General features: G+C 60.5%; 58 protein-coding genes (1 of these 58 running past the window's edge). 9 read left to right on the top strand and 49 right to left on the bottom strand.

All coding sequences use genetic code 11. The annotated features are described in order from the left end of the window. Positions 1 to 44 precede the first annotated feature (44 nt). The 18 genes from C9422_RS05930 to C9422_RS05840 form a co-directional block, all read right to left on the bottom strand. On the bottom strand, positions 45 to 920 hold the full coding sequence (locus C9422_RS05930; RefSeq protein WP_116579989.1) for an SMP-30/gluconolactonase/LRE family protein: 876 nt from the start codon (positions 918 to 920) through the stop codon (positions 45 to 47). Between the two features lie 123 nt (positions 921 to 1043). Beyond that, on the bottom strand, positions 1044 to 1760 hold the full coding sequence (locus tag C9422_RS05925; protein ID WP_095966307.1) for a FadR/GntR family transcriptional regulator: 717 nt from the start codon (positions 1758 to 1760) through the stop codon (positions 1044 to 1046). Positions 1761 to 1951: 191 nt separating this feature from the next. Continuing rightward, positions 1952 to 2512, bottom strand: coding sequence for a DUF1285 domain-containing protein (locus C9422_RS05915; RefSeq protein ID WP_116579988.1), 561 nt, complete (start codon positions 2510 to 2512; stop codon positions 1952 to 1954). Positions 2513 to 2528: 16 nt separating this feature from the next. Next, positions 2529 to 3137 carry a DUF4823 domain-containing protein gene (locus C9422_RS05910; RefSeq protein WP_116579987.1) on the bottom strand — a complete coding sequence of 203 codons (609 nt, stop codon included), beginning with the start codon at positions 3135 to 3137 and terminating at the stop codon, positions 2529 to 2531. Positions 3138 to 3309: 172 nt separating this feature from the next. Further along, positions 3310 to 4278 (bottom strand): GTP 3',8-cyclase MoaA, encoded by a 969-nt coding sequence (locus C9422_RS05905; protein WP_007977038.1) that lies wholly within the window; start codon positions 4276 to 4278, stop codon positions 3310 to 3312. A gap of 137 nt (positions 4279 to 4415) precedes the next feature. After that, positions 4416 to 5054, bottom strand: a complete 639-nt coding sequence (locus tag C9422_RS05900; RefSeq protein WP_007977040.1) for a TetR/AcrR family transcriptional regulator — start codon at positions 5052 to 5054, stop codon at positions 4416 to 4418. A gap of 342 nt (positions 5055 to 5396) precedes the next feature. Further along, positions 5397 to 6182, bottom strand: coding sequence for a TatD family hydrolase (locus C9422_RS05895; protein WP_007977042.1), 786 nt, complete (start codon positions 6180 to 6182; stop codon positions 5397 to 5399). Positions 6183 to 6250: 68 nt separating this feature from the next. Then, entirely contained in the window at positions 6251 to 7237 is a 987-nt protein-coding gene (locus C9422_RS05890; RefSeq protein ID WP_116579986.1) for a DNA polymerase III subunit delta', read from the bottom strand. Next, positions 7230 to 7862, bottom strand: coding sequence for a dTMP kinase (tmk, locus tag C9422_RS05885; protein ID WP_116579985.1), 633 nt, complete (start codon positions 7860 to 7862; stop codon positions 7230 to 7232). The genes C9422_RS05890 and tmk overlap by 8 nt, the downstream gene beginning before the upstream one ends. 19 nt (positions 7863 to 7881) lie before the next feature. Beyond that, positions 7882 to 9114: an endolytic transglycosylase MltG gene (gene mltG, locus C9422_RS05880; protein WP_116579984.1), complete on the bottom strand. Its 1233-nt coding sequence runs from the start codon at positions 9112 to 9114 to the stop codon at positions 7882 to 7884. 3 nt (positions 9115 to 9117) lie between these two features. Beyond that, positions 9118 to 9933 carry an aminodeoxychorismate lyase gene (gene pabC, locus C9422_RS05875; RefSeq protein WP_116579983.1) on the bottom strand — a complete coding sequence of 272 codons (816 nt, stop codon included), beginning with the start codon at positions 9931 to 9933 and terminating at the stop codon, positions 9118 to 9120. Further along, a complete protein-coding gene (gene fabF / locus C9422_RS05870) occupies positions 9933 to 11177 on the bottom strand; it encodes a beta-ketoacyl-ACP synthase II (RefSeq protein WP_007977050.1) in 1245 nt (414 codons plus the stop codon). The genes pabC and fabF overlap by 1 nt, the downstream gene beginning before the upstream one ends. 109 nt (positions 11178 to 11286) lie before the next feature. Then, positions 11287 to 11523, bottom strand: coding sequence for an acyl carrier protein (acpP, locus tag C9422_RS05865; RefSeq protein WP_003175607.1), 237 nt, complete (start codon positions 11521 to 11523; stop codon positions 11287 to 11289). 196 nt (positions 11524 to 11719) lie between these two features. Beyond that, positions 11720 to 12460, bottom strand: coding sequence for a 3-oxoacyl-ACP reductase FabG (gene fabG, locus C9422_RS05860; RefSeq protein WP_007977052.1), 741 nt, complete (start codon positions 12458 to 12460; stop codon positions 11720 to 11722). A gap of 16 nt (positions 12461 to 12476) precedes the next feature. After that, positions 12477 to 13415 (bottom strand): ACP S-malonyltransferase, encoded by a 939-nt coding sequence (gene fabD / locus C9422_RS05855; RefSeq protein WP_007977053.1) that lies wholly within the window; start codon positions 13413 to 13415, stop codon positions 12477 to 12479. Between the two features lie 125 nt (positions 13416 to 13540). Further along, positions 13541 to 14551: a phosphate acyltransferase PlsX gene (plsX, locus tag C9422_RS05850; protein ID WP_102700898.1), complete on the bottom strand. Its 1011-nt coding sequence runs from the start codon at positions 14549 to 14551 to the stop codon at positions 13541 to 13543. A gap of 4 nt (positions 14552 to 14555) precedes the next feature. Beyond that, positions 14556 to 14738, bottom strand: a complete 183-nt coding sequence (gene rpmF / locus C9422_RS05845; RefSeq protein WP_003179396.1) for a 50S ribosomal protein L32 — start codon at positions 14736 to 14738, stop codon at positions 14556 to 14558. Between the two features lie 13 nt (positions 14739 to 14751). Beyond that, entirely contained in the window at positions 14752 to 15279 is a 528-nt protein-coding gene (locus C9422_RS05840; RefSeq protein WP_007942001.1) for a YceD family protein, read from the bottom strand. 105 nt (positions 15280 to 15384) lie between these two features. Here C9422_RS05840 and C9422_RS05835 point away from each other — a divergent pair, with 105 nt between their 5' ends. Next, the gene (locus C9422_RS05835; protein ID WP_116579982.1) at positions 15385 to 15963 is read left to right on the top strand and encodes a nucleoside triphosphate pyrophosphatase; all 579 of its coding nucleotides are present in this window, start codon (positions 15385 to 15387) and stop codon (positions 15961 to 15963) included. Positions 15964 to 16053: 90 nt separating this feature from the next. Here the strand turns inward: C9422_RS05835 and C9422_RS05830 are convergent, their stop codons facing one another. The 3 genes from C9422_RS05830 to rluC are packed head-to-tail and all read right to left on the bottom strand — an operon-like array spanning position 16054 to position 18679. Next, positions 16054 to 17043, bottom strand: a complete 990-nt coding sequence (locus C9422_RS05830) for a S49 family peptidase (RefSeq protein WP_116579981.1) — start codon at positions 17041 to 17043, stop codon at positions 16054 to 16056. Between the two features lie 24 nt (positions 17044 to 17067). Next, on the bottom strand, positions 17068 to 17730 hold the full coding sequence (locus C9422_RS05825) for an HAD-IA family hydrolase (protein WP_007977057.1): 663 nt from the start codon (positions 17728 to 17730) through the stop codon (positions 17068 to 17070). Further along, positions 17717 to 18679 (bottom strand): 23S rRNA pseudouridine(955/2504/2580) synthase RluC, encoded by a 963-nt coding sequence (rluC, locus tag C9422_RS05820; RefSeq protein WP_007977058.1) that lies wholly within the window; start codon positions 18677 to 18679, stop codon positions 17717 to 17719. Before rluC ends, C9422_RS05825 begins: the two co-directional genes overlap by 14 nt. A gap of 702 nt (positions 18680 to 19381) precedes the next feature. On the opposite strand from rluC, the gene rne reads away from it, so the two are divergent. Next, a complete protein-coding gene (rne, locus tag C9422_RS05810) occupies positions 19382 to 22621 on the top strand; it encodes a ribonuclease E (RefSeq protein WP_116579980.1) in 3240 nt (1079 codons plus the stop codon). Between the two features lie 499 nt (positions 22622 to 23120). Here rne and C9422_RS05805 read toward each other — a convergent pair whose 3' ends face one another. From C9422_RS05805 to C9422_RS05750, 12 genes are all read right to left on the bottom strand, one after another. After that, entirely contained in the window at positions 23121 to 23717 is a 597-nt protein-coding gene (locus C9422_RS05805; protein ID WP_116579979.1) for an NTP transferase domain-containing protein, read from the bottom strand. Beyond that, positions 23714 to 24697, bottom strand: coding sequence for an XdhC family protein (locus tag C9422_RS05800; protein ID WP_116579978.1), 984 nt, complete (start codon positions 24695 to 24697; stop codon positions 23714 to 23716). Before C9422_RS05800 ends, C9422_RS05805 begins: the two co-directional genes overlap by 4 nt. Continuing rightward, on the bottom strand, positions 24697 to 27027 hold the full coding sequence (locus C9422_RS05795) for a xanthine dehydrogenase family protein molybdopterin-binding subunit (protein ID WP_116579977.1): 2331 nt from the start codon (positions 27025 to 27027) through the stop codon (positions 24697 to 24699). Before C9422_RS05795 ends, C9422_RS05800 begins: the two co-directional genes overlap by 1 nt. Continuing rightward, the gene (locus tag C9422_RS05790) at positions 27024 to 27494 is read right to left on the bottom strand and encodes a (2Fe-2S)-binding protein (RefSeq protein ID WP_015096391.1); all 471 of its coding nucleotides are present in this window, start codon (positions 27492 to 27494) and stop codon (positions 27024 to 27026) included. The genes C9422_RS05795 and C9422_RS05790 overlap by 4 nt, the downstream gene beginning before the upstream one ends. 319 nt (positions 27495 to 27813) lie before the next feature. Further along, positions 27814 to 28833, bottom strand: a complete 1020-nt coding sequence (gene murB / locus C9422_RS05785) for a UDP-N-acetylmuramate dehydrogenase (protein ID WP_116579976.1) — start codon at positions 28831 to 28833, stop codon at positions 27814 to 27816. Then, positions 28830 to 29294 (bottom strand): low molecular weight protein-tyrosine-phosphatase, encoded by a 465-nt coding sequence (locus tag C9422_RS05780; RefSeq protein WP_102673880.1) that lies wholly within the window; start codon positions 29292 to 29294, stop codon positions 28830 to 28832. Before C9422_RS05780 ends, murB begins: the two co-directional genes overlap by 4 nt. Beyond that, positions 29294 to 30058, bottom strand: coding sequence for a 3-deoxy-manno-octulosonate cytidylyltransferase (kdsB, locus tag C9422_RS05775; RefSeq protein ID WP_116579975.1), 765 nt, complete (start codon positions 30056 to 30058; stop codon positions 29294 to 29296). Before kdsB ends, C9422_RS05780 begins: the two co-directional genes overlap by 1 nt. After that, positions 30055 to 30240 (bottom strand): Trm112 family protein, encoded by a 186-nt coding sequence (locus C9422_RS05770; RefSeq protein WP_003179363.1) that lies wholly within the window; start codon positions 30238 to 30240, stop codon positions 30055 to 30057. Before C9422_RS05770 ends, kdsB begins: the two co-directional genes overlap by 4 nt. 24 nt (positions 30241 to 30264) lie before the next feature. Next, positions 30265 to 31275: a tetraacyldisaccharide 4'-kinase gene (lpxK, locus tag C9422_RS05765; protein ID WP_116579974.1), complete on the bottom strand. Its 1011-nt coding sequence runs from the start codon at positions 31273 to 31275 to the stop codon at positions 30265 to 30267. Then, positions 31275 to 31703 carry a biopolymer transporter ExbD gene (locus C9422_RS05760; protein ID WP_007972252.1) on the bottom strand — a complete coding sequence of 143 codons (429 nt, stop codon included), beginning with the start codon at positions 31701 to 31703 and terminating at the stop codon, positions 31275 to 31277. The genes lpxK and C9422_RS05760 overlap by 1 nt, the downstream gene beginning before the upstream one ends. Continuing rightward, entirely contained in the window at positions 31700 to 32335 is a 636-nt protein-coding gene (locus C9422_RS05755) for a MotA/TolQ/ExbB proton channel family protein (protein WP_015096396.1), read from the bottom strand. Before C9422_RS05755 ends, C9422_RS05760 begins: the two co-directional genes overlap by 4 nt. 98 nt (positions 32336 to 32433) lie before the next feature. Beyond that, the gene (locus tag C9422_RS05750) at positions 32434 to 34668 is read right to left on the bottom strand and encodes a DNA internalization-related competence protein ComEC/Rec2 (RefSeq protein WP_116579973.1); all 2235 of its coding nucleotides are present in this window, start codon (positions 34666 to 34668) and stop codon (positions 32434 to 32436) included. Positions 34669 to 34803: 135 nt separating this feature from the next. Here C9422_RS05750 and C9422_RS05745 point away from each other — a divergent pair, with 135 nt between their 5' ends. Further along, positions 34804 to 35319 carry a DUF2062 domain-containing protein gene (locus tag C9422_RS05745; RefSeq protein ID WP_116579972.1) on the top strand — a complete coding sequence of 172 codons (516 nt, stop codon included), beginning with the start codon at positions 34804 to 34806 and terminating at the stop codon, positions 35317 to 35319. A gap of 370 nt (positions 35320 to 35689) precedes the next feature. Here C9422_RS05745 and C9422_RS05735 read toward each other — a convergent pair whose 3' ends face one another. From C9422_RS05735 to C9422_RS05720, 4 genes are all read right to left on the bottom strand, one after another. Continuing rightward, positions 35690 to 36469 carry an ABC transporter permease gene (locus tag C9422_RS05735; RefSeq protein WP_007972352.1) on the bottom strand — a complete coding sequence of 260 codons (780 nt, stop codon included), beginning with the start codon at positions 36467 to 36469 and terminating at the stop codon, positions 35690 to 35692. Then, a complete protein-coding gene (locus tag C9422_RS05730; RefSeq protein WP_116579971.1) occupies positions 36466 to 37398 on the bottom strand; it encodes an ABC transporter ATP-binding protein in 933 nt (310 codons plus the stop codon). Before C9422_RS05730 ends, C9422_RS05735 begins: the two co-directional genes overlap by 4 nt. Positions 37399 to 37530: 132 nt before the next feature. Next, positions 37531 to 38154 (bottom strand): glutathione S-transferase family protein, encoded by a 624-nt coding sequence (locus C9422_RS05725; protein ID WP_007972356.1) that lies wholly within the window; start codon positions 38152 to 38154, stop codon positions 37531 to 37533. 43 nt (positions 38155 to 38197) lie between these two features. Then, a complete protein-coding gene (locus C9422_RS05720; protein WP_102700915.1) occupies positions 38198 to 38857 on the bottom strand; it encodes a transglutaminase family protein in 660 nt (219 codons plus the stop codon). Positions 38858 to 39082: 225 nt separating this feature from the next. Between C9422_RS05720 and C9422_RS05715 the strand changes: the two genes are divergently transcribed. After that, positions 39083 to 41530: an acyl-CoA dehydrogenase gene (locus tag C9422_RS05715; protein WP_116579970.1), complete on the top strand. Its 2448-nt coding sequence runs from the start codon at positions 39083 to 39085 to the stop codon at positions 41528 to 41530. 74 nt (positions 41531 to 41604) lie between these two features. Beyond that, a complete protein-coding gene (locus C9422_RS05710) occupies positions 41605 to 42012 on the top strand; it encodes a PA2817 family protein (RefSeq protein ID WP_007972361.1) in 408 nt (135 codons plus the stop codon). Between the two features lie 172 nt (positions 42013 to 42184). Here C9422_RS05710 and C9422_RS05705 read toward each other — a convergent pair whose 3' ends face one another. Further along, positions 42185 to 43183, bottom strand: a complete 999-nt coding sequence (locus tag C9422_RS05705) for a LysR family transcriptional regulator (RefSeq protein WP_116579969.1) — start codon at positions 43181 to 43183, stop codon at positions 42185 to 42187. 89 nt (positions 43184 to 43272) lie between these two features. Between C9422_RS05705 and C9422_RS05700 the strand changes: the two genes are divergently transcribed. From C9422_RS05700 to C9422_RS05680, 4 genes are all read left to right on the top strand, one after another. Beyond that, positions 43273 to 43899 carry an alanyl-tRNA editing protein gene (locus tag C9422_RS05700; protein ID WP_116579968.1) on the top strand — a complete coding sequence of 209 codons (627 nt, stop codon included), beginning with the start codon at positions 43273 to 43275 and terminating at the stop codon, positions 43897 to 43899. 626 nt (positions 43900 to 44525) lie between these two features. Continuing rightward, a complete protein-coding gene (locus C9422_RS05690; protein WP_116579967.1) occupies positions 44526 to 45749 on the top strand; it encodes a type II and III secretion system protein family protein in 1224 nt (407 codons plus the stop codon). Between the two features lie 119 nt (positions 45750 to 45868). Next, positions 45869 to 46582 carry a tetratricopeptide repeat protein gene (locus C9422_RS05685; protein ID WP_116579966.1) on the top strand — a complete coding sequence of 238 codons (714 nt, stop codon included), beginning with the start codon at positions 45869 to 45871 and terminating at the stop codon, positions 46580 to 46582. A gap of 18 nt (positions 46583 to 46600) precedes the next feature. Continuing rightward, positions 46601 to 46870, top strand: a complete 270-nt coding sequence (locus C9422_RS05680) for a DUF3613 domain-containing protein (protein ID WP_116579965.1) — start codon at positions 46601 to 46603, stop codon at positions 46868 to 46870. 304 nt (positions 46871 to 47174) lie between these two features. Here C9422_RS05680 and C9422_RS05675 read toward each other — a convergent pair whose 3' ends face one another. From C9422_RS05675 to C9422_RS05625, 11 genes are all read right to left on the bottom strand, one after another. Further along, positions 47175 to 48137 (bottom strand): type II secretion system F family protein, encoded by a 963-nt coding sequence (locus C9422_RS05675; RefSeq protein WP_116579964.1) that lies wholly within the window; start codon positions 48135 to 48137, stop codon positions 47175 to 47177. Positions 48138 to 48167: 30 nt separating this feature from the next. Continuing rightward, the gene (locus C9422_RS05670) at positions 48168 to 49154 is read right to left on the bottom strand and encodes a type II secretion system F family protein (protein ID WP_116579963.1); all 987 of its coding nucleotides are present in this window, start codon (positions 49152 to 49154) and stop codon (positions 48168 to 48170) included. Next, positions 49151 to 50593, bottom strand: coding sequence for a CpaF family protein (locus C9422_RS05665; RefSeq protein ID WP_116579962.1), 1443 nt, complete (start codon positions 50591 to 50593; stop codon positions 49151 to 49153). The genes C9422_RS05670 and C9422_RS05665 overlap by 4 nt, the downstream gene beginning before the upstream one ends. A 3-nt stretch (positions 50594 to 50596) precedes the next feature. Beyond that, positions 50597 to 51817 carry an AAA family ATPase gene (locus tag C9422_RS05660; RefSeq protein ID WP_116579961.1) on the bottom strand — a complete coding sequence of 407 codons (1221 nt, stop codon included), beginning with the start codon at positions 51815 to 51817 and terminating at the stop codon, positions 50597 to 50599. Beyond that, positions 51811 to 52305: a TadE/TadG family type IV pilus assembly protein gene (locus tag C9422_RS05655; RefSeq protein WP_116579960.1), complete on the bottom strand. Its 495-nt coding sequence runs from the start codon at positions 52303 to 52305 to the stop codon at positions 51811 to 51813. The genes C9422_RS05660 and C9422_RS05655 overlap by 7 nt, the downstream gene beginning before the upstream one ends. Continuing rightward, complete coding sequence (locus tag C9422_RS05650) at positions 52305 to 52784, bottom strand: TadE/TadG family type IV pilus assembly protein (protein ID WP_116579959.1); 480 nt, start codon at positions 52782 to 52784, stop codon at positions 52305 to 52307. The genes C9422_RS05655 and C9422_RS05650 overlap by 1 nt, the downstream gene beginning before the upstream one ends. An 8-nt stretch (positions 52785 to 52792) precedes the next feature. Continuing rightward, complete coding sequence (locus C9422_RS05645) at positions 52793 to 54136, bottom strand: TadE/TadG family type IV pilus assembly protein (protein WP_116579958.1); 1344 nt, start codon at positions 54134 to 54136, stop codon at positions 52793 to 52795. A 73-nt stretch (positions 54137 to 54209) separates the two neighbouring features. Continuing rightward, positions 54210 to 55034, bottom strand: coding sequence for a Flp pilus assembly protein CpaB (gene cpaB / locus C9422_RS05640; protein WP_116579957.1), 825 nt, complete (start codon positions 55032 to 55034; stop codon positions 54210 to 54212). A gap of 15 nt (positions 55035 to 55049) precedes the next feature. Beyond that, positions 55050 to 56378 (bottom strand): AAA family ATPase, encoded by a 1329-nt coding sequence (locus C9422_RS05635; protein ID WP_116579956.1) that lies wholly within the window; start codon positions 56376 to 56378, stop codon positions 55050 to 55052. Positions 56379 to 56380: 2 nt separating this feature from the next. Further along, positions 56381 to 56911, bottom strand: coding sequence for a prepilin peptidase (locus C9422_RS05630; protein ID WP_116579955.1), 531 nt, complete (start codon positions 56909 to 56911; stop codon positions 56381 to 56383). A 27-nt stretch (positions 56912 to 56938) separates the two neighbouring features. Beyond that, a protein-coding gene (locus C9422_RS05625) for a Flp family type IVb pilin (protein ID WP_116580128.1) crosses the window boundary here: on the bottom strand, positions 56939 to 57008 show its final stretch. It continues 122 nt past the right edge of the window; only the last 70 of its 192 coding nucleotides appear in the window; the start codon falls outside the window, past its right edge; the stop codon is at positions 56939 to 56941.

Raw genomic sequence — 57008 nt, 5'->3', positions numbered from 1 at the left:
GCGATAAATCTCAATATATATATTTGCATCCCATATTATGGGATCTAACCCGTAAAACGCGCGCAACGCTTCCCGGGCACATCCACTGGAATCGACAGCACCGCCCCATCCAGGGGATGGCCCAGTGGACTCGCCGCGCTGGTGATGTACAGGGTTTTCAGGTCCGCACCACCGAACACGCAACTGGTGGGACGACTGATCGGCAGTTCGATGGTCCGGTCGACTTTTCCGTCAGGGCTCAACCTGAGCAGGCAGTGGCCATCCCAACGGGCATTCCAGATAAAACCTTCGGCATCCATCGCCGAGCCGTCCGGGCCGCCGCGCCCGTGCGGGCCAAACCAGACCTGCGGGACATCGAGGGCGCCGTCGCTACGGATGAAGTGTCGATACAAGGTGCCATCGAGGCTGTCGCCGAAATAAACGCTGGTGGCGTCATCGCTCCACAACAGCGTGTTGGGAATGCCCAGGTTGCGCAGTAACGGCACGACCCGCCCGGTACGATCGATGCGAAACAGTCCACCCGAACGGCGCACGATGGACAGGTCTTCACCCTGTTCTCCGATATTGTTTTGCATGGTACTGAGCCAGAGCCGGCCCTGGGCGTCGCAGCGGGCTTCGTTGGGGCGGTTGCCCGGTTGCGGATCGGCCACGCAGAACAATGTCAGGCGCGGCGCCAGGCCCGGTGAATCGAGATCGAGCCGATACACGCCACTGCTCAATGTCACCAGCGCGTCGCCGTTTTCACAGGGGATGAAGGCTGACACATGCTCCGGCATCTGCCAGATCTGCACGTTGGCGCCAATCAACCGCAACGCCTGTTTACCCGCGATATCCACCCAATACAGGGCCTGGGTCGGCGCATCCCAGAACGGACCTTCGCCCAGTTTCGCCCGATGCCCGGTAACCGCCGTCAACGTCATGAAACCTCCTGCAGGGTTCTTGTTTTTATGATGGAGCCAGTTTGCTGGCGATGGTGTGTCAGTCGGCCTCGTGTTGCTGATACACCATCGCGAGCACGCTCGCTCCTACAGCGGTTCGAGTTCTCAGCTGGCCTTTTTGTCGGCCATGACTTGCGGGTAATAACGCTTGATCGCCAGGGCGGCGTTATCGATCAGGGTCATGCAGGCCCAGACGCCCCGAGCGGTATCACGGGCCGCGATAGCCTCGGCCAGGTCCCGGTGAATCGGCAAGGTGCGACGCAGCTCATCCGGATCGGCAGCGGACACTTCAAAGGCCACCGCCAGCAACGCGCCGAGGGCGGGAACCATTTGTTCGATGAATTGATTGTGGCTGGCGGCGAGGATGCACTCGTGGAAGAGCTGGTCGGCACGGTTGTAATCGATGCCGCTGTCCACCGCCCGTTCCAGTGCGTTGCAGGCCAACAGGATCGCGTCCACCTGTTCGCCGGTCGCGCGCTCGCAAGCCCAACGCACGGCCATCGGTTCGATGGTGCGACGCAGATCGAGCAGATCGTCGACAAAGTTTTCCGGCAAGCCGCTGCGCGACAGCCAGCCGACGACTTGCGGATCGAAGAGGTTCCAGCGCCGCACCGGCAACACCCGTGTGCCGACTTTCGGGCCGACTTCGAGCATGCCTTTGGCAACCAGGGTTTTGATCGCTTCGCGGATGACCGTACGGCTCACGCCAAGTTGTTCGCCGAGGTCGGCTTCGACCTTGAGTGACTCACCCGGCCTGACCTGCCCCGTGGCCAGCCAGCATCCCAGCCAGTCGACCGTCGTAGCATGAAAGCTGTTGGACATGGGCACCTCGAAGCCGTATGCGATGAAGGACCACGCTAATCATCATACGATTGGGTGTCAATTTGATTTTTTGAAGAAATCAGAAATCTGATGTGGGAGCGGGCTTGCTCGCGAAGACGGAGTCACATCCGACAAAGATGTCGGCTGACCCAGCGCTTTCGCGAGCAAGCCCGCTCCCACAGGGTTTTGCGTCAGGGTTCGAGACCGATGGGGAAGAACTCGCCGACACTCCAGACACCGAGCCAGCGCTGGCCGTCGATCTCTCGGCTCACTGCCAGCTCTACCAACTGATAGAACACATTGCGATGGATCAACGCCTCCAGATTGCTGCGCACATGGACGTAAGGGGCTGGCTCCTGCGTGTCGGGATCGATCACTACACGCAGCGGATGCTCCGCACCGGCCTCGGTGGTTTCATCGACGTTGGTGGTAAAGCGCAACACCTGCGCCTCGCCCTCGCCTTCCACGTCCACCGCAATCGCCACGAACGGCGCATCGTCGACTTTGATGCCGACCTTTTCCACCGGGGTAATCAGGAAATAATCATCGCCGTCGCGGCGAATGATGGTGGAGAACAGCTTGACCATCGGCTTGCGCCCGATCGGCGTGCCCAGGTAATACCAGGTGCCGTCCCGGGCGATGCGCATATCGATGTCGCCGCAGAAATCGGGGTTCCACAGGTGCACCGGCGGCAAGCCTTTGGTCTTGGGGATCTGCCCCAGCAAGTCGTTGGCTTTTTGCGGGCCACTCATGGCGTTCTCCTTGAAGTTACTGGTCGCTGAGCCCCAGCAGGCCGCGCGCATATTGCTCCAGCGGCGGGCCCATCAGGTCTTCGGGTTTTTTATCGTGGAACGTCAGTAAACCGCCACGACTCTTGATGGTCGCAGTATCAATCAAATACTGGGTGCTGGTCTCGATCAACATGATCTGAATCATACCGCTGTCGATGCCGAGGCGATCCAGGGCTTCCTGATCCAGCCATTCGTCCGAGTTGCCGATACGGTCGTCTGACTTGGCAAATCGGGTGTAGAGCAGGTAGTGCGCACCGGCGGCACGGGCTTCGACCATGGCCTGGTCGAGGCCTTCCGGAGTACGGGCACGGCGGACCATCGGGAAGTATTCGACGAAGCCATCGAACGCGACTTCGGCAATCACATTCGGCCGTGGGTAAATGGCGCTGCCCGGCGGCATGAAGGCGCCTTGGGCGATGTAGACGAACGAATCCGGTTGAATGCGCAGGTTGTTTACGCGGCGGCTGTCACTGTGATCGAGCAACCCCGCATCGCTCATATGGTAACGAGTCCCTTCGGCCATATCGCTGACGTTCATGCAGCCACCAAGTGCCAAAACGGCCAGCAGCAAAACCAGGCTACGCATCCTATCCTCCAGAGGCCGGTGTCGGAAAACCGGCGAATGGCCGTAGGATGCAGCTTTTGCGCCAGCTCATGGGCATTGTTGGCTTATCCATAGCCATCGCGGGCAAGCCACGCTCCCACAAGGGTTTATGCAAAACCTTGTGGGAGCGTGGCTTGCCCGCGATGAGGCCGGATCAGCCGCCGATGATCTTCATGACAGTCGCGCCGCCGGAGAACGCCACTTCCTGCTTGTCCCCCAAGGCTTTCACCAGGAGTCTCTGCAAGGCTGGCAGCGCCTGGTGGCGCGGTTTGTCCAGCAGGTCGCCGACGTAATGGCGATTGCTCGACGACAGGCAGCCATGCAGCCACCCGGTGGAGGACAAGCGCAGTCGCGAGCAGGTCCGGCAGAACGGCACACTTTCGTTGGCGATCACGCCGAAGTAACCCTGGCCGGGAATTTCATAACGAACCGCCGTTGCATCGACGGGGGCATCGGCCTGCAGATATTCATAGCGCTCGCCGATCAGGCTGAGCAATTGCTGGAGGCTGACGAACTGCTGCAAAAAGGCATTGGAATCGTTGGCCAAGTGGCCCATGCGCATCAGCTCGATGAAGCGCAGTTCATAACCGCGCTCCAGGCAGTAGTCGAGCAGCGGCATCACTTGATCAAGGTTCTGCCCACGCAGCGGCACCATGTTGACCTTGATCTTCATACCGGCCGCTCTGGCCTCGCTCATGCCGTCGAGCACGGTGGCCAGGTCGCCGCCCCGGGCAATGCCGCGGAACGCGCTGGCGTCGAGTGTATCGAGGGAAACATTGAGGCGCCGAATGCCGGCGTTCACCAGCAGCGGCAGTTTCTTGGCCAGTAACTGGCCATTGGTGGTCAGGCTGATGTCTTCCAGGCCCATCTGCCCGACCGCCGTCATGAAGGCTTCGAGTTTCGGGCTGACCAGCGGCTCGCCGCCAGTAATGCGCAGACGCTCGATCCCTGCCGCTTCAATCAGATAAGCCACGCCGCGCGCCATCGCTTCGGCCGACAATTCATCCTGCGCAGCCACCAGCCGCTTGCCGTTGGGCACGCAGTATGTACAGGCGTAATTGCAGGCAGAGGTCAGACTGATTCGCAAGTTGCGAAAACGCCTGCCTTGACGGTCAACGATCATGGTCACTCCGGCGGAAGAATATCGGGCCGCTAAAACTTGACTCAGAAATCAAGTTTTAGCAAGTCCTCTACCTGAGTATATTCCTGCGGTACTGCGCCAAGTAGCGAAATCATGGCGCAATAAGGCAACTGAATGGCTCAGCTACCGGAAGTGTCGGTGTCGCGCTTGCGTTTGTTGCCCATGCGCACGCCGATGTCCATCAGGAACTGGAAGAAACCTTCCTGATCTTCCAGCACATTGCTCCAGAACGGCGAGTGATACAGCGCGACGGCGCCGTGCACCAGCGCCCAGGACGCGCAGTAGTGGAAGTAAGGTGGCACGTCTTCCAGCTTGCCTTCGCTGATCCGGCCCTTGATCAGCAGGGTCAGGCGTTCGAAGTTCGAGGCACGGATCTTGTGCAGCTCCTCGATCATCTCCGGTACCTGGTTGCCCTTGACCACTTTCTCTTCGAGGCGGTCGAACAGGCGATAGCGTTGTGGATCGCGCATGCGGAATTCGAAGTAGGCCCGGGACAGGGCTTCCTTGTCCTTGTCGACATCGGCCGAATGCAGCAGTGCGTTCAAATCGCGCTCGTAGTCGAGCATCAGGCGCAGATAGATTTCCGCCTTGGATTTGAAGTGCTTGTAGATCGTGCCTTTGCCGATACCGACGGCATCAGCAATCATCTCGACGGTGACACTGTCTTCACCTTGTTCGAGGAACAGCTTTAGCGCGGTATCGAGAATTTCCTGCTCGCGGCGACGAAACTCACGGACCTTACGAGGTTCTTTATGCATAAGAAAAGGTCTGTCGGGGTCAAAATTCGAAGCCGCGTATTATGCCTAACTTACGCAAAAATGCACGGATCATCCGACCATATCTGCGCTTTCCGGTCATTCCGCGCACGATTGCCGGTTGATGAGAACTCTTCCGAAGCGCACGTATTCCAAATTTGTTTAAAAACCCGGGTCGGCAAACTGGACGAGGCGCAATCCTGATCAATACTTGAACTGTCGGCGGGGCATCTCCCCCAAGTGTCACGCCGATATTGGTACCAACGGACCGCGTGCCATTGTTTTACTCCTAATGGTCTTAACCCGGATTCACCCCCCAGAACCCGGGTTTTTTTTGCCTGCGATTTAACCTTTTACATGCGCCAACGGGAACAGCCGCTTGAAATTGGCCGTGGTCTGCTCGGCAAAACGCTCGTAGGGTTCACCGCGCAACATTGCCAGAAATTCCGCTACTTCACGCACGTACTGCGGCAGGTTTGGTTTGCCGCGGTGGGGAATCGGCGCCAGGTAGGGCGAATCGGTTTCCACCAGCAGCCGGTCGGCCGGCACTTTGCTGGCCACGTCGCGCAACGCATCGGCATTGCGAAAAGTGACAATCCCGGACAAGGAAATGTAATAGCCCATGTCCAGCGCAGCCTTCGCCATTTCCCAGTCTTCGGTAAAGCAGTGCAATACGCCCGCCTGGGGCAGTGCCGCTTCGCGCAGCAAGTCCAGGGTATCGGTGCGGGCCCCACGGGTGTGGATGATCACCGGTTTGCCGGTCTGCTGCGCCGCTTGCAGGTGCAGGCGAAAGGACTCCTGCTGCAACTGCGCCGCTTCCGGCTCGTAGTGGTAATCGAGACCGGTTTCGCCGATGGCGACCACCCGCGGGTGATTGAGCTCCTGTAACAGCCAGTCCAGCGCTGGCGCGGCACCCGGCTGTACATCCAGGGGGTGCACGCCCACCGAACAGTCGACGTCGTCATAACGTTCGGCCAGGGCCTTGACGTCGGCCGCGTTGTCCGCGCTGACACCGATACACAGAAAGTGCCCGACCCCGCGCTGTCGGGCGGCATCCAGGGCAGCATCCAGGGAGCCGTCGTGGGCGGCCAGGTCGAGGCGATCGAGGTGACAATGGGAATCTACGAGCATAAAGGGCTGCAACTTACATCGAATGGGTGGGACGGTCGGGTGTACTGATGAATTCTAGGCGCAGACAGTCATCTTTGGGCAGGCAGCGACGCCCATTGCACCAGTAAGGCCTCCAGCAGCAGGGCCGGATTGAGGTTGGCCTTGCTCAAGACTTTCTGTCGCTGGGCGAGGATCCAGTCCTGGATATCGAGGACTTTGCCCTGGGCGGTTTTCTGCGCCAGGTATTGCACGACCTTGCGCATGTCGGCCAGGCCGAGGCCGGCTTCGTCCTGGGTCAACTGATAGCGCAGGATCAGGCTCGACCAATCGCAGAACCAATCGAACAGGCGCAACATCGGAATGTTTTTCCATTCTTCGGCCAGTTGCGTCGGCGACTGCTGTTGCTTGAGGAGTTTCTTCACCCCCTCCACGACTTGCATGCGCTGCTCACGCACGCCCTGGGCCTGGAGGTTGAACGCCGCCAATGGCGAACCGGCGGCCAGCGTCAGCAACTCGACGCGCTCCTCTTCGGAACATTCCGGCAATGCCTGGGCCAGCCACTTCAAGCTCATGGCCTCGCCCGGCAGCGGACACGCCTGCTGCACGCAGCGACTCTTGATGGTAGGCAGCAAGCGGCTCGGCTGATGGCTCACCAGCAACAAAACCGTATCGCCGGACGGCTCTTCGAGGCTCTTGAGCAAGGCGTTGGCGGCGTTGATGTTCATCGACTCGACCGGCTCGATCAGCACCACTTTGCGCCCACCCAACTGCGCAGTCTGCACCACGAAACCGACCAGATCGCGAACCTGATCGACCTTGATCGCCTTGTCGGCTTCTTCCGGTTCAAGGATGTAATTATCCGGGTGGCTGCCAGCCTTCAGCAGCAGACAGGACTTGCATTCGCCGCAAGCCTCCAGCGCCGTCGGGCGCTGGCACAGCAAGCTGGCCATCAGGCGCTCGGCCAGTGCCCGCTTGCCGATCCCGGCCGGGCCATGCAGCAGGTAGGCGTGCGCATGCTGCGCGCGACCCGCCAGGTGCTGCCAGAGGTTTTCCTGCCACGGATAGGCCTCAGCCACGGTTCAACTCCAGCAGGCGCGGCAACAAGGCATCCAGCGATTGCTGAACCTGTGCCAACGGTTGGGCCGCATCGACCAGCACATAACGCGCCGGATCCGCCTTGGCCCGCTTGAGGAACGCATGGCGTACGGCATCGAAAAAGGTCCGGCCTTCGAGTTCGAAGCGATCCAGGCGGCCGCGTGCGCTGGCTCGGGCCAGACCCACCTCGACAGGCAGATCGAAAATCAGTGTCAGGTCCGGGCGCAGATCGCCTTGAACGAAGGTTTCCAGAGCCGCGATGCGCTCAAGCGACAAGCCACGGCCGCCGCCCTGGTAGGCGTAAGTCGAATCGGTAAAACGATCACACAAGACCACGGCACCGCGGGCCAGTGCCGGGCGAATCACTTCAGCCAGGTGCTGGGCACGCGCCGCGAACACCAACAGCAACTCGGTATCCGGGTTCATGACTTCGTCGACCGGGGCCAACAGCACTTCACGGATGCGCTCGGCCAACGGCGTGCCCCCCGGCTCGCGGGTCAGCACCACCTCGAGGCCGGCGGCGCGCAAGCGCTCGGCCAGGTATTCGCGATTGGTGCTCTTGCCGGCGCCTTCCGGGCCTTCCAGAGTAATAAACAAGCCAGTCACAGGCAGTCCTTAATCAGAGTCATTGCGGGCTTTTCGGTGCGCTTGCATCGGGCTCCGGCGTTTCAGGAGCTGGCGCAGGATCTTGCGCCGGCACTTGCGGCAGCGCCTCGGGTGCCGTGTTCGGTGAAGCGGCCGGGATCGGTGCCAGCTCCTGCGAAGCCTTGGCCTCCTGCGTACCGTTTTGCTCAGTCTGGGTCGGCGCTGTCTCTGGCGTGGCAGTAGGCGCCGGGCTGGAGCGGTAATCGGCGCGACGCTTGAGCTGGAACTCCTTCACGGCATTGTTGTGGGCATCCAGGTCATCGGAGAACACGTGGGTGCCATCACCGCGCGCCACGAAGTAGAGGCTGTTGCCCTCTACCGGATTGAGTGCCGCATGAATGGCTTCGCGACCGACCATGGAAATCGGCGTCGGCGGAAGGCCCGCATTCATGTAGGTGTTATAGGGCGTTGATTCCTTGAGGTGAGCCCGGGTCAGCTTGCCGCTGTAGCGGTCGCCGAGGCCGTAGATCACCGTCGGATCGGTCTGCAGCAGCATGCCCATCGCCATCCGCCGTACAAACACGCCGGCAATCTGCCCACGCTCCTGCGGTACGCCGGTCTCCTTCTCGACCAGCGAGGCCATGATCAGCGCTTGATAGGGTTCGGTGTACGGCGCATCTGCGGCGCGCTGTTCCCATTCCCTGGCGAGCACTTCGTCGAGACGGTCGTAGGCGGTTTTCAGCAGTTCGATATCGGACATGCCGCGCACGTATCGATAGGTGTCAGGGAAAAAGCGCCCTTCCGGAAAAATCCCGGTGTGGCCGAGCTTGTCCATGACCTGGCTATCGCTCAAGCCGTCGAGGCTATGATCGAGTTTCTCTTCCTTGGCCAGCGCTGCGCGCACCTGGCGGAAATTCCAGCCTTCGACCAGGGTGAGGCTGTACTGAACCATTTCCCCGCGTTTCCACAGGTCGATCAGGCCTTCGACGGTCATGCCCGGCTTCATGCGGTATTCACCGCTGTGCAGGGGTTGCTTGGCGAGATTGAAGCGCCAATACACGCGCAGCCAGAAGGCGTCCTTGATGACGCCATTGGCTTCAAGTCGGTAGAAGGTGCGGGTCGGCGTGGTGCCCTTGGGCACATCCAGCAATTGTTCCTGGGCAATGTTCAGCGGTTGTACCAGCGCCGAATGAATTTTCCAGGCTGAAGCACCCATCAGCAGCCCTGCCAGAACCACTCCGGTTTCCAGCAGCAGCAAGAGTTTACGTCTCACGTATCAAGCATCCAGTAGCGCACGGGCAATGGTTTGGAGTTTACGGGTGAGCGGCCCAACCGGCCAGTGAAGAGCAGCATAGGCACGCACAGGCCAGATACCATACACGCTGTTGCAGACAAAGACTTCGTCAGCCCATTGCAGCTGTTCGAGGGAGATATCGGTGATTTGCGTGGGGATTCCCAGCGACCCGGCCTGGAACAATAGTTCGGCACGCATCACCCCGGCCACGCCGCAACGCTTGAGATCAGCCGTGATGAGCACACCGTCACGCACCAGGAACAGATTGCTGAACACGCCCTCGATCACGCGCCCGGCCTGATCGAGCATCAAGCCTTCGGCATGCTCGGTGTCCTGCCATTCGGCACGGGCGAGGACTTGTTCAAGTCGATTGAGGTGCTTGAGGCCGGCCAGTAATGGCTGCCTGGACAATCGCGTGGTGCAGGGAAACAGACGAACACCCTGCTCGCCATGCGCGGCAGCGTAGGCTGCAGGTGGACTGCCTTGCAGAATGCGTCGGGCCTGGGCCGAAGGATCGGGCGCGTAACCGCGCAGGCCGTCGCCCCGAGTGAGCATGAGCTTGAGCACCCCGTCACCCAATGCCGCGGCGTAGGCCAGCAGTTCGCTGCGGATCAATTCCTGATCGGCAGCAAGCGCCAGACGCGAACAGCCATCCGCCAGACGCGACAGATGCCGCTCCAGCAAAACGGGCTGACCGTTGCGCACGGCGATGGTTTCGAACAGACCATCGCCATAAGCCAGGCCGCGATCCTTCAGCGACAGAGCGTCAGCCGGCTGACCGTCGACCCAGCAGTCCATCAGCCTGCGAACCGGCGGAACACCAGCGAGCCGTTGGTGCCGCCAAAACCGAAGGAGTTGGACACGACCACATCGATATCCATGTTGCGCGCGGTGTGCGGCACGAAATCGAGGTCGCAGCCTTCGTCCGGCTCATCAAGGTTGATGGTCGGCGGCGCTACCTGGCTGTTGATCGCCAGCACGCTGAAGATCGCCTCGACCGCGCCCGCCGCACCCAGCAGGTGGCCGGTCATGGACTTGGTGGAGCTGACGGCCAGCTTGTAGGCATGCTCGCCGAACACCGACTTGATCGCGTTGACCTCAGCGAGATCGCCGGCGGGAGTCGACGTGCCGTGGGCGTTGATGTACTGCACTTGATCGCCATTGATCTTCGCATCGCGCAGCGCATTGGTGATGCAGCGGGCAGCACCCGCACCATCGGCAGGTGGCGAAGTCATATGGTAGGCATCGCCGCTGGTGCCGAAGCCAATGAGTTCGGCGTAGATGGTCGCACCACGGGCCTTGGCGTGCTCCAGCTCTTCCAGAACCAGTGCACCGGCGCCATTGGACAGCACGAAGCCGTCACGGCCCTTGTCCCATGGACGGCTGGCGCGGGTCGGCTCGTCGTTGCGGGTCGACAGCGCGCGGGAGGCACCGAAGCCACCCATGCCCAGGCCGCAGGCCGCCATCTCGGCACCGCCGGCAATCATCACGTCGGCTTCGTCGTACATGATGTTGCGGGCTGCCATGCCAATGCAGTGGGTACCGGTGGTACAGGCCGTGGCGATGGCGTAGTTAGGTCCCTGTGCCCCCAGATGGATCGACAGGAAACCGGAAATCATATTGATGATCGAGCCAGGCACGAAGAACGGGGAAATCCGTCGTGGGCCGGTCTCGTGCAGCGTGCGGGCGGTTTCTTCGATATTGGTCAGACCGCCAATACCCGAGCCCATGGCCACGCCGATACGCTCACGGTTGGCGTCAGTGACTTCCAGACCGGAATTGCGTACCGCCTGAAAACCTGCTGCCAGACCGTACTGAATGAACAGGTCGAGTTTGCGGGCTTCCTTGACCGACAGGTATTCCTCGACATTGAAGTCCTTTACCGAGCCGCCAAAACGGGTGGAATAGGCAGAAAGGTCGGTGTGTTCGATCAGACCAATGCCACTGCGGCCAGCCAGAATGCCCTGCCAGCTGCTCGGCACATCCGTGCCCAGTGGCGACAACATACCCATACCGGTGACTACGACGCGTCTACGCGACACAGCACTCTCCTTTTTTCAAATGACGACTTTGCATCAGGCCTAAAGAAAAAACCGCACGCCATGATGGCAGTGCGGTTTTTCCATGACAGCGAGCAACGATTACAAACTATTACGCCTGGTGGCTAGTAACGTAGTCGATTGCAGCTTGTACAGTAGTGATCTTCTCGGCTTCTTCGTCAGGGATTTCGGTCTCGAATTCCTCTTCCAGAGCCATCACCAGCTCAACGGTGTCAAGGGAGTCGGCACCCAGGTCTTCAACGAAGGAAGCAGTGTTGACCACTTCTTCTTCTTTAACGCCCAGTTGCTCAGCAACGATTTTCTTGACGCGCTCTTCGATGGTGCTCATACCTTGTTTTCACTCCTAATGGACAAATTCAGGCAGCTGGCCAGTGGGTAAGTGTATAGAAAGGCTTTTCAGCTTTTCAACTGAAAGCTTCACTCCTCGAACCCGGTGACCCTCTGCCTATAAATAGATTGCAGCTTTATAACGGATTTTAGACAGCTCGTATGACATTTTTTTGAAGCAATCCGTCACATTTGAATTACATGTACATCCCGCCGTTCACCGGGATTGTAGCTCCGGTAACGTAAGCCGCACCGTCCGACGCAAGAAAAGCGACCACGGACGCGATCTCTTGAGCTTGCCCCAGACGACCCAGCGGAATCTGCGTCTGCAAGGCTTCACGCTGCGCCTCGGGCAGTTCACGGGTCATATCGGTATCAATGAACCCTGGGGCCACCGAGTTTACCGTAATCGCACGCGAACCGACTTCACGCGCCAATGCACGGCTGAAACCTTCCAGACCGGCCTTGGCGGCAGCGTAGTTTACTTGGCCTGCGTTGCCCATGGCACCCACAACCGAACCAATACTGATAATTCGGCCCCAACGGGCTTTGGTCATGCCACGCAAAACGCCCTTGGACAGGCGGAACAGACTGTTCAGGTTGGTATCGACAACGTCGTGCCACTCGTCGTCTTTCATGCGCATCATCAGGTTATCGCGGGTGATACCGGCATTGTTGACCAGGATCGCCGGCGCACCGAACTGCTCCTGGATGCTCGCCAGGACCGCCGCCACGGACTCGTCACTGGTGACATTGAGTTCCAGGCCGGTGCCTTGAATACCGTTTTCCTTCAGGGTCGCGGCAATACGCTCGGCACCCGACGCGGAAGTCGCGGTACCGACAACGATGGCGCCCTGACGACCCAGTTCCAGGGCGATAGCCTGGCCGATGCCACGGCTTGCACCGGTGACCAGTGCAACTTTACCTTGCAGACTCATGCAAGCTTCTCCTGATTCAGGCCAACGCTGCACGGGCGGCAGCGAAAGCGTCTGGGGTATTGAGGTTGGATGTCGATACGCCTTCGGCGCAACGCTTGTTCAGGCCGGCCAGCACTTTACCGGGGCCGCACTCGACCAGATTGGTCGCGCCCCTGGCAGCCAGCGCCTGTACGGATTCGACCCAGCGTACGGGCTTGTACAGCTGTTCGAGCAGATCACGCTTGAGGGTTTCCAGATCGGCCGGCACTTCGGCGCTGACGTTCTGGACCACCGGAATCTGTGGCGCCTGCCAGTTGATCGCGGCGATCGATTCGGCGAAACGCTCGGCAGCCGGACGCATCAGCTCGCAGTGGGACGGCACGCTGACCGGCAGCGGCATGGCGCGCTTGGCACCACGCGCCTTGCAGCCTTCGATGGCGCGCTCGACCGCAGCCTTGGCACCGGCGATGACCACCTGGCCCGGGGAGTTGAAGTTCACCGCGCTGACCACTTCGCCTTGCGCCGCTTCGGCACAGGCGGCCAGTACGTCGGCATCGTCCAGGCCGAGGATGGCGGCCATGCCGCCCTGCCCGGCCGGAACGGCTTCCTGCATCAGCTGGCCACGACGTTCGACGAGTTTCACCGCGTCGCCCAGGCTCAGGCTGCCCGCTGCCACCAGCGCGCTGTATTCACCCAGGCTGTGCCCGGCGACGTAGGCCGGACGCGCACCACCTTCGGCCAGCCACAGACGCCACAGGGCGATCGAAGCGGTCAGAATGGCCGGTTGGGTTTTATCGGTTTGATTGAGTTGCTCTTCCGGCCCTTGTTGGGTCAGTGCCCACAGGTCGTAACCCAGTGCATCGGAAGCTTCTTTGAATGTTTCAAGGACAACCGGATGTTGTGCGCCCAGCTCGGCGAGCATGCCGAGGGACTGCGAACCCTGTCCCGGGAAGACGAATGCGAGGGAAGCAGACATGTAACAAGCCCCTAATGATCTTGTCGTCGGAGAAATGGCGCCCCGCTTTGGGGACGCAAGAAACTGACAGTTGGATGGCCCATCGAACCAAGCGGTCACATTTAAGCATTGTCCGACGAAAACGCCTAAAGCAACAAATCCTCCAGACGACCGTGCAGGCGCTCGGGAAGATTCTCCTGAATCTCGATCATGGCGCGCGAAATGGCGCTCTGGAAACCCTGGACCCCGGCAGAACCGTGGCTCTTCACCACAATCCCCTGCAAGCCGAGAAAGCTCGCACCGTTATGCCGGGCAGGCGCCAGGTCGGCCTGCAGACGCTTCATCAACGGCAGCGCCAGTGCACCGACCGCACGTGAGGCCAGGCTCTTTTTGAACAACGCCTCGATGCGCCCGGCAATCATGGTCGCCAGGCCTTCGCTGGATTTGAGCAGGATGTTGCCGACAAAACCGTCACACACCACCACATCCGCTTCGCCACGGTACAAACCGTCGCCCTCGATAAAGCCGATGTAATTGATGCCCCGGGCGCCTTGCAACAAAGTCGCCGCCAGCTTGACCTGCTGATTGCCCTTGATGTCTTCGGTGCCGATGTTCAGCAACGCCACCCGTGGGCGGCTGATGCCCAGCGTCTCCGCCGCCACCGAGCCCATCACCGCAAACTGCAACAGATGCTCGGCACTGCAATCGACGTTGGCACCCAGGTCGAGCAATTGGCAGTAACCCTTTTGTGTCGGGATCGCCGCCACCATGGCCGGACGGTCAATGCCCGGCAGGGTCTTGAGCACGAAGCGCGACAACGCCATCAGCGCCCCGGTATTGCCGGCACTGACACAGGCCTGGACTTTACCGTCGCGCAGCAACTCAAGGGCCACGCGCATCGACGAGTCGGGCTTGCCTCGCAAGGCCTGGGCAGGTTTTTCGTCCATGCCGATGACTTCGCTCGCCGGAGCAATCGACAGGCGCGCGCGATCCACAGCCGAATGGCCAGCGATCAATTCTTCAAGTAGGGAGGGTTGACCGACGAGGGTCAGGTGCAGCGAGGGTGTAGCGGACAGGCAAGCAAGGCTGGCCTGGACAATGCTGCGGGGACCGAAGTCCCCGCCCATTGCGTCAATCGCGATGACTTGAGCGGACAAGTGATTACTCGTCAGCGCCCTTGTCGATCACTTTACGGCCACGGTATACGCCTTCTGGCGATACGTGGTGACGCAGGTGAACTTCACCGGTGGTTTTTTCTACAGACAGGGTGCTAGCCTCGAGAGCGTCGTGCGAACGGCGCATGTCACGGGCAGAGCGGGATTTTTTGTTCTGCTGAACAGCCATAATTGATTAACTCCTAAACGTTTGGGTCACGCTTTAACTGCGCCAATACACTGAACGGGTTGGACCGCGTTACCTCGTCCTCGCTCGGTTCGGGCTCATCTGCTCCCGCCGGCTGCTGGCATTCTTCCGGATGATGAGCAGGCACAATGGGCAAGGCGAGCAGAAGCTCCTCCTCGATCAGTGACTGCAGATCCAATGGATCTTCGCCCAGTTCCAGCACGTCATAACCTTTCGGCAACGACTGGGTATTCGCACCCTCCTTCACCACAGCGTAACTGCATTCGCTATGGATCGGCAGGGTGACCAGCTCAAGACAACGCTGGCAAACCATTTTGACTTCAGTGTCGATAAAGCTGTGGATGACCACAGATTTACGTTCATCTCGTTCAAAAACGAATTTAGCCTGCACCGTACCGACATTGTCGGAAAGCGGGTCGCAGAGTCTCTCCAAATCGGCCAGCAGCATTTCACCTTGAAGGGTGGTGCCACGATCAGCCAATTTGCGCGGGTCAACGTGAGGTGGAATCGGGTCATTCAACATAGGCGCAGCATTATAGGGATGCACCCGCCCATGTCAAAGGAAATTCAGCCCTGTCCGTCACTTGGAAGCCTCGCTAGAATTCGCACCTGCCTTATGGAGATGCGCATGCTGCCTTTATTACTCGCTTCCGGCTCGGTCTATCGCCGGGAATTGCTGGCCCGCCTGCAACTGCCATTCACCTGCAGTTCGCCGGATATCGACGAAAGCCATCGGCCCGGCGAATCCGCCATCGCGCTGGTCAAGCGCCTCGCCGAAGAGAAAGCACGCGCCCTGGCCGCCAGCCATACCGCTCATCTGATAATCGGCTCCGACCAGGTCGCCGTGCTCGGAGAGCGGATAATCGGCAAGCCCCACACCTTCGAAAAAGCCCGCGAACAACTGCTGGCCGCCAGCGGCACCAGCGTGACATTCCTGACCGGCCTGGCCTTGCTCAACAGTCGGACAGGGCACTGCCAGGTCGATTGCGTGCCGTTCACCGTACACATGCGCACACTCGACGCGCCCCGCATCGAGCGCTACCTGCACGCCGAGCAGCCCTACGATTGCGCAGGCAGCTTCAAGGCCGAAGGCCTGGGGGTCAGCCTGTTTCGCAGCACCGAGGGACCTGATGCGACCAGCCTGATCGGTCTGCCGCTGATTCGCCTGATCGATATGCTAATGGCCGAAGGCTTGCAAATACCCTGAAAGCAAAAGATCGCAGCCTTCGGCAGCTCCTACATGTGATCTGTGTGTAGGAGCTGCCGCAGGCTGCGATCTTTTGATCTTTGAAGCGGTCTAGCGCAACGACGGACCGTTAAACCCCATCCACATCGCCAAATGCTCAGCCACGCTGGCGCCGAGCTTCTTCGAGAAGCGATCGAATGGCGACTCCTGAACGGTAAAGTCCACCAGCTCCTTCTCACCGATCACATCCCGCGCGACCGAACTGGCATTGCCCAGTCCATCGATCAACCCCAGCGGCAGCGCCTGCTCGCCGGACCAGACCAGACCGGAGAACAGCTCCGGATGTTCCTTGTCCTTCAGGCGATCTCCGCGCCCTTGCTTGACGCTGTTGATGAACTGCTTGTGGGTCGTATCAAGCACACCCTGCCAGAAAGCGGTTTCTTCCGGCTTCTGTGGCTGGAATGGATCGAGGAACGACTTGTGTTCGCCCGAGGTGTAAGTGCGACGCTCGACACCCAGCTTCTCCATGGTGCCGACAAAGCCGTAACCGGCCGCCGTCACACCGATGGAGCCGACCAGGCTCGCCTTGTCGGCGTAGATCTGATCCGCCGCGCTGGCGATGTAGTAAGCACCGGAAGCCCCCAGGTCGGAAATGACCGCATACAGCTTGGTGTCCGGATGCAGGCCGCGCAGGCGACGGATCTCGTCATAGACATAACCCGACTGCACCGGACTGCCGCCCGGACTGTTGATGCGCAGGATGACGCCCTTGACCTTCTTGTCCTCGAAAGCCGCGCGCAGGCTGCCAACGATATTGTCTGCGCTGGCCGGCTCCTTGTCGGCAATCATGCCTGTCACATCGATCAACGCCGTGTAATTGGCGCTGAGGGTAGCGGCCTTTTCCATATCCATCAGCGGCGAAAACAGAGCAATCGCGCCGAAAAGATACACAAACGTCAGCAACTTGAAGAAAATTCCCCAGCGACGGGACCGGCGCTGCTCCTGCACGCTGGCCAGCAGCGTCTTCTCCAGCAGCTTCCAGCTCTTGTCGTCACCGCTCTCTGCGCTCGCCTTGGCGGGCGCCTTCCATTCGTCGGTCATGCCGTCCACCCCAAAAACAACCGGTTAAGCCTGCTGACTCAGCCAGGCGTGCAATTCTGAAAAACGGTCGATGGCCAGTCGTGGCTCATACAGCTTCAACGCATCAATCGATTGAGCGCCATAGCTTACGGCCACCGACCCCATGCCTGCGTTGCGTGCCATCTGCAAATCAAAGGACGAATCACCGACCATCAACGCCTGCTCCGGGCGCACCTCGCAATGCGCGAGAATTTGCTCGAGCATCAGCGGATGGGGCTTGCTGGCGGTCTCGTCGGCGGCACGGGTGATATCGAAGTAATCCTCCCAGCCATGGGCCTTCAGCACCCGATCCAGCCCGCGACGGGCCTTGCCGGTCGCCACAGCCAGATGATAACCCTCGGCACGAAATGCCTCGAGCGACTCGACCACTCCCTCGAACAACGGCGAAGGCACGGCCTCCGACGCAATGTAATGCTCGGCGTAGTGTTCGCGAAACGCGATCAATTCGGCGTCATCGATCTCGGGGTACAGGGTGCGGATCGCTTCCGGCAAGCCCAGGCCGATGATGCCCTTGACGGCAAAATCGTCGCGCTGCTCAAAACCAGAGCGCCGGGAGGCAACATGCATCGCCTCGACAATCCGGCCAATGGAATCGGCCAGCGTGCCGTCCCAATCGAAGATCAGCAGCTTGTAATCAGATGGGCGCACTCAATCGCTCCACAGTCTTGGCCCACATCTCGTCGACCGGCGCCTGCAACTTCAGTTCGCCGCCATCAGGCAACGGCACGGTCAGCATGTAGGCATGCAGGAACAGGCGCTTGCCGCCCAGATCGCGGATTTCCTTGCTGAAACCTTCGTCGCCGTACTTGGTGTCGCCAGCGATGCAATGCCCGGCGTGCAAGGTATGGACGCGGATCTGGTGAGTCCGGCCGGTAATCGGCTTGGCTTCGATCAGGGTGGCAAAGTCGCCGAAACGGCGCAGGACCTTGAACACGGTCACCGACTCCTTGCCCTCCTCCTCGTCGACCTCGACCATGCGCTCGCCGGAGCGCAGATTGCTCTTGCCCAGCGACGCACGAACCTGCTTGATCGAGCTCGCCCAGTTACCGCGGACCAGCGCCATGTAGCGCTTGTCGACGCCATCACCGCGCAACGCGGTGTGCAAGTGACGCAACATGCTGCGCTTCTTGGCGATCATCAACAGGCCCGACGTGTCACGGTCGAGACGGTGAACCAGTTCGAGCTCCTTGCAATCGGGGCGCAACTGACGAAAGGCTTCGATCACCCCGAACGTCAGGCCGCTACCGCCGTGAACCGCAATGCCGGCGGGCTTGTTGATCACGATCAGGGCCTTGTCTTCGAAGACAATCGAGGCTTCGAGCCGCTGCAACAGGCCTTGTGCCAGTGGCACCGGCTCGTCGCGCTCAGGCACGCGAACCGGCGGCACGCGCACGATATCGCCCGCCTGCAGCTTGTACTCGGGCTTGATCCGACCTTTGTTCACGCGCACTTCGCCCTTGCGCAAAATGCGGTAAATCAAGGTCTTGGGCACGCCTTTGAGTCGGGCGAGAAGGAAATTATCAATACGTTGGCCGGCATATTCCGGCGAGACCTCAAGCAGTTGTACGCCTGGAGTCGGGGGGGTAGTCGTCGTCATGCCGCGGATGATAACAATTTTTTATGGAATTGAAGCACTTAATCATTGCTGCTATAGTCGCGAACGCCGCCAAAAGCGGCCTGGACAGCGGACCAACGGTCAAAAACCGGCCCTGACCAACGCAATTCACCAGGACGCGAGGCCGTCCTACGGGGCTTTCGCTACGTAACGGTGGAGTTTGCAGGTGTAACGAGCGCAGGTGACATGAGGCCTGAATCACGCCACAAAGCAGAGTTTTCCACTCGTTTTGCGAGCCATATTCACGGCCAGTTCACAAAGTGCAGTCAGCTGCGAATGACCCCGAGCGAAGGCATCGGAAACAACGCCTAAATTAGCCATGATGCGTGACCTCCCCTTTCGGAGCTCACGGTAAATGCCAACCCGCTGCGGATTCTGCGCGCGGCAGCACCCGAATTATCAGGGATACGTGTAGGGTGGAGATGCACAACCGCCGGACTGTGTAGCAACAGGCTTTCTCCAGACGCTTCATCTCGTCCACAGCCGCTGGTTGATTCCTCCTCCTGACTGAGTGCTTAAGTAGCCACAGCAAGCAGGACGCGTACGTCGCGATGAAGGCCCACATTGGCCGGACTTCGCTGGACACGGGAAATGGCCAACCACTCCCGACGCACCTGACACCGACCGTGAGAAGTCGTGTGTGCCGAACGCCGTTTCCGGCAGCCCGGAAACCGACGGTACTACATGAAAAGAATGCTGATTAACGCAACTCAACCCGAAGAGTTGCGTGTTGCACTGGTAGATGGCCAGCGCCTCTACGACCTGGACATCGAATCCGGTGCACGCGAGCAGAAGAAGGCCAACATCTATAAAGGCCGGATTACTCGCATCGAACCAAGCCTCGAGGCTGCCTTTGTCGATTTCGGCTCTGAGCGCCACGGCTTCCTGCCCCTCAAAGAAATCTCCCGCGAATACTTCAAGAAAGCCCCGGAAGGTCGCGTCAACATCAAGGACGTCCTGAGCGAAGGCCAGGAAGTCATCGTTCAGGTCGAAAAAGAAGAACGTGGCAACAAGGGCGCCGCCCTGACCACCTTCATCAGCCTGGCCGGTCGTTACCTTGTGCTGATGCCGAACAACCCGCGTGCCGGCGGTATCTCCCGTCGCATCGAAGGCGAAGAGCGCAATGAACTGCGTGAAGCCCTGAACGGCCTGGTTGCCCCGGCCGACATGGGTCTGATCGTGCGCACTGCCGGCCTGGGCCGCAGCAGCGAAGAAATGCAGTGGGACCTCGACTACCTGCTGCAACTGTGGACCGCCATCAAGGAAGCCTCGCTGGACCGCGCCGCGCCGTTCCTGATCTACCAGGAAAGCAACGTGATCATCCGCGCGATCCGCGACTACCTGCGCCAGGACATCGGCGAAGTGCTGATCGACAGCGTTGAAGCCCAGGACGAAGCCCTGACCTTCATCCGCCAGGTGATGCCGCAGTACGCCAGCAAGATCAAGCTCTACGAAGACAGCGTTCCGCTGTTCAACCGTTTCCAGATCGAAAGCCAGATCGAAACCGCTTTCCAGCGCGTTGTCGAACTGCCTTCCGGCGGCTCCATCGTGATCGATCCGACCGAAGCCCTGGTGTCCATCGACATCAACTCGGCGCGCGCCACTAAAGGCAGCGACATCGAAGAAACCGCGCTGCAGACCAACCTTGAAGCGGCCGAAGAAATCGCCCGTCAGTTGCGCCTGCGCGACATCGGCGGTCTGATCGTCATCGACTTCATCGACATGACCCCTGCCAAGAACCAGCGCGCCGTGGAAGAGAAAGTCCGCGAATGCCTGGAAGCCGACCGCGCTCGCGTGCAAGTCGGTCGCATCTCGCGCTTCGGCCTGCTGGAAATGTCCCGTCAGCGCCTGCGTCCGTCCCTGGGCGAAAGCAGCGGCATCGTCTGCCCGCGTTGCAACGGCACCGGCATCATCCGTGACGTTGAATCGCTGTCCCTGGCGATCCTGCGCCTGATCGAAGAAGAAGCCCTGAAAGACCGCACCGCCGAAGTTCGTGCACAAGTGCCGATCCCGGTGGCTGCGTTCCTGCTCAACGAAAAACGCAACTCGATCACCAAGATCGAACTGCGCACCCGCGCCCGCATCGTCATCCTGCCGAACGATCACCTCGAGACGCCGCACTTCGAAGTGCAACGCCTGCGTGATGACAGCCCGGAAGCAGCGACCAACCAGTCCAGCTACGAAATCGCCGCTGCCGCTGCCGAAGTCGAAGAAGTCCAGCCAGCCGCTGCGACCCGCACCCTGGTTCGCCAGGAAGCCGCGGTCAAGACCGCTCCGGCACGCGCCAACGCTCCGGTTCCTACCGAAGTTGCCGCTCCGGCCCCGGCTCCGGCCGTCGTGCCTGAGCCAAGCCTGTTCAAAGGCCTGGTGAAGTCGCTGGTGAGCCTGTTCGCCACCAAGGAAGAGCCTGTCGCGCCGGTTGTGGTTGAAAAGCCAGCTGCCGAGCGTCCGGCCCGCAACGAAGAGCGTCGCAACGGTCGCCAGCAGAGCCGCAACCGTAACGGTCGCCGCGATGAAGAGCGCAAGCCGCGCGAAGAACGCGCACCGCGTGAAGAGCGCGCGCCACGTGAGCCGCGTGAAGAACGTCAGCCACGCGAAGTGCGCGAGCCTCGCGAGAGCCGTGAAGAAACGCCGGCAGTAGCTCGCGAAGAACGCGCACCACGCGCGCCTCGTGAAGAACGTGCACCGCGCGCCCCGCGTGAAGATCGCAAGCCACGTGGCGAGCGTGAAGAGCGCGTGCGTGAATTGCGCGAGCCTCTGGATGCCGCTCCGGCTGCTCCGGCCGCCGCTGCTACCGCAGAAGAGCGTCCGGCTCGCCAGCCACGTGAAGAGCGTGCTCCACGCCCACCGCGTGAAGAGCGTCAGCCTCGTGCCGAACAAGCTGCCGCCGCCGCTGCCGAAGAAGAACTGACCACCAACGAAGAGCAACTGCAGGAAGAGGGTCAGGAAAACGCCGAAGGCGATCGTCCACGCCGCCGTTCCCGTGGCCAGCGTCGTCGCAGCAACCGTCGCGAGCGTCAGCGTGACGCCAACGGCAACGTGATCGAAGGTTCGGAAGAGTCCGAGTCCGGCGAAAATGCCGAAGCGCCAAGCACTGCCGATCTGGCCGCCGGCCTGGCTGTCACCGCAGCCGTTGCCAGCAGCGTGATCAGCGCTCCAGCCGAAGCTGAAGCCAATGTGCAAGCCGAACGCGCCACTGCCGCGACCCTGGAAGCGGCTCAGGTTGAAGCGCCAGCCGTTGAAGCGACCACACCGGTCGAAGTCACCGCCTCGCCGGAAATCGAAGTGGCGCCAGCACCTGAAGCACAGCCAGCCGTTGAAGCGGCTGTCGAGCCGGCTCCAGTGGTTGAAGCTCCTGCCGTAGCTGCAGAAGCTGTCGTCGAGACAGTGACTGAAACCGTTCGCGAAGTGCGTGAAGAGCAAACGGCGTTCAACTGGGTAGCCGAGCCAGCCGTCGCTGAAACACCAGCGCCAGCTGCCGAGACCCAAGTGGCCGAAGCCATGGTTTCCGAGCCGGTGGTTGCCGCCGCGGAACCGGCTCCAGCGCCGGAGGTTGAAGCTCCTGTCGTTGAAGCTCCTGCTGCTGAAGCTGCGGTCGTCGCCCAAGCGCCTGCGCCGGTCGTCGAAGCCGCTCCTGTCAGCGCCCTGACGCCAAGTGGCCGTGCGCCTAACGACCCGCGTGAAGTGCGTCGTCGCAAGCGTGAAGCCGAGCGCCTGCAGAAGGAAGCCGAACTGGCTGCCGCTGCGGCTCCGGTTGAAGCAGTTGTTGCTGAAGTGGTTGAGGCCGCGCCTGCCCCGGCCGCTGAAGTGGTTGCCGAGCCGGCCGAGTCGGTGATCCACGAAGCGCCGCGTTCTGTTCAGGAAGCGGTAGAGCAACACGAGCAAGCCCTGGAAAAAGAGCACGAGACCAAACCTCTCGCCTGATTCCATCGGCCACTAAAAAGCCCCGCCTGGTGAACCCAGGCGGGGCTTTTTTTATATCCGGACTTCACCGCAATCCTTGTAGGAGCTGGCGCAGCCTGCGATCTTTTGGCGATTTCGGAATCGGTCGGGAAACAAGATCAAAAGATCGCAGCCTGCGGCAGCTCCTACAGGTACATCCGACACTTTGTAGGAGCTGGCGCAGCCTGCGATCTTTTGGCGATTTCGGAATCGATCAGGAAACAAGATCAAAAGATCGCAGCCTTCGGCAGCTCCTACAGGTACATCCGACACTTTGTAGGAGCTGGCGCAGCCTGCGATCTTTTGGCGGTTTCGAAATCGGTCGGGAAACAAGATCAAAAGATCGCAGCCTGCGGCAGCTCCTACAGGTACATCCGACACCTTGTAGGAGCTGGCGCAGCCTGCGATCTTTTGGCGGTTTCGAAATCGGTCGGGAAACAAGATCAAAAGATCGCAGCCTGCGGCAGCTCCTACAGAGGATCTAGGCTGGCTTGAAGTTCAATGCCTGCGGCACATCCACATCCCACAACACACCTGGATCATCCACAGTCACTTCAACCACCCGCCCTTGGGCAAACAGTGGTTTCGCGCCACGATCCCCCGAGAGCGCCATCAATCCCGCTGCGAAGTCCCGTCCAAATCCGACCGGATGTCCATACTTACCGCCCTGTACGGGCACACTGATACTGTCATCGCCAATACCCGCCACCACTTGCTCGATACTGGACGGCAGGATGAACGGCATATCCCCCAGCACCATCAGCCAGCCATCGAGTTGTTGGCAGGCAGCGACCCCAGCGGCAATGCTGTCGCCCATGCCGGTCGATTCGATCAGCACAATCTCGCAGCCATAGGCCTGAGCCATGCGAATCACTTGCGGGCGGTCAGCAGTGGTGACCAATACGCGTTTGCCCAGCGTCGCCGGCAGGTTGACCAATGTGTGCTCGATGACGGACCGCACCACGCCGTCACGCCCGGTGCAATCGGCCACCAACTTATCCCTTTCGGCGCCCGCTTCCTGACGAAACCGACTGCCCCGCCCCGCCGCCAGTACGACGACGCCAATGGACTCGCTCATACCTTCTCCCGCAAGACTTTCTTCTGTTTCAGTTCGACGCCATTTTTGACCGCCACGATCTCCGCCATGAGCGACAAGGCAATTTCCGCTGGATTATGACTGCCGATATGCAAGCCAATCGGACCGTGCAAACGGTCAATCGCCGATTGCGACAAACCCAGTTGAGCCAGGTTTTCCCGGCGCTTCTGGCTGTTGACCCGCGACCCCAGCGCTCCAACGTAAAAGGCTTTGGAATCCAGGGCCGTGAGCAGCGCCATGTCGTCCAGGCGCGGATCATGGGTCAAGGCCACGATGGCCGTGCGTTCATCGGTCTGGATGTTCAACACCGCCTCATCCGGCATGCCCGAGACGAATCGTCCGTGCTGCTCTTCCCAGCCATAGACGAACTCACTGCGCGGATCGCAAATCAGCACCTCGAAATCCAGCAGGCGGGCCATTTCCGCGACATAGCGCGACAGTTGCCCCGCACCGATCAACAGCAAGCGCCAGCGCGGCCCATAGATCGCCCGCAAGGTCTGACCGTCAAACGTCAAGACGTCGGCTTTATTGGCCGGACGCAAAAGCACTTCGCCGGAGGCCAGGTTCAGTTCACGGGCAACGATTTCATGGGCCTCGCATCGGGCCAGCAGTTGCTCGACCCAATCCCCATCGTCGATGCGCTCCTCGGTCAAGCGCAAGGTGCCGCCGCAGGGCAAGCCGAACCGCGCGGCTTCCTCGCGGGTCACGCCGTACGTGATCAGTTGCACCGGCGGCCCGTCCAGTGCGAGACGGCCGTCGTGCAGCCGGGCAATCAAGTCATCCTCGACACACCCGCCGGAAACCGAACCAATCACCACACCGTCGTCACGCAGGGCCAGCATGGCGCCGGGTGCCCGGGGCGCCGTGCCCCAGGTTTCGACCACGCTGTACAACACTACCCGCTGACCGGCGCGCTGCCATTGCAGCACACTGCGCAGGACGTTCAGGTCGGCGCTGTCCATCAGGCTCCGGCCTGCTGCCAGCCCGACAACTGATAACGAACCGGCAGGTTGCGAATGCGCTTGCCGGTGGCAGCAAAGATCGCGTTGCACAGGGCCGGCGCAATCGGTGGCACACCCGGCTCACCGACACCGCCCAATGGCACATCACCCGGCGGCGTCACCAGATGCACAGCCACCTCCTTCGGCGCCAGGGACATGCGCGCCACTTCGTACATGTGGAAGTTATCCTGCTGGACCTTGCCGTCCTTGAAGCTGATTTCCCCGAGCACCGCATTACCCAGGCCCATGACGCAGGCCCCTTCGAATTGCGCGCGAATCCGCTCGGGATTGATCTGCGGCCCGCAATCGACGGCGATGTCGGCCTTGTGCACCACAAGCGTACCGTCGTCCTTGACCTCGACCTCGATCACCGCCGCCACATAGGTCACGAAGCTGTAATGCACCGCCAGGCCCAGGCCGCGCCCCTTGGGCAGCTCGCGCCCCCATCCGGCGGCTTTGGCGGCGGTCTCCAGTACCGTGCGCAGGCGCGCGGTGTCGATCGGATACCGCTCGGGGGATTCACCGTAGTTCCACTCTTCGCTCAAGGTGCGCGGATCGATCCGACGGTCCGGGCCGAGCAATCTGATCTGGTACTTCAGCGGATCTTCCCCGGCCTTGTGCGCCAGTTCATCGATAAAACTCTGGATCGCGAAGCCATGGGGAATGTTCGACACCGAGCGATACCAGCCGACGCGGGTATGCACCGTGGCCTCAGGGTTTTCCAGGCGAATGTTGGGGATCGCATACGCCATGTTGGTGAAGCCCATGCCCAGCTCGAACGCCGCCTCATGGTTCATGCCCGGCGCAAACAACGCCGTGATGCTCGGCGCCACAGTACGGTGCAGCCAGCCGGACGGCAGACCGTCCTTGTTCAGGCCGGCCTTGAGGTATTCGGCCGAAACGGTGTGGAAGTAGGAACAATGAATGTCGTCTTCGCGGGTCCATTGCACACGCACCGCTTTGCCGGGGAATTCCTTGGCGAGGATCGCGGCTTCGATGATGAAGTCAGGCTTGGATTTGCGCCCGAACCCGCCACCCAGCAAGGTCACGTTGAACGTGACGCTGTCGAACGGCAGGCCCAGCCTTTCACCGATCCGTTCCCGGGTGACCTGCGGTGCCTGGCTTGGCCCCCAGGCCTCGCACGCACCGTCCTTGAATCGCGCAATGGCGACCATCGGCTCCATCGGTGATTGTGACAAATGCGGCAAGTAGTAGGAGGCTTCCAGCGTACTGTCGGCGCTGCTCATGGCTTCGTCTATGTTGCCGGTATTGCGCACCACCTTGCCAGGCTTGAGCGAGGCCGCTTCGAGCTCCTTGCGATAGGCGATCGAGTCGTAGCTGGCGTTGGGGCCGTCATCCCACTCGATTTTCAGCGCCTCGCGGCCCTTGATCGCCGCCCAGGTGTTGCTCGCCACCACGGCGATACCACCCAGGGGCTGGAACTCCGAAGGCAACGGACGGCTTTCGATCTGCAGCACCTTGACCACGCCAGGGACTTTCATCGCCGCGCTGGCGTCGAAACTTTTGACTTTGCCGCCATACACCGTGGGCCGGGCAATCGTCGCGTAGAGCATGCCGTCGAAATGCACGTCGGCTCCGTACACCGCACGGCCGTTGACGATGTCTTCACCGTCGATGGCCTTGGTGCCTTCCTTGCCGATGTAACGGAATTCCGAAGGCTGCTTGAGCCTCAGGCTGTCACGCGCCGGTACCGCCAAAGCGCTGGCAGCGGCGGCGAGCGCACCATAATCCAGTTCGCGGCCCGAGGGTTTATGGATGACTTTATGCAGTTGCGCATGGCACTCGCCCACCGAGACTTTCCACTGGTCAGCCGCGGCCTGTTCCAGCATGGCGCGTGCAGCAGCCCCGCAACGACGCATCGGTTCGTACCAGTGGCGCATGCTGCGTGAGCCGTCGGTGTCCTGGTTGCCGAAGCGTGCTTCATCGCCCGGGGCCTGCTGTACCTTGACCCGCGCCCAATCGGCTTCCAGTTCATCAGCCACCACCATGGTCAGGCTGGTGCGCACGCCCTGCCCCATTTCCGAGCGGTTGCAGATCACGGTCACCGTGCCATCGGCGGCAATGCTCACATAGACCTTCGGATCGTCGACCCAGCCGTGGGGCATGCCGTCGGCGCCGAACTTCTTGTCTTTTTCTTCGGCAAAAGCGTCTTGCCAGCCCCAGCTCGCGGCCAATACCAGCGCACTGGTGGCGCCCACGCCTTTGAGAAAGCCACGGCGACTGAGCTGGCTCAGATTGCTCAGGGTGAAATCATTCGGTAAGCGGCTCATGCCTTGGCCTCCTTCAGGTGAGTGGAGGCCTGGCGGATGGCGGTCTTGATGCGGTTGTAGGTGCCGCAGCGGCAGATGTTGCCGACCATCGCTTCTTCAATCTGCTCGTCGCTGGGGTTCGGGTGGGTCTTGAGCAGCGCTGTCGCCGACATGATTTGCCCACCCTGGCAGAAACCGCACTGGGCGACCGCCGTGTCGAGCCAGGCTTGCTGGACGACTTTGCCGATCGGGTCGGCGTGCAGGTTGTCGATGGTGCTGACGTTCTGACCGACGACAGAACCGATGGGCGTGATGCAACTGCGTGCCGGAGCCCCTTCGATATGAATGGTGCAGGCCCCGCACAGGCCCATGCCGCAGCCAAATTTGGTGCCGTTGTAACCGGCCACGTCGCGGATCGCCCAGAGCAGCGGCATGTCCTCGGTGACGTCGAGTTGATGGTCTTGACCATTGAGCTTCAGGGTAATCATGTGCACGCCCGCATGGATCTTGAGTGATGGGGTCGAGCAATCTGCCGCTGGATCTCGGTGGGTCGCACGCAGATCGACTCAGGCTAATCGGCTCTCTTGTGCGGACGCAAACGGTCTGCACCGGGCCTTTGGTGGAGCAAGAGTGTGCATCGTTAGCTGACTAAGTTAACCGAGCATTAACAAAAAAAAGCCCTGCTGAGACAGGGCTTTTTAGCTGCAAGCTTTAAGCTGCAAGCTTTAAGTAAAAGCAAAACAGCGAAGAGCCTGAATTTAAGGATTGTAGCTTGCCGCTTGAGGCTTGTAGCTCGCGGCTGCCTCATCAATACCGGTTCGGTTCCATTTCCAGGTCGACATGGAAGCGTTCTGCAATATCTTTCTGGATGCGCTGCGCCAGGTTCAGCAATTGCAGGCCCGTTGCGCCGCCATAGTTGACCAGCACCAGCGCCTGCAGCTTGTGAACACCTGCGTCGGCATCGCGAAACCCTTTCCAGCCCGCCCGCTCGATCAGCCAGCCAGCGGCCAGCTTCATCTGCCCGTCGGGTTGCGCATAGGCCACCAGGTCCGGGAATTCGCCCTTGAGCCGTGCAGCCAGCGCCGCCGACACCAAAGGGTTCTTGAAGAAACTGCCGGCATTGCCGAGTACGGCCGGGTCCGGGAGTTTCTCGTTGCGGATGCTGCAAATGGCCCGGCTGACATCGCTGGCGGTCGGATGGTCGATACCTTGTTCGGTCAAGCGCTGACGCACCGGGCCGTACTCCAGGTGCAAATGCGCGGCACGGTCGAGGGCGAAGCGCACACGCAGGATCAACCAGCGCCCCGGTTCCTGCTTGAACAGGCTGTCGCGGTAAGCAAAGTTGCACTCCCCCAGGCTGAAGTCGCGCAGTTCGCCGGTCTGGCGATCGAGGGCGGTCAGGCCGGCGAACACGTCCTTGATCTCGACCCCGTAGGCGCCGATGTTCTGCATCGGTGCCGCACCCACGGTGCCGGGAATCAGGCTGAGGTTTTCCAGGCCGGACAACCCAAGCGACAGGGTGTGTTGCACAAAGGGATGCCAGGGCTCGCCCGCCTCGGCCTCGATCACCACTTTGCCGTCGTCATCGCTCAGCACGCGAATCCCGCGAGTGGCCATGCGCAGCACCAGCGAATCGATATCGGCCGTCAGCAGCAGGTTGCTGCCACCGCCGATCACCAGTACCGGGACCTTGTGCTCCAGCCCGTAGGCCAGGGCTTGCCGCACATCGGCGTCGCTATGGGCCTCGGCAAACAGCCGGGCCTGGACATCCACGCCAAAGCTGTTGAACGGCTTGAGCGATACCTGCGATCGAACCTGCAAACTCATAACCGTCCCTTCAATTCAATCACCAGCAAATCACTGGCGCGCTCGATCAGGTCCAACACCTGCTCGAAGCCTTGCTCGCCGTCGTAGTACGGGTCCGGCACTTCATCGATCGGCGACTGGTAACGGCGCAGGAACAGGTCCAGCTCGGCCTTGCCCTTGGCGGGCTGCAAGGCCTTGAGGTTGCGCAGGTTGCTGTTGTCCATCGCGAGGATCAGGTCGTAGGTGGCAAAATCGGCGCGGCTGACTTGCCGGGCGCGCTGGGCCGACAAGTCGTAACCACGCAGCTTCGCCGCGGCCTGGCTGCGCTTGTCCGGCGCCTTGCCGACATGCCAGTCACCGGTGCCGGCGGAGGCAACCTCAACCTGATCGGCCAGCCCCGCTTCGCGCAGTTTGTGCCGCAGCACGCCTTCGGCCGTGGGAGAACGGCAGATGTTGCCCAGGCACACGAACAAAACGCGCATCACGCCTCCAGCAGGCGACGGACGCGCTCAAGGTCTTCAGCGGTATCGACGCCGGCCGGCGGCGCGATCAATGCGTCGGCCACGTGGATCCGCACGCCGTGCCACAGGGCACGCAGCTGTTCCAGGCACTCGGTGTTTTCCAGCCAGCACGGACCCCAGTTGACGAAATCCTGCAGGAAACCGGCGCGGTAGGCATAGATACCGATATGGCGGCGATACGGCACACCTTCCGGCAACTGCTCAGGGTTCACGGCAAACGCATCCCGCGCCCAGGGCAAGGTGGAGCGACTGAACGTCAGCGCCAGGCCATTGAGGTCGCTGACGACCTTGACCACGTTGGGATTGAACAGGGTGTCCGCGTCTTCGATCGGCTCGGCCAGGGTGGCCATGCGCGCTTCAGCGTGGGCCGCCAGATTGGCGGCGACCTGATCGATCACGCTCGGCGGGATCAGCGGCTCGTCGCCCTGCACGTTGACGACGATGGCATCGGGCGCCAGGCCCAGCTTCATCGCGACTTCGGCCAGGCGATCGGTGCCGGAATTGTGATCCTCACGGGTCAGCACCACTTCTGCACCGAAGCCCTTGCAGGCCTCGACGATGCGCGCGTCGTCAGTGGCAACCACCACCCGCCCGGCGCTGCTTTTGCTCGCCTGTTCCCAGACGTGCTGGATCATCGGCTTGCCGGCGATCAGCAGCAGCGGCTTGCCTGGCAGGCGGGTGGAGGCATAACGCGATGGAATGACGACGGTAAAGGCTGTGGTCATTTATCCAGACGCTCATCGGTGGTCAGGGTGCGTGCTTCCGACTCGAGCATCACCGGGATGCCGTCGCGAATCGGGTAGGCCAGGCCGGCGCCCTTGCTGATCAGCTCGGTCTTGTCGGCGCTGAGCTTGAGCGGGCCTTTGCAGACCGGGCAAGCGAGGATGTCGAGCAATTTGGTGTCCATGAGCATTCCCTGGAAAAAACGGAGTTAAGGCAACAAACGATCCGGCAGCAGGCGCATCAACTGTGTGTCGAACCAGGCCACGAAGGCCGGTGACGGCACGGCATCGACCGCCAGGTACCACCAGTCGGCGGCGGCAAAGGCACGGCATTTCACCGCGTCTTTTTCCGTCATCACCAACGGCAATGACGGCGTGAAATTCAACGCCTGCACGCTGTATTCGGCGTGGTCGGCAAACGCATGTGGAACAGGCTGCCAGTGTAGCGTTTCGAGGGTCTTGAAGAAACGTTGCGGATTGCCGATACCGGCGACCGCGTGCAGGGCCTGGCCGACAGGGAAACAGTCGAGGGGACGGCGCTCACCACTGCGCAGATTGACCAGCGCGGTAGGTTGCAATTGAAAGGCAAAGCCATCGTCGCGGTCGGATGCGGCACCGTTGTAGAGGACCGCGTCGACGCTTTGCAGGCGCTCGACCGGTTCGCGCAACGGTCCGGCGGGCAGGCAGCGGCGGTTGCCCAGGCCGCGGGCGGCGTCGATCAGCACCAGCTCCAGGTCGCGAGCCATGCGGTAATGCTGCATGCCATCGTCGGACAGGATCAGGTCCAGTGGCTCGCTGGCCAGCAAGGCTTTGACGGCGTTGCTGCGATTGGGGTCGATCATCAGCGGCACGCCCGTGCGCTGGACAATCAGCAGCGGCTCGTCACCGGCGACGTCGGCGCTCTGCTCGGCCTCGACCCGCCAGGGCAATTGTGGCGGTTTGGCGCCATAGCCGCGGCTGACCACGCCGACCCGCAGGCCGCTGCGCTGGCAGTGCTCGATCATCCATAGAATCAGCGGCGTCTTGCCGGTGCCTCCTACAGTGATGTTGCCGACCACGATCAGCGGCACCGGCGGCTGGTAGATCTCGCCCTCACCCGCCAGAAAGCGCTTGCGCTTGTTCATGACCACGCGTCGGTACAGCCATTCCAGTGGCTGTAACAGCTTCAGGGCCGGATGACCTGCGTACCACGCGGCGAGCAATCGATCGGACATGGCCATCAGGGCGCGGGAGGCGCCGCCTCGATGGTGGTCATGCGCAAGTGACTGAAGCCGAGTTTGCCGGCGGCATCCATGGCCGTCACCACGGACTGATGCGCAGTCTTGCCGTCAGCACTGATGGACAGCGGCCGGTTGGTGTCGCCGTTGGCTTCTTTTTGCAGTGCGTCCATCAGCGAGGCCAGGTCGCTTTTCGGCAGGATCTGGTTGTTCACCGAGAACACGCCGTCGGCGCTGATGGCTATGTCCAGCGGCTTGCTCTGATCGTCGGCCGGCGTACCGCTGACGGCTTCCGGCAGATCGACGCGCAACTGGGTTTCACGGGTGAAGGTGGTGGTCACGACAAAAAACAGCAACAGGATGAACACCACGTCGATCAGCGATGCGAGGTTGATGTCCACCGTTTCCCGTGGTTTGCGGCGGAATTTCACGCTTTGCTCCCGGTCAGGTCCACGTCGCGATCGCCCTGCACCACTTCGACCAGCTTGATCGCTTCCTGCTCCATGCCCACCACCAGCTCATCGATCCGGCGTTGCAGGAAACGGTGGAAAAACACTGCGGGGATACCCACCATCAGGCCCGCGGCCGTGGTGATCAGGGCCTTGGAAATACCACCGGCCAGTACCGAAGCGTTGGTGGTCATGCCTGAGCCTGTGAACGCACTGAAAATATCGATCATGCCCAGCACCGTACCCAGCAGGCCCAGCAACGGCGCCATGGCGGCGATGGTGCCGAGGGCGGCGACGTAGCGCTCGAGCTCATGGATGACCCGTTGTGCGGCCTCTTCGATACACTCCTTCATGATCTCGCGACCATGCTTGGAGTTGGCCAGGCCGGCCGCCAGGATTTCGCCCAGCGGAGAGTTGGCGCGCAGTTCCTTGAGTTTTTCCTTGTTGAGCTGTTTGTCCTTGATCCAGACCCAGACCTGCCCGAGCAAGTGCTCCGGGGTCACGCGGCTGGCCCGCAGGGTCCACAGACGCTCGGCAACGATCGCCATGGCCGCGATGGAGCTCAAAATGATCGGCAGCATCATCCAGCCGCCGGATTTGACCAATTCCCACACAGTGACAGCCCCCTCGAAAAAGTGCGCCACTCTAACATAGGGGGTGGACGCACCGAAGACCGCGATGTCGCAACCGGTCGGGCTTTGATAACGCTCGGTCATGGGTTCAAAGGCGGCGGATCACGCCAGAAACGCCGTTCCTGGCGCATCGACCACGGCGGCTCGAAGCGCCCCAGTTGCAGACGAATGGCACCCTGTTCGACGCTGTCGTAGATCGCCATCCCGCGTTTTTGATAAAGAGCGATGACCGTGGGATGCGGATGGCCAAACGAATTGCCCTGGCCGCGGGAGATCAGCGCCCCTTTAGGTTGCAGGACATCCAGCAGGGCGTTAGACGACGAACTGCGACTGCCGTGGTGTGGCGCCTGCAGCCAATCGGTGGGCAGGGCCAGCGGACTGTCCAGCAGGGCTCTTTCGGCGGCGGCATCGATGTCGCCACTCAACAGCAACCGTTCGCCATTGGCCTCGATCAACAAGACACAAGAGTTCTGGTTGCTGTCGCCGGCCAATGGCCAGTGCCAAAGCTGGAAATCGACTTCATCCCAGGTCCATTGCCGGCCGCTCTCACAACGCCCGGCCTGCAACTCCACAGGCAAGTCTGACGGTTCACCACTGACCACCTGTTTTACAGGCAAGCCTTTGGCAATCGCCCGGGCACCGCCGGCATGGTCGGCGTGGGCGTGGCTGATCAACATCAGGTCGAGGTCCTTCACCCCGAGTTTGCGCAACGCCGGCAGCACCACCCGCTCCCCCTGGTCGAGTTCACCGAATCGCGGTCCGGCGTCATACAGCAAGGTGTGATGCCGGGTGCGCACCAGAATAGCCAGCCCCTGCCCCACGTCCAACTGCCAGACTTCAGCGATGCCTTCCGGCAGCATTGACCGGGGTGGGAACACCAGCAACAGCAGCAGAGGCCAACCCAACGGGCGCAACGGAACGCCACGCGGCAACAGCAGTAGAAAAGCGCCCAGCGCGCCGAGGCTCCATATCCCCAGAGGAATCGCCTCCGGCACCCACGCGGGTAGCACCTCGGCCAACACCGCCAGGCCCCTGAACAACCCACCGATCAAACCGCCCGCCAGCCACAACAGGCCCTCGCCCACGTAGGGCACCGGCAACAGCAATGTCCCGAGCAAGGCCGGTGGCAACACCAGCAGACTGATCCACGGCACCGCCAGCAAATTGGCTGCCGGACCGCTCAGGCTGATCGGCAATCCCAATATCAACAGTAACGGGCACAATCCGATAGCAATCAGCCACTGGGCACGGGTCCAGGTTTGCCACCATCGCCAGGGGCCCAATCGGCCGCCGAAGGTCAATATCAAGACGGCCACGGCCGCGAAAGACAGCCAGAAACCAGGCTGGAGACTCGCCAGCGGCTCCAGCAGCAAAATGCCGCAGAGGGCCAGCAAAAGCGGCCACCATGCACCGAGATGACGAAACCGCAGACGCCACAACAACACCAGGCCCAGCATCAGGCAGGCTCGTCGCACCGGCACCCCGAATCCGGCGAGCATCCCGTAACCGAGCGCCGCGGCGAATGCCAGGCCACACGCCCAAGGCAACCATGGCAGGCGGTTCGGCCACAACCCAAGACGGGCCAGGCCGGCAATCAGCAGATACACGACGCCCGCCAGCAAGCCGATGTGCTGCCCGGAAATCACCAACAGATGAACCGTGCCGGTGTCCTGCAATACCAGCCAGTCTTCGCGACTCAGCCCGGCACCGTCCCCGAGCACCAACGCCGTCAACGCGCCGCCTCGCCCCTGCGCATCCACCGCTTGCAAACGCTGGCGGATGCCATCGCGCCAGGCCCATTGGGCTGGCGCAAGGCGTTCGCCCTGCTTGACCGTCCCGGTCGCCCCGATGTGTTGTGCCAGCAACCAGGCCTGGTAATCGAACGCCTGCGGATTGAGGAGCCCGACCGGGCGCTTCAATTTGACTGCCAGACGCCAGCGCTCGCCACTGTTCACCGGCGGCCCGCCGTACCAGGACAGGCGCATTTGCCGCGGCAGCCGGGTACGCCGGGACTGGATGTCGGTCAATTCGAAACGCACGACACCGTCGTCATGCCGGGGCAAGCCTGTGACCCGTCCTTCGACCCAGCGGGTTTCTCCGTCCAACGCCGGCGGCAACCGGTCATCCAGCGCCCACTGCGCATTCGCACAGGCCCAACTCAGACCGAACAGGTAAAACGCCACCGGATACGTCCTGAATGGCAACAACATCAAACCCGCCACCGGCATCGCCAGCCACAACCAGACCGGCGGTAACGCCGGTAAAAAACGCAAAGTCAGCAGACCCAGCGCCAACGCCATCATCCCTGTGCGCATAAGCCCGTCCTTGAGAGTACCCTCCAAGGCTTAGCCCGCCCGTCGCGCGAGCGCCGTTATCAATTGTCACAAAGTCTGAATGGGCAGTTCATAGAATCCAGACATACTTGCCACCCTGACCGACCGAGAAGCCTTATGCCCCGGCGCTTATTCAAACGTTACATGCCAGACCCGATGAGCATCAGGGAACACAAGTCCTTACGCTTTCTCGGCACGCTGTTGCATGACCCGAACCTGTGGCACCTCAACCGCCACTCCGTGGCCCGCGCCATGGCCGTGGGTTTGTTCGCGGCGTTCCTGCCAATCCCGTTGCAGATGCTGCTGGCGGCAACCCTCGCCATTATCGTGCGTGGCAACATGCCGATTGCCGTGAGCCTGGTCTGGCTGACCAACCCGATCACCATGCCTGCCGTGTTCTTTTGCACCTACCAGACCGGCGCCTGGCTGATGGACGTCCCCGCCCGGCAGTTGCCGGACGCACTGACCTGGGAATGGATCAGGGGCGAAATCTCGACCTTGTGGCAACCGTTCCTGTTGGGTTCGGTGGTGACGGGGCTGGCACTCGGTGCGCTGTCCTACTTCATGGTGATGGCGTATTGGCGCTGGTGGGTGGCCAGGCAATGGAAGCGGCGCAAGAAGAGCCGGTTGTGAAAATGCAAAACGGCGCCCCAGGGCGCCGTTTTTTTTACATCTGCCATACACCCCTTGTAGGAGCTGCCGCAGGCTGCGATCTTTTGATCTTGATTTGAGCCCGTTAAAAAGCCAAAAGATCGCAGCCTTCGGCAGCTCCTACAAGGAAGGTCAGGTTCGCATCCCACGTCCGCTGACCAGCAACCGTGTACAACCGATGTACAGCACTGCGGTCGCCACCAGCATGAAATGCAAAACGGCGCCCCAGGGCGCCGTTTTTTACATCTGCCATACACCCCCTGTAGGAGCTGCCGCAGGCTGCGATCTTTTGATCTTGATTTGAGCCCGTTAAAAAGCCAAAAGATCGCAGCCTTCGGCAGCTCCTACAAGGTCAGGTGCGCATCCCGCGTCCGCTGACCAGCAACCGTGCACAACCGATATACAGCACTACGGTCGCCACCAGCATGAAAGCGATGGCCACACTGATGCGGATATCCGATACGCCGAGGATGCCGTAACGGAATGCGTTGACCATGTGCAGCACCGGGTTGGCCAGCGATACGGTCTGCCAGAACGGCGGCAGCAAGGTGATCGAGTAGAAGACCCCGCCCAGGTAGGTCAGTGGCGTCAGCACGAAAGTCGGAATGATCGAAATATCATCGAAGTTGCGCGCAAACACGGCGTTGATGAAGCCCAGCAGCGAAAAGATGGTCGCGGTCAGCACCACCACCAGAATGGTCACGCCCAGGTGATGCACCTGCAAGTGTGTGAAGAACAGCGACAGCAGGGTCACGATGATCCCCACCATCAAGCCGCGCAGCACGCCGCCCAGGGTGTAGCCGATCAGGATGGTGTGCGGCGATAGCGGCGAGACCATCAGCTCTTCGATGGAGCGCTGGAATTTGCTGCCGAAGAAACTCGACACCACGTTGCCGTAGGAGTTGGTGATCACCGACATCATGATCAGCCCCGGCACGATGTACTCCATATAGGTGAAGCCACCCATGTCACCGATTTGTCGACCGATCAGGTTACCGAAGATCACGAAGTACAGGACCATGGTGATGGCCGGTGGCAGCAGGGTCTGCGGCCAGATCCGGGTGAAACGCCGGACTTCACGGTAAACGATGGTGTTGAGGGCAATGAGGTTGGGGCGCAACTCGGAACTCATACCGCCACCTTCGACAGATTTTTCTCCACCAGGGACACGAACAACTCCTCGAGGCGATTGGTTTTGTTACGCAGGCTCAGCACTTCGATGTTCTGCTGCGCCAGCTGGGTGAACATCGCGGTGATGCCCATGGACTTTTCCACCTGGACTTCCAGGGTGTGGCTGTCGATCAGCCGGGACGGGTAGCCGAGCAACTGAGGCGCGGCGGGCAAGTCGCCCTTGAGGTCCAGCAGAAAGGTTTCGACATGCAGTTGGCTGAGCAGCTGACGCATGCTGGTGTTCTCGACGATGGTGCCGTGGTCGATGATGCCGATGTTGCGGCACAACTGCTCAGCCTCTTCCAGGTAATGGGTGGTGAGGATGATGGTGATGCCTTTCTGGTTCAGCTCGGTGAGGAAGCTCCACATCGAGCGACGCAGCTCGATGTCCACCCCGGCAGTCGGTTCGTCGAGGATCAGCAGGCGCGGTTCATGAACCAGCGCGCGGGCAATCATCAGGCGACGCTTCATGCCGCCGGACAGTGAACGCGACGGCACGTCCTTCTTGTCCCACAGCCCCAGTTGGGTCAGGTACTGTTCGGCGCGTTCCTTGGCGACTTTCGCCGGGATGCCGTAGTAGCCGGCCTGGGTCACGACGATGTCGAAGGTCTTTTCGAACTGGTTGAAGTTGAATTCCTGAGGCACCACGCCGATGGAGCGCTTGAGCTGCGCAGGATTGCGGTCCAGGTCGTGACCGAAGATATTCACCGTGCCGCTGGTCTTGTTCACCAGGGTCGAGAGAATGCCGATGGTCGTGGATTTGCCGGCGCCGTTGGGGCCGAGCAAGGCGAAAAAGTCACCTTCGGCGACTTCCAGATCGATACCACTCAGGGCCTGGAAACCGTTGCCGTAGGTTTTGGTTAGCTGCCGGATGGACAGAGCGGAACTCATATCTGATTTACGCACCAAGAAGGGAAGAAAGGGATAAGTATGGACGGCGGCGAACAATACAACCGCAACAACTTGGCACAATGGTGCTTGTCGCCGCCGCACAAGTACAGTCAAGCGTGTCGATAGTGAGTATTAAGTCAACGCGGTCATGACCGCCTTTTGATACGCCGGACGCTGTTTCAACCGCGCGTACCAGGCCTGCAGATGCGGTAGTGGCGCACGCTCGATCGGCATCTCGAACCAGGCATAAATGAAACTGCCCAAGGGAATATCACCCATGCCGATCTCGTCTCCGGACAGGTAGGGCGTGTTCGCCAACGCCTGGTCGGCCATCGCCAGCAGCGTGTCGCATTCCTTGATCGCCGCCTTGATGGCGGGCCAGTCCTGCTGGTCTGCCGGGGTACGCAGCACGCCCCAGAACAGGGTACGGAACGGGCCGGCAAAGCTTGAGGTGGTCCAGTCCATCCATTTGTCGGCGCTGGCACGGGCTTGCAGATCCGCGGGGTACCAGGCCGTGTCGGCGGCGTGGCGGGCCATCAGGTAACGCACGATGGCGTTGGATTCCCACAACACGAAACCATCGTCCTCGATCACCGGCACCCGACCGTTGGGGTTCATCGCGCGGTACTCGGGTGTATCGACGACACCAAAGGCGCCACCGGCATCGATCGCCTCGTAGGCCAGGCCCAGTTCTTCGGCGGCCCACAATGGCTTTCTCACATTCGATGAGTTTTTCCGACCCCAGATCTTCAGCATGACCGCCTCTTTTTTGGTAAGTGGGCAGGCAGCATACGCCGGATCAGGTGCGACTCAAATCGCTCTGCATGTCACCCAACAGCGGTTGCAGTTGCTCACCGAACAGATGCGGATAGCATTTTTCCAGGTGTTCGAAAAAGAACGCTTCAGGGACGTCGGCGAACTGGCCGTGATCGACGAGGTACTCCATCAGCTTCGCACCATCGCGGTTGAAGGGATGAAAAACGCTGTCGTTGATCCCGTCGAATTCCAGCGGCGCCACATTGAACAGCTCGCAAAGTTTGCGGTTGAACGCCGGCGTCGCCTTGATCCAGCGACCCTGCAAGTAAAACTCGGTGTAGCCGTGCATGGCGAACATGTCGCTCTTGAGCAATTCAAGCAGGCGAGGCGTCGACAAATGATTGCGCACATCCGCCAGGCCGATCCGCGCGGGAATCCCGCAATGCCGCGCTGCACCTGCCAGCAACGTGGCCTTGGGCACGCAGTAACTCTCCCCGGTCGCCAATGCATGACTGCCGCGCAGGGTCTGCGGATCGCGACTGAAGGTGTACGGGTTGTAGCGCACCGCTTCGCGCACGGCGTAATAAAGACTGATCGCCTGTTCAAGCGGATCGCGACTGGCACCGCGGTGTTTTTCGGCGAACTCCACCACAGACGGATGGTCACTATCGATGAAGCGGCCGGGACTCAAGTACTCGTGCATGAGAATAATCTCCAGGGGAAGCCCCGAGTCTAGCGAGAGCTTCAGCACAGAGATAACGACGTTTCGGCCAAATATGGGCGCTTTGCCGCTCGTTCAATGAAGGTTTTTCCCACGTGTGCGGCCCATCTGGCCCACGAAAATCATCCTGGGTCACCACCCGCCTGTTTTGCGGATGCCGTCTAAGCTCTGAGGGCTGGTCCGCCCTGGTTTCACGGAGGAATAAATATGCTGCTGTTGTGGATACTGGTTCTGCTGGTCGGTATTGCTTATCTGGCCCACCGCCGCATTGCCCCGCTGCCCGCCCTGGTCATCGTGGCCGTCTATGTCGTGGCCATGGGCGCTTTCAGCCGCGCACCAGGCTGGTTGCTGCTGGTTTTCTGGATATTGATCGCTGCCGTCGCCGCACCCTTGCTGCTGCCCGACCTGCGTCGCAAATTGTTCAGTGCACCGATGTTCAACTGGTTCCAGAAAACCCTGCCGCCGATGTCGCAAACAGAACGCGATGCCATCGACGCTGGTACGGTGTGGTGGGACGGAGAGCTGTTCAGTGGCCGTCCGGACTGGAGCAAACTGCTGTCCTATCCCAAAGCGCAATTGAACGAAGAAGAACAGGCTTTCATCGACGGGCCGACCGAAACGCTCTGCACCATGGTCAATGAGTGGCAGCTCGGTCAAACCATGGACCTGCCGCCCGAAGCCTGGGCTTTCATCAAGGACAACGGCTTTTTCGCCCTGATCATCCCCAAAGAGTTTGGCGGCAAAGGCTTCTCTGCCTATGCCCACTCGCAAGTGGCGATGAAGCTGGCAAGCCACAGCGGCGACCTCGCCTCCACCGTGATGGTCCCCAACTCCCTCGGCCCGGCCGAATTGTTGCTGCACTACGGCACCGACGAACAACGCAATCATTACCTGCCACGCCTGGCACGCGGCGACGACATCCCGTGCTTTGCCCTGACCGGTCCGCTGGCCGGCTCCGACGCGGGCGGCATGCCGGACTCCGGGGTGATCTGCAAAGGTGAATGGGAAGGCCAGGAGGTTCTCGGCCTGCGCCTGAACTGGGAAAAGCGCTACATCACCCTCGGCCCGGTGGCTACCCTCCTCGGCCTGGCCTTCAAGGCCTATGACCCCGATCACCTGCTGGGCGACAAGGAAGACCTGGGCATCAGCCTGGCGCTGATTCCGACCGACACCGTCGGTGTCGAGATCGGCCGCCGGCATCTGCCGCTGGGCGCCGCGTTCATGAATGGCCCGAACTCGGGCAAGGACGTGTTCGTCCCGCTGGAGTTCCTCATTGGCGGCCAGGAAATGCTCGGCAAGGGCTGGATGATGCTGATGAATTGCCTGTCGGTGGGGCGTTCGATTTCCCTGCCGGCGGTGGGCACCGGCATGGCCAAGTTCACCAGCCTGGTGACGGGCCAATACGCGCAGATTCGTGAGCAGTTCAATGTACCGATTGCCGCTTTCGAGGGCATACAGGAAGCCATGGCCCGCATTGGCGGCAACGCCTGGATGATGGATGCCGCCCGCATGCTGACTGCCAATGCAGTCGACCTGGGCGAGAAACCGTCGGTGCTGTCGGCGATTCTCAAGTACCACCTGACCGAGCGCGGCCGCGACTGCATCAGCGATGCCATGGATGTGCACGGCGGCAAGGCGATCATCATGGGGCCGAACAATTACCTGGGCCGCAAATGGAACGGCGCGCCGATTTTTATCACGGTGGAAGGCGCGAACATTCTCTCGCGCAACCTGATGATCTTTGGCCAGGGCGCGATCCGCTGCCATCCTTTCGTGCTCAAGGAAATGGCCCTCGCGGGCCGTGAAGACAAGGATCAGGCGCTCAGAGAATTCGACGAGCTGCTGCTCAAGCACATCGGTTTTGCCGTGGGCAACGCCGCCAGTACGCTGGTGCTGAATCTCGGTTTCGGGCACCTCGAACACATCCCGGGCGACAAACTCAGCCAGGGTTACTTCCGCGCCCTCAATCGTCAGGCTGCGGCATTCGCCCTGCTCGCTGACCTCAGCATGATGTTGCTGGGCGGCGCACTGAAACGCCGGGAACGCCTGTCCGCACGACTGGGTGACGTACTGAGCAACCTTTACCTGGCCTCTGCCGCACTCAAGCGCTATCACGATCTCGACACACCGGAGTACATGACGCCACTGGTGAGCTGGGCCATGGAAGAAAGCCTGGGGCAGGCGGAACGGGCCATGGATGAGCTGCTGAACAACTTCCCGAACAAAGTCGTGGGCTGCCTGTTGCGGGTGATCGTGTTCCCGTTCGGTCGCCGGCACAAAGGCCCCTCGGACAAACTCGCTGCCGAAGTCGCTGCCTTGATTGGTCGCGCCAAGGGCGACCCAGCCCTCGAGGAATTGCTCCTGGGTTGCTATCGCCCGCAGGCGAGCGACGATCCGGTCGGCGCCTTGCAATACGCCTGCAACCTGTTGAGCGCCGCTCAGCCGCTGCAGAAAAAGCTGCATGTGGCACTCAAGAGCGGCCAGGTCAAACCGCTGGCCGGCGAGTCACTGATCGATGCCGCGCTCGAGGCTGGTGTGTTGCAGCCGGTGGAAGCGCAAACCCTGCGTGAAGCCGAAGCGGCCCGGCGCAAGGTGATCGATGTCGATGACTTTGACCAACAGGCGTTGGCACTGGCCGAGGGAAAAGTCCGCTGATCCCTTCAAACATGTAAAAACGGGCGCGGGCGCTTTATACTCCCGCGCCCGTTTTGCTCTTGAGGACTTATCTCGTGTCCAACATCGTTGCCGATCATCTCGTTTTACTCGACCACCTGCGCAGCATCCTGGTCGCCGTAGGTGAGGCCGAGCAGGTTCCCGACGAAAGCCATGCCTTGTTCCTTGAGCGCTTCGACGAGCTGCTGGCGTTACTGCCTGTCGACCCGATTGAAAGCCAGTACCTGGGCCAGGACATTCTGTGCCAGGTCATCACTCGCTATCCGCAAATCGCGCACCTGGTGCCGCGCGACCTGCTGTGGTATTTCGCCGGTGACTGCCTGCATTACATGCCCGATGATGAAATCGACCTGTACCAGGCCCTGGAAGAGCGTCGCTTCGAAGCCGAACAGAACGACGAACCTTTCGACTGGAACCAGGAAAAGCAGCTGCTGGCGTTGTCGAACCAGGACAGCAAGCACTGATCTGCAAAAGATCGCAGCGCTCCTAAAAGGTGTCGGATGTACCTGTAGGAGCTGCCGAAGGCTGCGATCTTTTGATCTTGTTTCCTGATCGATTCCGAAATCGCCAAAAGATCGCAGGCTGCGCCAGTTCCTACAAGGAACTGCCGAAGACTGCGATCCTTTGTTTCGACCTTCAAAACAAGCCGTCACTCTCCGGCAGTTCATACTCCGATGGCGACCAGCCCGGACCATTCGACCGACCCGGCTTGCCCAGCGTCGGCTCCTTCGCCAGACATTCCACCAGGTAATCGATCAACACCCGTAGCTTGGGCGGCAGGTATCGGGTTGGCGAATGCAGTAACCAGGCGCCGCCGTGATAGGACGCCAGAAAGGTCCAGTCCGGCAGCACTTGCACCATCAACCCTTTCTCCAGAGCATGGCGCGCCGTGAAATACGGCAGGCTGCCAATCCCGATGTGCTGCAACACCGCGCCATAACGTACGCCAGTGTGATTGGCGGCATATCGCCCGCGCACACCCACGGTTACCGTCTTGCTGCCTTTCTTGAATTTCCAGCGTGCGTCGCTGGGTGTTTCGCCCAGGTAAATGCAACTGTGATTGAGCAAGTCATGGGGATGAGTCGGCGTCCCGTGCTCGGCCAGATACTGTGGAGTGGCGCAGAGCATATGATCGATGGTCAGCAACTGCCGCCCCACCAGCCCCGCAGGCGGCCGATCGGTGATGCGAATCGCCAGGTCGACATGATCGTCGATCAAATCGACCTGGCGGTCCTCAAGCAACAGCTCCACATCCACCTTGGGATAACGCCGCAAGAACTCCGGCATGTGCGGGTGGATCACGATTCGGCCCACCGCTTTCGGCACGCTGATACGCACCAGCCCCTCGGGTTCATCGGTGAACTGGCCACTGATTTCCATCACTGACCGCGCGGCATTGACCATTTCCTGGCACCGCTTGAACACCTCCTCGCCACCGTCGCTCAGACGCAACTTGCGCGTGGTTCGTTGCAGCAACCGGGTGGCGAGCGCCTTCTCCAGGCGCGAGATGCTGCGACTGACCGCCGAGGGCGAAGAGCCCAACTGACGGGCTGCCTCGGAGAAACTGCCCGTCTCGACAACCTTGACGAAAATTGCCATTTCACCGAGCAGCGGCAGTGGAAGATTTATGCTCACAACGCAACAGTCCTTTGATGTTTGCCCGGATTATCACGTATTTACCGGCTTTCTATAATAGAAACCGATTACCAATACGAGCCCGCAATATGACGCTGCGCCTTTTTTTCCATAGTGATGAGCTCAAGGCCAACGTGGAAGTCCTGGAATGCACCCCCCACGAAAACGAGTTTGCCGTGGTCTTGCGCGCGACCCTGTTCCACCCCCAGGGCGGTGGACAGCCTTGCGACACTGGCTGGATTGGCGAAAGCCAGGTGCTGCGTGTGGTCCAGGATCCCGAGCGGATCATCCATTTTGTCGATCAGCCGGTAAAAACCGGGATGACGCCAATCCGCGTCGACGAACAACGCCGGCGGTTCAACACGCGCATGCATTCGGCTGGCCATTTGATCGGCCACTTTGTCCAGGCCATGGGCTGGATGCCGATCAAGGCGCATCACTGGCCAGGTGAAGGGCGTGTGCAATTTCAGCCGGGCAAATCTGCGCAGGACGTCGAGGCCGAGGTCATCGAGCATGGCATCGGGCAGTGGATCGACCACGACCTGCCGCGCCTGACCTCACTGCGCGAAGGCGCCCGGGAAATCGGCTTCGGTGACCTGCCCGCCTACGGTTGTGGCGGCACCCATGTACGCAGCTTGAAGGATTTGGGCGCGGTAACCATCGCCTCCGTTTCGCAGAAAAAAGGCACGCTGTCCGTCCACTACCACGTGGACTGAGCACTGGACGTTCGTGAAGGGCGCCTGATTTTATCGATGCAAGCATTGCCCGGCCCGCCCAGTCATACTGGCGGGCCTTTTTTGCTTCAGTACACCCCGTCAGCATCCGGCAGCCGCACTGCGCCCCCCCCCTGCCCGCCCACCTGTCTCCAGTCTTTGCACCATTAGTTTTCCTATAACTCATGGCACTTTGGTTTGATTGAACTAACGTCAAACCATAAGAAGTCATAACGGCTCGATTTTCCACGTTAGCTTCAGTGATCAGATAGCGGATTGGCAAAAGGAGTTACCTCACTATGATCCTGGCAGGCGATTTCCGGCGCTGTACCTTCATTGCCGACTACTTTCCGGGGGAGCCAGGTCGACGGACAGTGCAATCCATAACCGCACGCATCGCTCTGACAGGCAATCCAGATAACCGGATCACTCAAACCGTTTTTTTGCAAAGGTCGCTCGCGGTCCAGCCGGATCAGCGAATTGCGCCCGCTCGTGTGTAGCACGCAAGGATAACGCCAAGGCCACGGATAAGTGGACTGGCGCATTGGGGGGGATAGCCCGATCCCCGAGAAGTGATCCGAGACAGCTCAGTCTGCCGAAGATTGGCCTATTCAGTGAGGATGTACTTGATGAGCCTTCGTCCCGTGCCCGCTTTCAAGCGAATTATCCATGGCCTGCTCTGGATGGGCCTCAGCGTGGATGCCGCTCAGGCCGCGCCGGCCAATTGTCCGCAACTGGACAATTGGCCGACAACGTACGAGGTCGGTCAGGGGCTGCAGAATGAACTGCGCAGCCCCGTTTCGGTAACGCAACTGGCGGTGGGTGACCCGAAAATTGCCGACGTGCAACCCAGCGGCAGCAACGCGTTCATACTCACGGGCATTGCGCCGGGGACCACCAGCCTGATGGTCTGGACCGCCTGTTCGAAAACACCGCGCCAAGCCATGGTGTTCGTCAAGGGCAGGGCCACGTCGGCGCTCACCAGCGTGCCGTCGGTGCCTTCCGACGACCCGTTGCTGCCGAGCCAGGTGCAGACCGATGTCCGCTTCGTTGAAGTCAGCCGGACCAAGCTCAAGGAAGCCTCCGCCTCGATTTTCGGCGTCCGGGGGAACTGGCTGTTCGGCTCGCCGAGAACCTTGCCCACCATCGGCGGCATAGTCACGCCGGCGATACCGGTGAGAAACGACCAGTTCAACCTCACGTTTGCTACCGGCAGTACCCTGGTGGCGATCAACGCGCTGGAAGGCAGCGGTTTCGCCTACACCCTGGCGCGGCCAAGCCTGGTTGCGCTCAGCGGGCAAAGTGCGAGCTTCCTGGCCGGCGGTGAAGTACCGATTCCGGTGCCCAGTTCAGGCAGCGATAACGTGTCCATCGAGTACAAGGAATTCGGTATACGCCTGACCCTGACGCCAACCATCGTCGGGAAAAACCGTATCGCACTGAAGGTGGCGCCGGAAGTCAGTGAACTGGATTTCACCAACGCAGTGAGCATCGCCGGCACGATTGTCCCGGCCCTGACCGTGCGCCGTACCGATACCAGCATCTCCCTGGCCGACGGCGAAAGCTTCGTCATCAGCGGCCTGATCAGCACCCACAACGACTCCCAGGTGAACAAGTTTCCGGGGTTGGGCGATATTCCGATTCTGGGCGCGTTTTTCCGCGACAACACCATCAACCGTGAAGAGCGCGAACTGCTGATGATCGTCACCCCGCATCTGGTCCAGCCATTGGCTGCCGATGCACAACTACCGACATTGCCTGGCGAACAGCTGCGCAATTACGACCCGAACTTCTACCGCATGTTCTTTCTGGAAAATGGTGACTTCGACAGTCTCAGCGGACTCTCGCAATGAAACGCAGCCTGAACCGCACTGACCTCGCCCTCACTCGTAACGGTGACTTTGAACGCTTGCCGGGCCAGCTGTACTGCCATTGGCCAGGCGTTCAACCTGTTTTAGCCAGAGGACATTCAATGAAAGCAGTCATTGCAATAGCGGCGACATTAATGCTCGCAGGTTGTGCCAGCAATGGCATGCCTTCGCGACCGGGTAGCTGTGCCAAGCCCGGTTCGGAGCAAGAACTGGCCCTGAACCTGGCCGACAACATGGCCGAAGAAGGCCGTTTGTATGCCAGCCTGGCGAATCTGGAAGGTTTGCCCGATAGCGTGGTCCAGGTTCGCCTGCGCAAGGCTCGGGTGCTGCGCTTGATGGGGCGTAGCGGCGACGCGCAGCCGTTGTACGAAAGCTTGCTTGGCACCTGTCTGGCGGCTGAAGGGGAACATGGCCTGGGCCAGTTGGCCGCCGCCAGAAATGATAACGCCACCGCTGCCATTCACCTTGAGCGTGCGGTGAAAATGGCCCCCACCGATGACAAGATGCGAAATGACCTGGGGGTCGTCTACCTCAATCAGCGACGGATCCCTGAAGCACGCTTTGAGTTCATGACGGCCATGGAGCTCAAGCAGGAGAACACATTAGCGGCACTCAATATGGTAACGCTGCTGATCTACCAGGATAACTGGAAGGCGGCCGCCGAACTCGTGACCCGCGCCGACTTGAGCCCCAAGCAAGTCGTAGAGGCTCAAACCCGCGCGGAAAAACTCAAGGCCTCCGCCAGAAAAGTGGTGGCCTCCGAGGGCAATCGCAAGACTGAGGTAGCCGATGCCTCTTCCAGTGCGAACAAGTAGAACGTACGAGGACTCGAGATGAAGACCAAAAGGCTGTTGATCGGGTGCATGGCTTGCCTGTCCACCACTGCCTGGGCCATTGAGCCGGGCCCTTCTTCGCCGTATCAACAAGGCACCGAACAGTGGTTGCAGCTGCAGATTCGCGGCGTGGTTGCCTCCCCTCACCTGCAAACCGCTTCGGCCACCGAACGTGACCTGGCCATGCAGCGCTGGCTGAACAGCTTCAACTACCCGATTCCGGAATTTTATGACCAGGACACCGGGGGACAAATCACTAGCGGCAACTGAGGGATGTCGATGGATGACAAGTCTCTGGCGTAATCCAGAGTGGCCTGGCTGCAAAGCCGGGCTTGATGGTCGTGTGCAGAAAAGCAGCGGCATCTAAGCATGATCCATCCCTGGTCGGATCACCCTGTAGGAGCTGCCGAAGGCTGCGATCTTTTGACTTCAAGCGATCGTAAATCGCAGGAAGATCAAAAGATCGCAGCCTTCGGCAGCTCCTACAGGGGATGGGTAAACCTATGGCAGGAAAGTACAGATCAAGCTCAGGGTGACAAGGCCGTCGCACTCGACAGCCTCAAGCCGTTTGAGCTCACCCGAATGCTCTCAACACCCCGATCAGGGCTGGGCCGATGGCAACCAGAAAGAAGCTCGGCCATAGGCAGAAAATCAGCGGAAATATCAGTTTGGTACCGATTTTCGCCCCCGCTTCTTCGGCGGCCTGAGTGCGCCGATCACGGAATTCATCGGCATAGATGCGCAGGGTGTCGGCCACGCTGGTACCAAAGCGGATGCTCTGCGCCAAAAGGCTGACCAACCCTTGTACGTCCTCCAGACCGGTGCGCACAGCCAGTTGCTTGAGTGCCTCGGTACTGGTAATGCCCGCACGGATTTGCGCATTGACCTGGGCCAGTTCCTCCGCCAGCTCAATATGGCTGACCGACATCTCTTCAGCCACACGTTCGATGGTCGTAGGCAGGGCCAGGCCCGATTCCACGCAGACGACCATCAGGTCCAGCGCATCTGGAAACCCCACACGCAGCCGGTTTTGACGCGACTCCTTACGCTTGCTGACATACAGTGCCGGCAGCAACCAACCGATACCGGCCGCCATGGTCACCACCAACAGGCCGATCATCAATGAAACCTTGGGGATCAACGGCAACAGCAGCAACGCAAGGCCAATCAGTAACAGCGGTAACATCAGGCGCACCGCCCAGTACATCTGCACTGCCGAAGAGGAACGGTAACCCGCATGCATCAACAGGGTCCGGGTTACGGACGTCTTGGTCGACTCGGCCGAAGCAAAGCGCTGGCCGACCCGTTCCAGCAACAATTGCAGGTTACCCGGAGCCTCCTGCCCGAACGTATTGCCCAAGTGACCACGCTTGATCAACGCCAGGCGACGCTGCACCGGGTCCTGAAGGCCTAGCATCAGCAACATCACGGCGATGACCGCAAACACCGTACTCAAACCGATCACACTGATGAACAATATGCGCGCCAGCTCTTCGTTCCCCGTAACCCGACTGAACAACCCCAGCAAATAGTCCATGATCCTGTACCTCCCGGTAGCGAGTACCGCTTAAACCTGAATCCGGATGATTTTTTTTATCCAGAAAATCCCGATCAACATGGCGCCGAAAGCCCCGATGATCAGCTTATGGCCCGTGGGGTCATTGATCAGCACAGGAAGGTAACTGGGGCTTGTAACGATAATCGCGATCGCCAACACGAAAGGAATCGCCACCAGCACCCAGGCCGACATACGTCCTTCCGCCGACAAGGTCTTGATCTTGCGCTGAAAGCGGAAGCGTCCACGGATCAGCCGACTCAGGCGCTCCAGCACTTCCGTCAGATTGCCGCCGGTCTCGCGATGGATGAGGATCGAAGTCACCAGCATCATCACCGTCATGCTTGGCATGCGCTCCAGCAGGCCGAGCATGGCCCGGCGCACATCGTTGCCATAGTTGATATCGGCGAAGGTCAGGCCAAACTCATGAGCGACCGCCCCTCGATGCTCCTCGGCAACCAGGCGCAGGGTTTCGTTGAAGGGGTGCCCGGCGCGCAGGGCTCGGCACATGGCATCCAGCGCATCTGGCAAACCTTCCTCGAACTGCGCAAAACGTTTGTTGCGATCACGCAGGATTTTCAGGACCGGGACCCAGGCCACCACAAAAGCCACCGCCAGCGCCATCCACCAGATCGCCGAAACCATCAGGACTATGGCGCCGGCTGCAACGCCCAGGGAAAGCCCAAGCAATATCACCCGATAAGCACGATATTCATGGCCCGACTGCTCGATCAGCTGTGTCAGGTTCGCCATAAAAGGCAACTGCTCGAGCATCGCCTCCAGTGGCGACAAGCGCGTCAGGTACTTCTGCCTCAACACTGTTTGCATATTAGGTAGATGGTTGGCTTTCTCCAGTACATGCAAGCGGTTGCGGATGAGCTTGCGCATCTTCCCGGCTTCGCCGAATACCGGCACCGCCACGCCCTGGGACAGAAGGAACACGGCGATAAACACCATGCCGAGGAACATCAGAATGAATTCACCAGGAATATTGTTCATGACTGCCGTGCCTCCATCCACTCAGGCCTGAACATCGTCAGCGGCAACTCGATGCCGCGCTTGGCCAGCACATCTCGGAAGGCGGGGATCATGCCACTGGGACGATAATCCCCCAGCACCTCGCCGTTTTCGCCTACGCCATGGCGTGCGAAGGAAAAGATTTCGGTCATGGTGATGATCTCGCCTTCCATGCCGTTGATTTCCTGCACGCTGACCAGGCGGCGCTTGCCGTCCTCCTGGCGTTCCAGCTGGATCACCACATCGATGGCCGAAGCGATCTGCTGACGCATGGCCTTGATCGGGAAGGTCGCCCCGGTCATCGACACCATGTTCTCGACCCGCCCCAACGCATCACGCGCGGTGTTGGCGTGGATCGTGGTTAACGAGCCGTCGTGGCCGGTGTTCATCGCCGTCAGCATGTCCAGCGCCTCGACACCACGCACTTCACCGATCACGATGCGGTCCGGGCGCATCCGCAGGCTGTTGCGCACCAACTCCCGCTGGCTCACCTCGCCGCGCCCCTCGATGTTCGAAGGCCGGGTTTCCAGGCGCACCACATGGGGCTGCTGCAGCTGCAGTTCGGCCGAGTCCTCGATAGTGACGATCCGCTCGTTGTGCGGAATGAAACTGGACAGGACATTGAGCATGGTGGTCTTGCCACTGCCGGTACCGCCGGAAATCAGCACGTTCAAGCGCCCACGCACTATCGCCTTGAGCAGCAGGGCAATGGCCGGGGTCAACGTCCCCACCTGGATCAGGCTGTCGGTATTGAGCAGGTCCACCGCAAAGCGCCGGATCGACATGCTCGGGCCGTCGATGGCCAGCGGCGGGATAATCGCGTTGACCCGCGAACCGTCCTTGAGCCGGGCGTCCACCAAGGGCGAAGACTCGTCGATACGCCGACCCAGGCTGGAGACAATACGGTCGATGATGTTCAGCAAATGCTGATCATCGCGAAAGCGCACATCGGTGCGTTGCAGCTTGCCGAAGCGCTCGACATAGACCGAGGCAAAGCCGTTGACCAGAATATCGGACACGCTGTGATCGGCCAGCAAAGGCTCCAGGGGGCCAAGGCCGAGCACCTCATCGATGATCTGCTTGATGATCAACTGGCGGCTGGACGTACTCACCGGTGCCGAATGCTCGTCGAGCAGGCGCTGGCAAATATCGCGAATCTGCCGCGTGGCCTCAGCCTGCTCAAGGGAGTCCAGCAAGGACAGGTCCATGACCTTGAGCAACTGTTGGTAGATCTTTTCTCGCCACTCGGCTTCCACCGGGGTGACCTGGGTTCTGGTTTCGTACATGACATCCGGGATTGCGTGCTCCCAAGCCATCAATTCATCTGCCGGATCCGGCAGGTTACCGTCCAACGTGGTAACCGACGATGAGGCGGGTTTAGCGGACTGTTTGCGCAAGCGGTTACGAAAGTCGCTGATCATGGGTCATCCCCCGAAAAAACGGTTGAAGGCGCGTTTGAGTAAGCCTTTGTTCCCGGTAGCCTGTTGACCGACCAGGCCCTCGGTCATGTCGCGCAGTGCAGCAGTGATCGCTGCCTTCGGCGCATGCAGAGCCAAAGGCACGCCAGTGTTCTGACTCTGGCTGACCAGGTTGAAGTCGTTGGGTAATTTGGACAGGTTCGTGCAGCGCAGCGCCTCGCCGATATCCTTGAGGTTGACCGCTGCCGACTTGTCATAGCGGTTGACCACTATCTGCAATTGATCCCCGCGTACACCCAGGTCTTCGCGAAGAATCCGCACCAGGGAGCTGGCATCGCGCAGATGGCTGACGCTCTGCTGCACCACCACGTACACCCGGTCCGCCTGCTCCAGCACGGAGCCTGTGAGGTGGTCGATTTGCCGTGGCAGATCGATCACTACCCAGTCATAGCTGGCGCGGGCCAACTGCAACAAGGAGTCAAGTTGCTCGGGTTGGGCATCCTGCGGCAGACACAGCTCACCGGCACGGCCACCCAGCACATGCAAGGTGGGGCTGAAGTGACTGCAAAAACCCCGTAGCGCAACGCTGTCCATGCCGTCGATCTGATGCAACACCTCAAGATGGCTGTGGGTTTGCGCCACATCCAGGTAATGCGTCACGCTGCCAAATTGCAGATCCATGTCCAGCAACAGGGTACTGCCACCCTTCATGCTGAGCTGTTGGGCCAGGTTGCAGGCCAGCATGGTGCCGCCCGATCCGCCCTTGGAGCTGGTTACGGCGATCAATTTCCCTTCTGTGCCGCTGCCGGTCCGAACCTCCATGACCAGCCGATTCAAGGCAGCGACCAGTTCTGTCTCGGCGATGGGCTCGGGCAACACGTCACGGGCACCGGCCTGCATCGCCAGGCGCATGCCTTCCTGTTCGCTCAGCAACCCGCACACCAGCATCGGCGGACGCTCATGAGCCGGGCGCTGCAACAGTGCCGCAAGCTCTTCACGCCACAGGTGGCTGACGCGCAACAGCAACAGATCAGGCATCCGGTCCAGGCCGTAGAGCGGGTCAACATGCCCATTGCTCACCAGGCGAGTGCTCACCTCCAGGCTGGGCATGCGCTGGCAGACGCTCTGCAGGTCTCGCAACGATGTGGCATCACGGCTACTGATCAGCAACCGTAGCCCGGCTTTGCCGGTCGCGGTAGAGAGTGGAGTGTCCTTGGTATTCAGCATGGCGTGATCTCCCCGGAATCGGAATGACGCCCGAGGCTTTCGCGTGGCAACGTTGCTCTGATTACGGGCAAGGTAATGGGCACGCCGAACCCGGGAATAAACAGATTGAAAACGTAGTTCTGCAGACTCAACTGGACATAGCGGATGGCACGGAATCCATTGCTCCCACTCGTGTCGGAGGGGTTGGTTACCAACGCACCGTTTGCGTCCAGATATCTCAGCGTCAGGTTGCTGGTGCTCAGATTGCCTATCAGCTGGCTGGTACCCGCGTCGCCTGCGGCATTGAAGATCGCCCGCTGCAGGACCACCGGGTCGCTGATGTTGCACACCGCAGCCAGGCGCGTACCACGCCGTACGGCTTCATCCAGCGCATTGACCGTGAAGTACACGCGGCCCATTTCCACTACGCCGAACAACAATGTGAATACCAGCAGACCAACGATGGCGAACTCCACCGTATAGGTGCCGCGCATGTGTTTTCTGTTCATCACAGCGCCCTCATCACGGTAGTGGCAACCAGCGGAATACTCAGAGCAATCTGATTACCCACAAAACCGGGAAGCGATCCAGTGCAATTGCCACCGCCAATCACCGGGCAGAACGTGTAAGTGATGGTGACCCGCACATGGTCTGTGCCCACCGCGGCAACGACCACGTTGCCTGTCGTCAACCCTGACACCACTGCGGTCCCGGTGTTGGCAGGTACGCCATACACCGCAACGTTTTTTGTCTGGGTCAGTAGCGTATTGCTCAGAGAGACCGCACCCAGCGTCGAGTCCCAGGCATTACTGGCGACGAAACGGTCCGCATCACGACTGGCCTGAAGCAGGATGTTGTACTGATAGAGCATGCGGCCGAACTCACCGAAGGCCAGCAGCAGCAACAGCAACACCGGCAGGACCAGAGTGAATTCCACCATGGCCAGGCCTTGCTGACGCTGCCGACTTTTAAATCCATGAAGTCTCATGACGCCCCCTACGAGTCAGTGCTCGGAGTACCGCTGCCGTTGAGATAGGTTTTGTACAGCTGAATGATCTGCGGGCCGGAATCGGTAGACGGCGAGGGACCCGCCACGTTGTCACCTTCGCACTCTTTCACGAACTGGCCGAAAATTTGCGCGTCCCCGCCCCCGCCAGCCATAGGCTGCACCACGAAATAGCAGCCAAAACCGAGAACGGGAATCGAGGTTGAACCACCCTGTTTGCCGGCGCAGTTGCCCACCACGACTTTCAGCATCCGACGCTCGAACACCCCATTGCCCTGACAACCACTGCCTCCCGCGACGCAGGCGGCAACGCTCGCACGCCAGTCGTTATAGTCCAGTATCGAGTTGCTACCGGCGGTGAGATTGCCGTTGTTCGAGGTGACGGTCTGGCCTTGGTACTTGGCTTGTGGAGGAGAGACTGAGTCGTCGTAGATGATTGCGGGATTACTGGACGAGGTCACCAGGTCTGGCGGATAGTCCGAGGCACTGACCGGACCGTTGTAGATGCCGAAGCGAGTATTCAGACCTTGAGACGCAGGACCGACCATGTTGCCCGGGGATGTCTGGACATTTTGCCCCACGTCGCGACAGACCTTGCCACCTCCGGCCAGATCTTCACGGACCTGACTGCCACCCGAGCCAAAATCGAGCAACTGAAAATTACCTGGGCCAATGGGTGACGAATTGCCGGCCGCCGTCTTCAAAACCTGCAAATCACCAAACTGAAACCCCCAGAACATGCCGGCCGCCGGGTTGTATTGAGTCGGGTTGCCACAGACCATCAAAGGGGCAAGATCACAGGGACTGGTAGGGCTGGGTCCGGCGGTGGCGATCGCCGCCACCGCTTTGGCTCCCAGGCCACCAGCGCCGAAGACCTGGGCGAAGTTCCAGAAAAACCCTGTCAGGCCATAGCTCGGTACCGATACCCGGACGTACTTGGCATCCGTCGGCCCGGGATACGAGAACGGGCCATAGACGCTGCTTGCCAGCTCCACCACCGCAAATGCACCTGCGTTGCCGCCCACAGCCGTGGCCAACTCGTTGTTACCTGTGGCATTGGCATTCTGTACCAGCGTATTGAGCGCGGCGGTGCGAGTCGTGCTGGCACTGTTGCTGCCACCCGCCACCTGACTCAGGGTCTTGGCACCACTCAGGGCGGCGGCGTCCACCGCATTCTGCAGGCGCGTTTTGTTCAGCATCATATGCCCGCCGTCCAGAGCCAAGGCCGCCATCAGACCAATCACCGCCAACGCGATCACCATCAATACACTCACCGATCCTTCCTGGCGCCTTGGCGTCGAAGTGAACGGCCGCTGAATACGAAGATTCATCATCAAGCCCTCGATTGCCGATACTGATCCGGATCGGCTCCGCCAATACCCAGGTGCCCGGATACCTGTGCGCCCGTCAGCGAATGTTGACGACTTTGGCTTCGGTCCCGCGGATAACAGTGATACCCGCCCCCTCGCCACTGCTGCGCTGTACCACGCGTTTTGGCGCTTCGACAGTGGCCACAGCCATGGCCGGGGCAACAGGTGCAGCAGGCGTGGCAGGCGCAACGGCCGGGCTTTTCTTCTCGAGGTTCAGCGGGTTACGCAGCGCCAGTTGTAACTTGCCTTCCGTCTGCGCGGTGACCAGCGCTTCCGCTTCAGCGGCCGACATCTCCAGGGTCACTGCGCGCACCACGACTGGTTGGGTCTTGTCGGTACCTGCGGTCTGATCCACCGCCAACACCCGCAAGTTCTCGAGGATGGTCCGGGACGTGGCGTTGTTACTGCCGGCATTGGTGGTTTTGGTCGCCAGTACGTCCACCCGGTTACCCGGTAACAGGAATCCACCGACGCCGACCACATCGTCCACCCGTACCGATATGGCGCGTTTGTCAGGCGCAATCAAGGAAGCCAGGGTGCTGCCCCCCAAGTGCTCGCTCAGACGAGCACCGCGCACGATGTCGCCCCGCAGAATGTCGAACGTTGCGATTTTGCCCACGGCTTTTTCGCTGGCATCGAAGGCATCGTCCGGGATCGTATCCATGGGCATGCGTACGGTCGTGACCTGTTGGGCCTCAACCATTTGCCCGAATGGAATCTCCACCGTGGCGACCACCACGTTTCGAAGGTGGTCATCCGGGCTGGCATTGAGCCGCGCGCTCAGCCAGGAATCGGCCATCCATGCGGCCCCCAGGCCCATGGCCAAGGAAACACCTATCAGGGTAAGCGTACGAGAGCTCATGTCAGTATCTCCGCATCAAAGAAAGTCGAGCTGGACGAAGTAGTTGTGCCAGGCCCATTCCAACTCTTTCGGTGACAGTGGTCCGGAACCGCCTATATAACGCTGGCGATCGAGTGCCATGTTCAGGAGATCGCGGGGATGGCAAGGCACCAGGGGCATGCCTTCACTTGCATAAAGCCTTTGCAGCACATAACGCACCAGCAGCGGGTCATAAGAAACGCCCAGACGCTCGCTTTCCTGACGCCAGATCTTTTCGTACTGCTCGGGCTTCAGGTAACCGAACTGCAGCTTGTAGCCAATCCGGCGAAGGAAGGCCTCATCGGCCAGTTCCAGGGGATTGAGGTTGGTGGAAAACACCAGAATCAGATCGAACGGCAACTCGCAATGCCGACCACCGCCCAGGTTGAGGAAATCGCGCTTTTCTTCCATCGGGACGATCCAGCGATTCAACAGTTCGGCAGGGGCCATGCGCTGGCGTCCCATGTCGTCGATGATGAACAGGCCATTGCTGGCCTTGAGCTGCAAGGCGGCCTGGTACTGACGGGTGAAGGGGTCATAACGAACGTCCAGCTGCTCCATGCTCAACTCACCGCCGGTGATGACAATCGGGCGTTTGCAGCACAGCAGACGACGGTCGATCCCTTCGTTGAGCATCAGACTGTTTTGCTGAACGTTGTCATCGAGCCGCTGATGAACTTGCGGGTCATAGATTTCGATCACTGACTCATTGATGACGATGGCATGAGGGACCCAGATGGCCTCGGCGAACAGTCGGATCAGCCGGGAACTGACATAGGTCTTGCCGGTACCTGCGGGGCCATAAATCATGATTGCGCGCCCGGAGTTCATTGCCACACCCAACTGATCAAGCATCTCCTCCGTGAGCACTACGCCAGCAAGGGCATTGCGCATATCGTTGGCGTTGATGCGACCATGGTGAATGGTCTGTAGCTTGATCAGGGAGCGGTAGGTACTGACCGGGAAGGGTGCCGCTCCGATATAACCACTGCGCGACAGGGCATCACGGGCGGCACTGCGCCCACGTTCGGTCAGGCCGTAACGCAGCATCTGCCCGCCGGTTTGACTCATCTGGCCCAGCACTTCGACACGACCATCCTTGCGCAGAAACGCCAGAACCTCTTCAAGTACCGCGCCAGTCAGCGCCAGGCGATCCACCAGCCGCGACATGTCCAGTACCCCTGCATCAAACAGATGCTTGCACACCAACTCACCGAGAAAACTGTCGGTCAGACCCGTTTCGCGGATTGTGCACGGCTGAGGAGCCAGTCGTTGCACCGCTTCCCGCTCATTCGGGAAGGCATCAGTATCAACCATGACGTGCATGACTAATCTCCCAATCCACTGGCAAGGAGTTGCCAGTAGATGCTGCCCAGTGTGCCGAGCAAAATTGCAATCGAATAAGGAAAAGGCTTGCCAGCTACTTCATCCGAAGTTGGCGCCAGATAAGCCTGCGCCCTTAGAATCAGCCAATAACGCCCCAAGGTCTGAAACAGTTGACCGCGATACAGCACTATCAAAAAACCGCATACGCCGCCGGCTATCAAACTGAACATTGCAGCCCACAACGCGAAATGAAATGGTAGAAAGCTGCCGACCATGGCCATCAACTTGACGTCGCCGGCAGCCATGCCACCGAAGGCGTACATTGGCAGGAACAGCGCAAAGCAGATCAGAATGCTCAACAGGCTGTCACCCAATCCGCTGATGCCACCTGAATACATTTGAGCCCCCAGTCCCAGGGCAAGCCCCAACAAAACCAGCCAGTTGGGAATACGGTGGCGAAGCAGATCGCTCACCACCGCCACGCCCAATAGTCCTAGCAGTAAAACAGTCGACACCAGCAATTCCATGGACATGGCGCGTCTCCCCTGACGGGATTATCGTTAGCAGGCAGAACCTTTGACCGCAGTGCACAGCGCTGTGATCTTGGTGTTCACCTCGCCGCCCAAGGTT

Origin of the sequence: Pseudomonas sp. B1(2018), from assembly GCF_003097365.1 — a bacterium.
Lineage (GTDB): Bacteria > Pseudomonadota > Gammaproteobacteria > Pseudomonadales > Pseudomonadaceae > Aquipseudomonas > Aquipseudomonas laurylsulfatiphila.
The sequence above is the reverse complement of the archived record's forward strand: the minus strand, read 5'-3'. Positions and strand labels throughout refer to the sequence as shown.

Coding starts and splice junctions, on each gene's coding strand:
- C9422_RS05930 (WP_116579989.1), bottom strand. CDS start 920: ATGACGTTGACGGCGGTTACCGGGCATCGGGCGAAACTGGGCGAAGGT.
- C9422_RS05925 (WP_095966307.1), bottom strand. CDS start 1,760: ATGTCCAACAGCTTTCATGCTACGACGGTCGACTGGCTGGGATGCTGG.
- C9422_RS05915 (WP_116579988.1), bottom strand. CDS start 2,512: ATGAGTGGCCCGCAAAAAGCCAACGACTTGCTGGGGCAGATCCCCAAG.
- C9422_RS05910 (WP_116579987.1), bottom strand. CDS start 3,137: ATGCGTAGCCTGGTTTTGCTGCTGGCCGTTTTGGCACTTGGTGGCTGC.
- C9422_RS05905 (WP_007977038.1), bottom strand. CDS start 4,278: ATGATCGTTGACCGTCAAGGCAGGCGTTTTCGCAACTTGCGAATCAGT.
- C9422_RS05900 (WP_007977040.1), bottom strand. CDS start 5,054: ATGCATAAAGAACCTCGTAAGGTCCGTGAGTTTCGTCGCCGCGAGCAG.
- C9422_RS05895 (WP_007977042.1), bottom strand. CDS start 6,182: ATGCTCGTAGATTCCCATTGTCACCTCGATCGCCTCGACCTGGCCGCC.
- pabC (WP_116579983.1), bottom strand. CDS start 9,933: ATGGACTGCTGGGTCGACGGTCAGCCGGCTGACGCTCTGTCGCTGAAG.
- acpP (WP_003175607.1), bottom strand. CDS start 11,523: ATGAGCACCATCGAAGAGCGCGTCAAGAAAATCGTTGCTGAGCAACTG.
- fabG (WP_007977052.1), bottom strand. CDS start 12,460: ATGAGTCTGCAAGGTAAAGTTGCACTGGTCACCGGTGCAAGCCGTGGC.
- fabD (WP_007977053.1), bottom strand. CDS start 13,415: ATGTCTGCTTCCCTCGCATTCGTCTTCCCGGGACAGGGTTCGCAGTCC.
- rpmF (WP_003179396.1), bottom strand. CDS start 14,738: ATGGCTGTTCAGCAGAACAAAAAATCCCGCTCTGCCCGTGACATGCGC.
- C9422_RS05840 (WP_007942001.1), bottom strand. CDS start 15,279: ATGTTGAATGACCCGATTCCACCTCACGTTGACCCGCGCAAATTGGCT.
- C9422_RS05835 (WP_116579982.1), top strand. CDS start 15,385: ATGCTGCCTTTATTACTCGCTTCCGGCTCGGTCTATCGCCGGGAATTG.
- C9422_RS05830 (WP_116579981.1), bottom strand. CDS start 17,043: ATGACCGACGAATGGAAGGCGCCCGCCAAGGCGAGCGCAGAGAGCGGT.
- rluC (WP_007977058.1), bottom strand. CDS start 18,679: ATGACGACGACTACCCCCCCGACTCCAGGCGTACAACTGCTTGAGGTC.
- rne (WP_116579980.1), top strand. CDS start 19,382: ATGAAAAGAATGCTGATTAACGCAACTCAACCCGAAGAGTTGCGTGTT.
- C9422_RS05805 (WP_116579979.1), bottom strand. CDS start 23,717: ATGAGCGAGTCCATTGGCGTCGTCGTACTGGCGGCGGGGCGGGGCAGT.
- C9422_RS05800 (WP_116579978.1), bottom strand. CDS start 24,697: ATGGACAGCGCCGACCTGAACGTCCTGCGCAGTGTGCTGCAATGGCAG.
- C9422_RS05795 (WP_116579977.1), bottom strand. CDS start 27,027: ATGAGCCGCTTACCGAATGATTTCACCCTGAGCAATCTGAGCCAGCTC.
- C9422_RS05790 (WP_015096391.1), bottom strand. CDS start 27,494: ATGATTACCCTGAAGCTCAATGGTCAAGACCATCAACTCGACGTCACC.
- murB (WP_116579976.1), bottom strand. CDS start 28,833: ATGAGTTTGCAGGTTCGATCGCAGGTATCGCTCAAGCCGTTCAACAGC.
- C9422_RS05780 (WP_102673880.1), bottom strand. CDS start 29,294: ATGCGCGTTTTGTTCGTGTGCCTGGGCAACATCTGCCGTTCTCCCACG.
- kdsB (WP_116579975.1), bottom strand. CDS start 30,058: ATGACCACAGCCTTTACCGTCGTCATTCCATCGCGTTATGCCTCCACC.
- C9422_RS05770 (WP_003179363.1), bottom strand. CDS start 30,240: ATGGACACCAAATTGCTCGACATCCTCGCTTGCCCGGTCTGCAAAGGC.
- lpxK (WP_116579974.1), bottom strand. CDS start 31,275: ATGGCCATGTCCGATCGATTGCTCGCCGCGTGGTACGCAGGTCATCCG.
- C9422_RS05750 (WP_116579973.1), bottom strand. CDS start 34,668: ATGCGCACAGGGATGATGGCGTTGGCGCTGGGTCTGCTGACTTTGCGT.
- C9422_RS05745 (WP_116579972.1), top strand. CDS start 34,804: ATGCCCCGGCGCTTATTCAAACGTTACATGCCAGACCCGATGAGCATC.
- C9422_RS05735 (WP_007972352.1), bottom strand. CDS start 36,469: ATGAGTTCCGAGTTGCGCCCCAACCTCATTGCCCTCAACACCATCGTT.
- C9422_RS05730 (WP_116579971.1), bottom strand. CDS start 37,398: ATGAGTTCCGCTCTGTCCATCCGGCAGCTAACCAAAACCTACGGCAAC.
- C9422_RS05725 (WP_007972356.1), bottom strand. CDS start 38,154: ATGCTGAAGATCTGGGGTCGGAAAAACTCATCGAATGTGAGAAAGCCA.
- C9422_RS05720 (WP_102700915.1), bottom strand. CDS start 38,857: ATGCACGAGTACTTGAGTCCCGGCCGCTTCATCGATAGTGACCATCCG.
- C9422_RS05715 (WP_116579970.1), top strand. CDS start 39,083: ATGCTGCTGTTGTGGATACTGGTTCTGCTGGTCGGTATTGCTTATCTG.
- C9422_RS05700 (WP_116579968.1), top strand. CDS start 43,273: ATGACGCTGCGCCTTTTTTTCCATAGTGATGAGCTCAAGGCCAACGTG.
- C9422_RS05690 (WP_116579967.1), top strand. CDS start 44,526: ATGAGCCTTCGTCCCGTGCCCGCTTTCAAGCGAATTATCCATGGCCTG.
- C9422_RS05685 (WP_116579966.1), top strand. CDS start 45,869: ATGAAAGCAGTCATTGCAATAGCGGCGACATTAATGCTCGCAGGTTGT.
- C9422_RS05680 (WP_116579965.1), top strand. CDS start 46,601: ATGAAGACCAAAAGGCTGTTGATCGGGTGCATGGCTTGCCTGTCCACC.
- C9422_RS05675 (WP_116579964.1), bottom strand. CDS start 48,137: ATGGACTATTTGCTGGGGTTGTTCAGTCGGGTTACGGGGAACGAAGAG.
- C9422_RS05670 (WP_116579963.1), bottom strand. CDS start 49,154: ATGAACAATATTCCTGGTGAATTCATTCTGATGTTCCTCGGCATGGTG.
- C9422_RS05665 (WP_116579962.1), bottom strand. CDS start 50,593: ATGATCAGCGACTTTCGTAACCGCTTGCGCAAACAGTCCGCTAAACCC.
- C9422_RS05660 (WP_116579961.1), bottom strand. CDS start 51,817: ATGCTGAATACCAAGGACACTCCACTCTCTACCGCGACCGGCAAAGCC.
- C9422_RS05655 (WP_116579960.1), bottom strand. CDS start 52,305: ATGAACAGAAAACACATGCGCGGCACCTATACGGTGGAGTTCGCCATC.
- C9422_RS05650 (WP_116579959.1), bottom strand. CDS start 52,784: ATGAGACTTCATGGATTTAAAAGTCGGCAGCGTCAGCAAGGCCTGGCC.
- C9422_RS05645 (WP_116579958.1), bottom strand. CDS start 54,136: ATGATGAATCTTCGTATTCAGCGGCCGTTCACTTCGACGCCAAGGCGC.
- cpaB (WP_116579957.1), bottom strand. CDS start 55,034: ATGAGCTCTCGTACGCTTACCCTGATAGGTGTTTCCTTGGCCATGGGC.
- C9422_RS05635 (WP_116579956.1), bottom strand. CDS start 56,378: ATGCACGTCATGGTTGATACTGATGCCTTCCCGAATGAGCGGGAAGCG.
- C9422_RS05630 (WP_116579955.1), bottom strand. CDS start 56,911: ATGTCCATGGAATTGCTGGTGTCGACTGTTTTACTGCTAGGACTATTG.